The 53,054-nt window shown below is 29.0% G+C and carries 57 protein-coding genes, 1 pseudogene and 1 CRISPR repeat array; of the genes and pseudogenes, 3 read left to right on the top strand and 55 right to left on the bottom strand.

What is annotated here, in order from left to right:
- Positions 1-14: 14 nt before the first annotated feature.
- A CRISPR array of direct repeats spans positions 15-1,067; the repeat unit is 37 nt; unit sequence GTTTCAATCTCCAATGGAGCTTATATATCTTTAATGC.
- 167 nt (positions 1,068-1,234) lie between these two features.
- The 40 genes from cas2 to N4A48_RS14130 form a co-directional block, all read right to left on the bottom strand.
- A complete protein-coding gene (gene cas2 / locus N4A48_RS14325; protein ID WP_293667068.1) occupies positions 1,235-1,507 on the bottom strand; it encodes a CRISPR-associated endonuclease Cas2 in 273 nt (90 codons plus the stop codon).
- Between the two features lie 18 nt (positions 1,508-1,525).
- Positions 1,526-2,524, bottom strand: coding sequence for a CRISPR-associated endonuclease Cas1 (gene cas1, locus N4A48_RS14320; protein ID WP_293667066.1), 999 nt, complete (start codon positions 2,522-2,524; stop codon positions 1,526-1,528).
- 12 nt (positions 2,525-2,536) lie between these two features.
- Positions 2,537-3,151: a CRISPR-associated protein Cas4 gene (gene cas4 / locus N4A48_RS14315; RefSeq protein ID WP_293667064.1), complete on the bottom strand. Its 615-nt coding sequence runs from the start codon at positions 3,149-3,151 to the stop codon at positions 2,537-2,539.
- Positions 3,130-3,891, bottom strand: a complete 762-nt coding sequence (gene cas6, locus N4A48_RS14310) for a CRISPR-associated endoribonuclease Cas6 (RefSeq protein WP_293667063.1) — start codon at positions 3,889-3,891, stop codon at positions 3,130-3,132. The genes cas4 and cas6 overlap by 22 nt, the downstream gene beginning before the upstream one ends.
- A 12-nt stretch (positions 3,892-3,903) precedes the next feature.
- Positions 3,904-6,255 carry a type I-D CRISPR-associated helicase Cas3' gene (gene cas3 / locus N4A48_RS14305; RefSeq protein WP_293667061.1) on the bottom strand — a complete coding sequence of 784 codons (2,352 nt, stop codon included), beginning with the start codon at positions 6,253-6,255 and terminating at the stop codon, positions 3,904-3,906.
- On the bottom strand, positions 6,252-6,911 hold the full coding sequence (gene cas5d, locus N4A48_RS14300) for a type I-D CRISPR-associated protein Cas5/Csc1 (RefSeq protein WP_293667059.1): 660 nt from the start codon (positions 6,909-6,911) through the stop codon (positions 6,252-6,254). The genes cas3 and cas5d overlap by 4 nt, the downstream gene beginning before the upstream one ends.
- Positions 6,912-6,913: 2 nt before the next feature.
- Positions 6,914-7,879 carry a type I-D CRISPR-associated protein Cas7/Csc2 gene (cas7d, locus tag N4A48_RS14295; RefSeq protein WP_293667057.1) on the bottom strand — a complete coding sequence of 322 codons (966 nt, stop codon included), beginning with the start codon at positions 7,877-7,879 and terminating at the stop codon, positions 6,914-6,916.
- Positions 7,880-7,881: 2 nt separating this feature from the next.
- A complete protein-coding gene (cas10d, locus tag N4A48_RS14290) occupies positions 7,882-10,785 on the bottom strand; it encodes a type I-D CRISPR-associated protein Cas10d/Csc3 (RefSeq protein WP_293667055.1) in 2,904 nt (967 codons plus the stop codon).
- A 118-nt stretch (positions 10,786-10,903) separates the two neighbouring features.
- Positions 10,904-11,875 carry a helix-turn-helix transcriptional regulator gene (locus tag N4A48_RS14285; protein ID WP_293667053.1) on the bottom strand — a complete coding sequence of 324 codons (972 nt, stop codon included), beginning with the start codon at positions 11,873-11,875 and terminating at the stop codon, positions 10,904-10,906.
- A gap of 363 nt (positions 11,876-12,238) precedes the next feature.
- Positions 12,239-13,324, bottom strand: a complete 1,086-nt coding sequence (locus N4A48_RS14280; protein WP_293667051.1) for a Fic family protein — start codon at positions 13,322-13,324, stop codon at positions 12,239-12,241.
- A gap of 328 nt (positions 13,325-13,652) precedes the next feature.
- Complete coding sequence (locus tag N4A48_RS14275) at positions 13,653-14,267, bottom strand: SMI1/KNR4 family protein (RefSeq protein WP_293667049.1); 615 nt, start codon at positions 14,265-14,267, stop codon at positions 13,653-13,655.
- Between the two features lie 3 nt (positions 14,268-14,270).
- Complete coding sequence (locus N4A48_RS14270; RefSeq protein ID WP_293667048.1) at positions 14,271-14,552, bottom strand: hypothetical protein; 282 nt, start codon at positions 14,550-14,552, stop codon at positions 14,271-14,273.
- Between the two features lie 139 nt (positions 14,553-14,691).
- On the bottom strand, positions 14,692-15,231 hold the full coding sequence (locus N4A48_RS14265) for a SecY-interacting protein Syd (protein ID WP_293667046.1): 540 nt from the start codon (positions 15,229-15,231) through the stop codon (positions 14,692-14,694).
- A gap of 268 nt (positions 15,232-15,499) precedes the next feature.
- Positions 15,500-17,281 carry an aspartate--tRNA ligase gene (gene aspS, locus N4A48_RS14260; RefSeq protein ID WP_293667044.1) on the bottom strand — a complete coding sequence of 594 codons (1,782 nt, stop codon included), beginning with the start codon at positions 17,279-17,281 and terminating at the stop codon, positions 15,500-15,502.
- 14 nt (positions 17,282-17,295) lie between these two features.
- Entirely contained in the window at positions 17,296-18,555 is a 1,260-nt protein-coding gene (gene hisS / locus N4A48_RS14255; protein ID WP_293667042.1) for a histidine--tRNA ligase, read from the bottom strand.
- Positions 18,545-20,026 (bottom strand): coproporphyrinogen dehydrogenase HemZ, encoded by a 1,482-nt coding sequence (hemZ, locus tag N4A48_RS14250; protein ID WP_293667040.1) that lies wholly within the window; start codon positions 20,024-20,026, stop codon positions 18,545-18,547. The genes hisS and hemZ overlap by 11 nt, the downstream gene beginning before the upstream one ends.
- A gap of 24 nt (positions 20,027-20,050) precedes the next feature.
- A complete protein-coding gene (locus tag N4A48_RS14245; protein WP_293667038.1) occupies positions 20,051-20,668 on the bottom strand; it encodes an MBL fold metallo-hydrolase in 618 nt (205 codons plus the stop codon).
- A gap of 12 nt (positions 20,669-20,680) precedes the next feature.
- A complete protein-coding gene (dtd, locus tag N4A48_RS14240; protein WP_293667036.1) occupies positions 20,681-21,130 on the bottom strand; it encodes a D-aminoacyl-tRNA deacylase in 450 nt (149 codons plus the stop codon).
- 14 nt (positions 21,131-21,144) lie between these two features.
- On the bottom strand, positions 21,145-23,322 hold the full coding sequence (locus N4A48_RS14235) for a RelA/SpoT family protein (RefSeq protein WP_293667034.1): 2,178 nt from the start codon (positions 23,320-23,322) through the stop codon (positions 21,145-21,147).
- An 83-nt stretch (positions 23,323-23,405) separates the two neighbouring features.
- On the bottom strand, positions 23,406-23,918 hold the full coding sequence (locus N4A48_RS14230; protein WP_293667032.1) for an adenine phosphoribosyltransferase: 513 nt from the start codon (positions 23,916-23,918) through the stop codon (positions 23,406-23,408).
- A gap of 224 nt (positions 23,919-24,142) precedes the next feature.
- Entirely contained in the window at positions 24,143-25,807 is a 1,665-nt protein-coding gene (locus N4A48_RS14225; RefSeq protein ID WP_293667030.1) for an ABC1 kinase family protein, read from the bottom strand.
- A 375-nt stretch (positions 25,808-26,182) separates the two neighbouring features.
- Entirely contained in the window at positions 26,183-27,043 is an 861-nt protein-coding gene (gene secF / locus N4A48_RS14220; protein WP_293667028.1) for a protein translocase subunit SecF, read from the bottom strand.
- A gap of 11 nt (positions 27,044-27,054) precedes the next feature.
- Positions 27,055-28,299: a protein translocase subunit SecD gene (gene secD, locus N4A48_RS14215; RefSeq protein ID WP_293667026.1), complete on the bottom strand. Its 1,245-nt coding sequence runs from the start codon at positions 28,297-28,299 to the stop codon at positions 27,055-27,057.
- Positions 28,300-28,315: 16 nt separating this feature from the next.
- The gene (locus tag N4A48_RS14210) at positions 28,316-28,816 is read right to left on the bottom strand and encodes a gamma carbonic anhydrase family protein (RefSeq protein ID WP_293667024.1); all 501 of its coding nucleotides are present in this window, start codon (positions 28,814-28,816) and stop codon (positions 28,316-28,318) included.
- Positions 28,809-30,191: a thioether cross-link-forming SCIFF peptide maturase gene (gene scfB / locus N4A48_RS14205; RefSeq protein ID WP_293667022.1), complete on the bottom strand. Its 1,383-nt coding sequence runs from the start codon at positions 30,189-30,191 to the stop codon at positions 28,809-28,811. The genes N4A48_RS14210 and scfB overlap by 8 nt, the downstream gene beginning before the upstream one ends.
- Positions 30,192-30,334: 143 nt before the next feature.
- Positions 30,335-30,472, bottom strand: a complete 138-nt coding sequence (scfA, locus tag N4A48_RS14200) for a six-cysteine ranthipeptide SCIFF (RefSeq protein WP_072888016.1) — start codon at positions 30,470-30,472, stop codon at positions 30,335-30,337.
- Positions 30,473-30,531: 59 nt separating this feature from the next.
- Entirely contained in the window at positions 30,532-30,900 is a 369-nt protein-coding gene (locus N4A48_RS14195; RefSeq protein ID WP_293667014.1) for a TIGR04086 family membrane protein, read from the bottom strand.
- Between the two features lie 53 nt (positions 30,901-30,953).
- Positions 30,954-31,220, bottom strand: a complete 267-nt coding sequence (yajC, locus tag N4A48_RS14190; protein WP_293667013.1) for a preprotein translocase subunit YajC — start codon at positions 31,218-31,220, stop codon at positions 30,954-30,956.
- A 35-nt stretch (positions 31,221-31,255) separates the two neighbouring features.
- Positions 31,256-32,377, bottom strand: a complete 1,122-nt coding sequence (gene tgt, locus N4A48_RS14185) for a tRNA guanosine(34) transglycosylase Tgt (protein WP_293667011.1) — start codon at positions 32,375-32,377, stop codon at positions 31,256-31,258.
- Between the two features lie 27 nt (positions 32,378-32,404).
- On the bottom strand, positions 32,405-32,830 hold the full coding sequence (locus N4A48_RS14180; RefSeq protein WP_293667009.1) for a phosphate-starvation-inducible PsiE family protein: 426 nt from the start codon (positions 32,828-32,830) through the stop codon (positions 32,405-32,407).
- Positions 32,831-32,847: 17 nt separating this feature from the next.
- Positions 32,848-33,870: a tRNA preQ1(34) S-adenosylmethionine ribosyltransferase-isomerase QueA gene (gene queA / locus N4A48_RS14175; RefSeq protein WP_293667008.1), complete on the bottom strand. Its 1,023-nt coding sequence runs from the start codon at positions 33,868-33,870 to the stop codon at positions 32,848-32,850.
- A 15-nt stretch (positions 33,871-33,885) separates the two neighbouring features.
- Entirely contained in the window at positions 33,886-35,457 is a 1,572-nt protein-coding gene (locus N4A48_RS14170) for a SpoIID/LytB domain-containing protein (protein WP_293667006.1), read from the bottom strand.
- Between the two features lie 28 nt (positions 35,458-35,485).
- On the bottom strand, positions 35,486-36,493 hold the full coding sequence (gene ruvB / locus N4A48_RS14165) for a Holliday junction branch migration DNA helicase RuvB (protein ID WP_293667005.1): 1,008 nt from the start codon (positions 36,491-36,493) through the stop codon (positions 35,486-35,488).
- A gap of 15 nt (positions 36,494-36,508) precedes the next feature.
- A complete protein-coding gene (gene ruvA, locus N4A48_RS14160; RefSeq protein ID WP_293667003.1) occupies positions 36,509-37,102 on the bottom strand; it encodes a Holliday junction branch migration protein RuvA in 594 nt (197 codons plus the stop codon).
- Between the two features lie 10 nt (positions 37,103-37,112).
- Complete coding sequence (ruvC, locus tag N4A48_RS14155; protein WP_293667002.1) at positions 37,113-37,604, bottom strand: crossover junction endodeoxyribonuclease RuvC; 492 nt, start codon at positions 37,602-37,604, stop codon at positions 37,113-37,115.
- Positions 37,605-37,701: 97 nt separating this feature from the next.
- The gene (locus N4A48_RS14150) at positions 37,702-38,307 is read right to left on the bottom strand and encodes a hypothetical protein (protein WP_293667000.1); all 606 of its coding nucleotides are present in this window, start codon (positions 38,305-38,307) and stop codon (positions 37,702-37,704) included.
- Positions 38,308-38,381: 74 nt separating this feature from the next.
- Positions 38,382-38,576: a DUF1858 domain-containing protein gene (locus N4A48_RS14145; protein ID WP_293666999.1), complete on the bottom strand. Its 195-nt coding sequence runs from the start codon at positions 38,574-38,576 to the stop codon at positions 38,382-38,384.
- Between the two features lie 46 nt (positions 38,577-38,622).
- Complete coding sequence (locus tag N4A48_RS14140) at positions 38,623-39,282, bottom strand: NAD(P)/FAD-dependent oxidoreductase (protein ID WP_293666997.1); 660 nt, start codon at positions 39,280-39,282, stop codon at positions 38,623-38,625.
- A gap of 105 nt (positions 39,283-39,387) precedes the next feature.
- Entirely contained in the window at positions 39,388-40,746 is a 1,359-nt protein-coding gene (locus N4A48_RS14135; protein WP_293666996.1) for an MATE family efflux transporter, read from the bottom strand.
- 102 nt (positions 40,747-40,848) lie between these two features.
- A complete protein-coding gene (locus N4A48_RS14130; RefSeq protein WP_293666995.1) occupies positions 40,849-41,529 on the bottom strand; it encodes a superoxide dismutase in 681 nt (226 codons plus the stop codon).
- 174 nt (positions 41,530-41,703) lie between these two features.
- On the opposite strand from N4A48_RS14130, the gene N4A48_RS14125 reads away from it, so the two are divergent.
- On the top strand, positions 41,704-42,183 hold the full coding sequence (locus N4A48_RS14125) for a 4Fe-4S binding protein (RefSeq protein WP_293666994.1): 480 nt from the start codon (positions 41,704-41,706) through the stop codon (positions 42,181-42,183).
- 14 nt (positions 42,184-42,197) lie between these two features.
- On the opposite strand, the gene N4A48_RS14120 is transcribed toward N4A48_RS14125, so the two are convergent.
- Positions 42,198-43,229: an anti-sigma factor family protein gene (locus tag N4A48_RS14120; RefSeq protein WP_293666993.1), complete on the bottom strand. Its 1,032-nt coding sequence runs from the start codon at positions 43,227-43,229 to the stop codon at positions 42,198-42,200.
- Positions 43,230-43,246: 17 nt separating this feature from the next.
- Complete coding sequence (locus tag N4A48_RS14115; protein WP_293666992.1) at positions 43,247-43,816, bottom strand: RNA polymerase sigma factor; 570 nt, start codon at positions 43,814-43,816, stop codon at positions 43,247-43,249.
- Between the two features lie 218 nt (positions 43,817-44,034).
- Between N4A48_RS14115 and N4A48_RS14110 the strand changes: the two genes are divergently transcribed.
- The gene (locus tag N4A48_RS14110) at positions 44,035-44,718 is read left to right on the top strand and encodes an SIMPL domain-containing protein (RefSeq protein ID WP_293666991.1); all 684 of its coding nucleotides are present in this window, start codon (positions 44,035-44,037) and stop codon (positions 44,716-44,718) included.
- A gap of 3 nt (positions 44,719-44,721) precedes the next feature.
- Here the strand turns inward: N4A48_RS14110 and N4A48_RS14105 are convergent, their stop codons facing one another.
- From N4A48_RS14105 to N4A48_RS14080, 6 genes are all read right to left on the bottom strand, one after another.
- Positions 44,722-45,132, bottom strand: coding sequence for a hypothetical protein (locus N4A48_RS14105; protein ID WP_293666990.1), 411 nt, complete (start codon positions 45,130-45,132; stop codon positions 44,722-44,724).
- 201 nt (positions 45,133-45,333) lie between these two features.
- Positions 45,334-45,501 carry a hypothetical protein gene (locus N4A48_RS14100; RefSeq protein WP_293666989.1) on the bottom strand — a complete coding sequence of 56 codons (168 nt, stop codon included), beginning with the start codon at positions 45,499-45,501 and terminating at the stop codon, positions 45,334-45,336.
- Between the two features lie 12 nt (positions 45,502-45,513).
- Complete coding sequence (locus N4A48_RS14095; protein ID WP_293666988.1) at positions 45,514-45,993, bottom strand: hypothetical protein; 480 nt, start codon at positions 45,991-45,993, stop codon at positions 45,514-45,516.
- 31 nt (positions 45,994-46,024) lie between these two features.
- Entirely contained in the window at positions 46,025-46,378 is a 354-nt protein-coding gene (locus N4A48_RS14090; RefSeq protein ID WP_293666986.1) for a hypothetical protein, read from the bottom strand.
- Between the two features lie 118 nt (positions 46,379-46,496).
- Positions 46,497-47,822: an APC family permease gene (locus N4A48_RS14085; RefSeq protein ID WP_293666985.1), complete on the bottom strand. Its 1,326-nt coding sequence runs from the start codon at positions 47,820-47,822 to the stop codon at positions 46,497-46,499.
- Positions 47,823-48,129: 307 nt separating this feature from the next.
- On the bottom strand, positions 48,130-48,324 hold the full coding sequence (locus N4A48_RS14080; RefSeq protein ID WP_293666983.1) for a hypothetical protein: 195 nt from the start codon (positions 48,322-48,324) through the stop codon (positions 48,130-48,132).
- Between the two features lie 200 nt (positions 48,325-48,524).
- Here N4A48_RS14080 and N4A48_RS14075 point away from each other — a divergent pair, with 200 nt between their 5' ends.
- Positions 48,525-50,150, top strand: a complete 1,626-nt coding sequence (locus N4A48_RS14075) for a sigma 54-interacting transcriptional regulator (protein WP_293666982.1) — start codon at positions 48,525-48,527, stop codon at positions 50,148-50,150.
- A gap of 54 nt (positions 50,151-50,204) precedes the next feature.
- Here the strand turns inward: N4A48_RS14075 and N4A48_RS14070 are convergent, their stop codons facing one another.
- From N4A48_RS14070 to N4A48_RS15020, 7 genes and pseudogenes are all read right to left on the bottom strand, one after another.
- Complete coding sequence (locus N4A48_RS14070; RefSeq protein WP_293666980.1) at positions 50,205-50,852, bottom strand: ankyrin repeat domain-containing protein; 648 nt, start codon at positions 50,850-50,852, stop codon at positions 50,205-50,207.
- A 31-nt stretch (positions 50,853-50,883) separates the two neighbouring features.
- Positions 50,884-51,180, bottom strand: a complete 297-nt coding sequence (locus tag N4A48_RS14065; RefSeq protein ID WP_293666978.1) for a hypothetical protein — start codon at positions 51,178-51,180, stop codon at positions 50,884-50,886.
- Between the two features lie 13 nt (positions 51,181-51,193).
- Positions 51,194-51,337, bottom strand: coding sequence for a hypothetical protein (locus N4A48_RS14060; RefSeq protein WP_293666976.1), 144 nt, complete (start codon positions 51,335-51,337; stop codon positions 51,194-51,196).
- Between the two features lie 12 nt (positions 51,338-51,349).
- The gene (locus N4A48_RS14055) at positions 51,350-51,679 is read right to left on the bottom strand and encodes a hypothetical protein (RefSeq protein WP_293666975.1); all 330 of its coding nucleotides are present in this window, start codon (positions 51,677-51,679) and stop codon (positions 51,350-51,352) included.
- Positions 51,680-51,738: 59 nt separating this feature from the next.
- Entirely contained in the window at positions 51,739-52,038 is a 300-nt protein-coding gene (locus tag N4A48_RS14050; RefSeq protein WP_293666973.1) for a DUF7677 family protein, read from the bottom strand.
- 17 nt (positions 52,039-52,055) lie between these two features.
- A pseudogene (locus tag N4A48_RS14045) lies at positions 52,056-52,715 on the bottom strand (YwqG family protein).
- 177 nt (positions 52,716-52,892) lie between these two features.
- A partial coding sequence (locus N4A48_RS15020) for a zinc ribbon domain-containing protein (RefSeq protein ID WP_293667070.1) occupies positions 52,893-53,054 on the bottom strand: 162 nt, incomplete at its 5' end.

The following is a 53,054-nucleotide window of genomic DNA, read 5'->3' as shown; positions in this document are numbered from 1 at the left end:
GCTTCGCTTTCTGTGTTTCAATCTCCAATGGAGCTTATATATCTTTAATGCCTCAGTAGCTTTGTTGTATATAATACCTGATAAAAGCATGTTTCAATCTCCAATGGAGCTTATATATCTTTAATGCGAATAAAATTAAAAGAATAAAACCTATCAATGCTAAGTTTCAATCTCCAATGGAGCTTATATATCTTTAATGCGCACCTATTGCACTTGGTGTTGGTGGTGCATTCCTGTTTCAATCTCCAATGGAGCTTATATATCTTTAATGCCGTCTAATGGATTTGTAACACTTAAAATAAAATTGTTTCAATCTCCAATGGAGCTTATATATCTTTAATGCGATGAACAGTATATGACTAATTATTATATACTCATGTTTCAATCTCCAATGGAGCTTATATATCTTTAATGCTTTAGTCCACTTACAAATGCTTTAGGACAAATCAAGTTTCAATCTCCAATGGAGCTTATATATCTTTAATGCGGGGTTGCTCCAAAGTTTGTAATACCATTGAGCAAGTTTCAATCTCCAATGGAGCTTATATATCTTTAATGCCTACCCATGCTTTTTTTCTAAATCCATTTTCATTGTTTCAATCTCCAATGGAGCTTATATATCTTTAATGCTTATGAGCCATTCTAAATATGATTTTAAATTTTCCGTTTCAATCTCCAATGGAGCTTATATATCTTTAATGCCAGGTAAGGTACATTTTTAGAATTCTTATTAACCGGTTTCAATCTCCAATGGAGCTTATATATCTTTAATGCGTAAATATGATGAAGTCAATATGATAAAAGATGCTGAGTTTCAATCTCCAATGGAGCTTATATATCTTTAATGCTGTACCATTTCAGATATAAAATCTTTAGCAGGTAAAGTTTCAATCTCCAATGGAGCTTATATATCTTTAATGCAAGTGAGGTATATAATGACCCCTCATATCTACAGTTGTTTCAATCTCCAATGGAGCTTATATATCTTTAATGCCCGATTCTAAAGAAGATTTCGATATATAAAACTTGTGTTTCAATCTCCAATGGAGCTTATATATCTTTAATGCCGCATGCGCTTTATCCTTTTAAATTACTAGCCTCAAACTATATATTTCGCCAAGCTATGTTTTAACCATATTTTTTTGATATTGCATTCCTTATATCCCTTAATATTCTTGAAAATCAAAGCATCGCAATCTTACTTAGATTTTCCAAACACAAAACCTTGCGATATTTAAAAAATCATATTTCTAACCTCAATAGGTTCATAAGAACCACATCTTACTATCTTACTTTCACAAGTAGCACATATAGGATATACCATTATACTATCCCCTGTTTCAACTTTTATCTTTCTAATCTTATATATGAGTTCAACATATTTTTTCTCATCTAGTTCACATTCAAAAACACTATATTGATGTCTAACACCATAATTCTTTAACAACTTAAATAATTTAGTTCTTTTCTTATCATTTACAATATCATAGCTTATTAAATATATCATACCACATCTTCTCCCTATTTATCTAATTAAAAATGGAATATAATCAACTTCCTCCATTAAGGATTTACTTAAAATCCTAGCTTGTAAATGAAAACATTGCTGATAGTTTGTTTTGTATTTAAATATAGGATGATAAATCTCATCATATTTCTTTGCTTCGTAAGCCTTAAGAAACTTTTTAATAGCTTTTTTACTCATCTTAACCTCACCTAAAACATTTTCAAAATCCGATTCTTTAAGTATCTTGTTATTTACAATACTTAAAACCAATCTATCTACAAATAATGCTCTAAACTCTTCCATTAAATCTAAAGCTAAAGAACGTCTTCCATACCTCATTCTATGAAGAAACCCTATATACGGATCTAAACCTATAGAAGATAAAGCTGATGCCATTTCATTTCCTAAAAGTACATAGCCAAAGCTTAGCATAGCATTAATAGGATCTTTAGGTGGTCGCTTATTTCTATTTTCAAATGTAAACTCACCCTTTATCATTTCTGAAAAAACAGAAAAATATACCGCTGCCGCTTTTCCTTCTATTCCTCTTATAGAGTCTACATTTCTTTCTTGGGCTAATTTTCGCTCCAATCTATCTAACTCTTTTATAGCTTCTTGAAATTTTTCACTTTTATTTTTACTTCTATTACTTTTCATCAGCACAGTTCTACTATTTTTTATTTTCCCTGATATAAAAGCCTTGGAAAACTTTGCACTCACACCATCTATATCTACATGATTTTCATATTGTTTCAATCGTACTATTATATTTTTTTCTACATCGCCTTCCATTCGAGATATGAATTTACCCCATTGGCTTAAATAGCATAAGCTTATCTTATTTTCTGCAAGTAGTCTTATAGTTGATGCTGTAACTGTAACCTCTCCAAAAATGACAACCTGCTTAACTTTAAATATCGGTATATCAGCTATCAATTCTTTACCTCTATATAATTTAATACGCTCCTCTTCCTTTCTTAAGGTAGTATACTGCTCTGTTACATAAAGTGTACTCAATGTTCCACCTCCTTACTTAATAATAAACTTATTACTTAAAATTTTCCTTTCATCTGGTAAACAAATATTTATGATACTACATTGTTTACACTTTTGATTATCTACTCCTTGAGGAATTTTCATTGTGGAATATAATTTTTTTATATTTTCTATTGTATGTAATATTTCTTCTCTTATCTTAGATGTTATTTTAATCTCAACTCTTTCTTTAGACCCTACATAATAAATATATCCTTTATTAATAGGTTTATTAATTTTTTCCTCTAATAACATAACTTGAAGTGCCATTTGATATTTATCATTTTTCCATACTTTACTTTTTCCTTTTTTATATTCTACTGGATATATTTCTCCATCATATTCTTCTACAGTATCAACCTTAACAACTACTCCATATTTTTGTGAGAATAATTTAACAGCTTTATAAATGGTTTTTCCTCTACGGTCTTCCACTCCTAGCTCATCAACATTCTCATGTACCTGATCTCCTAATATAGTATGAATATTACTTTCAAACTCATTTTGTACATATTCGTAATAACACCTTCTTGGACAATACAAATAAGTATTAACCGCACTAGCCTCTACAAAGAAAGAATCTTTATCTACTTCCTCAATACTATACATTGTCCCATCCCCATACCTGTTTTATATCCAATTCCTATATATCCTGCTAATGCAAGTAACTTTTCTAAATATTTTTGAGTTTCTTCTTTTCTATGATTAATCCTATATGTTACTTCACCTACAAAGCCTGTTATTTGAAATTTTTTATATTCTGCAATCTCTGTATTAATCCTTAACCCCTCAACTATAATATTCCTCTCTATTTCTTCTAGAATTTTATCATGATTTATTTCAATATCAAATATTTGGCTATAACTTCTACTAAGGTTTTTGAAAACTCTTCTTGGATCAGGTAATATATAATTTACAGGATTTATTCTAAAAGCTGTAGGAGTTATAAATTTAATGCGACCTCTTTTAATACTCTGTTCTTGTAATAGTTTTTCATCTATTAATTTACAGCTTACTTCTTCAATTAATAAGTCTATATTTCCAAACTTCATTATTTTATTTTTTCTTATAAAGTCCATTAATCCTTTATGTATATCCTTATCATACAAAGATATATTCACCTTTAAATAAGAACCTTTTTGAAAGAATCTTCCCATTTTTCCATTTTCATTTAATATAGGTGATATAGAAAAAGATTGTTTGCTAGGTTTATTATGATGTTCATTGGACATTTCTTCATTGTATTTTTTCAATATATCAAAGAATATACCATGCCATATTCGCCCTGTATCCATAGAGTTTTGTATTCTTCCACTGTTTCTAAAATGTATTGTCCAATAACTTAACATTTAATCCTCCTTCTAGCAGATAAAAAATTCTTCTTTAAATGCTTTATTCTTAACTTTAATCATTTCACTGTCAACCATAATACTATTCGTTCCAGTTATCATATAATATTCTTTTATACTTTCTTCAAAATTCACCTTTAACTTTTGAAGAAATATCGGTTGATTTTTTATTATTTTTCTAATTCTATATTCTTCTCTAGGATTTTGAGAGATTATAAAAATCGGTGTATATTCTTTTTTAAAAGCATTTGTTATATCCTCTGGAAGCATCACTCTCTCCATTCCTATTTTCGTTTTCTCATATGCAACTAAAATTAGATTATTTATTCCCTCAACCTTATTAACAAATTTTTGTTCAAAGCCTTCCACTATTCCATCATAGAAATATTCCCAAGTGATTTGTATCGGTGTTTCCCTTATTTCTTGAACAATCACATAAGTATCTATATTTTTTAAAGAATGTATTTGAATCTCATCTTCACTTAGTCTTATATTACAAGCTTTTTCCCAACTTTTTTTACTGTTATACCATTCTAATTTATAATATCTCATTAAATGAAATATATCGTATACAAATATTTGAGTTTCTTGAGAGAATTTATAATATTTGTCAAAAACTAATGCTCCTTTACTTATATCCATCCCTCTAAAGTTTATTAGAGCTTTAATTTTGCTCACTTCGCTGTTTAAATAATTTATACTTTCATTTTGTAAATCTACTTTTAGCATATTCTTTTCTTTTTCTGTAAACTCTTGTAAGTCATCTTCTTCTAATATTTCTTCTATTCCCTTCTCTACATAACACTCTTTTATAAATTCTACAAAAGTTTTATCATCTAGCTCTGTTATTTTCTTATCCTTGTTTAAGGATTTATTGTACTCTGATAAAAATAAGCATTTCTTTTTATAATCATTTATAATTTTTAATTTACTTTTAAAGTTATGATTTTTCTTTGGTGCAAAAACTTCTACCATTTCATTAAACATATTTTCTATTATAATTCTTTCCTTATAGTGCATTTTTGTGTAAATTTCACTTAAGGGAAAACACATTTCTAATATTCCATTGTTTTCTATATATTTTTTCATTATATTTCTTTCAGGCATAGTATTTTTTATTAATTCCTTTAATTCATTTCTAGTAAGCTCTATATCACTTTCTTTAAAATTTTCATATATAGTATCATTTACACAAAGTATTACCTTACTTTTTTCACTTTGAATCTTCTTCCCTAGTATTCTTCCTGCTCTACCTATTCTTTGTAATGCTTGGTCACTTGTGTTTGCCTCTGTTATTACGATTTCTATATTTTGCTTTTCCTTTCCCTCCTTTTTGAAATTATATCCAATATCAACAGTAGGTGTTGCTAAAATTAGTGCTTTTTCAACAGATCTTTTTCTTTCCTTTGACCTTATAGCCCCTGTAATAACTCCTATATATTCCTTCTTTATACCATTTTTTATTAGTTGCTCTTTAATTTTATTAACTCTGTATATTGATTGACTAATTACTACACTATCTTTTTCAAAAGAATTATGCTTATACTCCTCAATAACAATTTCATCAATAGATTTGTTGGTTATATACAAGTCTAACTCTGATAAAGTTTTAATTTCTTCATAATTTTCACTTTCAATAATCTCATTTTCTGGTGAAACAATTTTATAATCTATTTTCCCTCTTTTTAGATATTGTTCAATAAGCTTATCTGGTGTTGCTGTAAGAATACATATTTTTCTTCTTCCTTCAAAATATCCTAACTTCTTTGATAAAATTATAAAAAATAGAAAGTTCATTAGCTGTTTTGAATCATAATAATGAAATTCATCTATTACAATATAATTAAATTTCTTTATGATTTTCTCCATCAAATTCCATTTATCCAAATTCCCATACAAAGAATATAAGCAATAATAAAATATATCAGGATTAACTACGACAACACATGGTCTTTTTTCTTCTATATATTTTTCTTTTATATTAAGTATTTCTTTGAAATCTAATGGGTTTCTTAAAAGTTCGTATAGTGTAGATCCTTTTCTTCTGTGATTTCTTAATTTTTCTATAACTGCTGCATCTATTTTTACTACTATATGATTTAAATCATTATCATTTATAAATTCTTCTATATCCTGTGAATGCTGATTTAAAAGTTCATTTGTTGGTGCAATAAATAATACATCTGATCTTTTATTTTCCTTAATATATTGTAATGATGCTCTAGTTTTGCCTGCACCTGTTGGATATGTGTTAAATATAACCGAATTATTTTTTAGTTCCTCTAATGTTCTGTATTGATGATATAAAAGAAAACTCTGGGGAGCTTTTTTCAAATGCTCCCCTTTTATTTTAAAATGCTTCATAAACTTCCTCCAAAAACAATATTACATGGGTAAAATACCGTTCCTTCTTTGGTCTTTATCTCATACATTTTTCCTCTTCCTTTTAAGTTTTTAAATAATGATACAGGATGAACGTTTATTAAATCAAAATTTTTAATTTCAAAATCATCATGTAAATCTAAAGAATTTACTAATCCATAACATTCCTTTTCTTCTTCAATAACTTTATAATCACACTTTTCATAGATAACTTTTACTTTTCCCATGAATTTGCCTAATCTAATATATGAAAGTTTTCTGAATTCACCTTTAGCAAAAATAAATCCTTCAGCTATATTACCAGTAGACAAAGCTTTTATTTTACCCATCTGAGGATAATTTGATTGAGCTCTTTGCATCTTGTGATAATAACTATGCGATAATCCATTAAATGTGAATATATTATATTTAGGATTCTTAATAATAGCAGGAATTATATATAATCCTTTATGATTTACCATTTTGAAATCATCTTCATAACTTACATAATTTTGATTATATTTAGAATTACACCAATTCATAGCATAAGCAAGTGCATAATTTCCTATTATAGGCTTCGTTGAAAAAAATATATCTATCTCCTGACTAGAGAAATATACTTCCTCTTTAAATTCTAATGTGTACTTATAAATCTCCATAATTATTCTCCATATTGTGTAGACTGTTCTTTAAATAATTCACTTGCTTTATCTTCCATAAAAATATTTTTAATATATTGTAATAGACCTTTTAACTCATCTGATGTTACTTCTGCAACATCCCCATATACTTCTTTTTTTAAATTTTCAAAAGCTAATTTAGCGCTATCTACTACATTATCTATATCTAGAGGAAACTCTATATTTTCTTCTGACTGTAATTTATCATAAATACTTTGAGTCAATTCTAAATTAGAGAATAGTTCACAATCTGAAAAACATACAGTTAAAATAGTATTTTTTATTTTTCCTATTCTACTACTTATAGCTCCATATCTTTTACTTCTTAATATATTCGATAATCCATATACAAATTCTGTAAAGGTAACATCCTTAAAAGTAACCATATCAACAAATACCGTACCTGGCTTAACATACTCATCTTCTCCAAGTGATGAAGATGGTTTTCCATTTTCATCTCTCATAGTTCCATTATCATACAATGCATTAAAGGTTTTTCTTCCTGTTACTATATTAAATGGTAATATTGAATAAGCATTATCATAAACTATTCTTGATCTTTGTGCTCCTCCTTCCCCTACTGCATATCCATTTACCATACAGTCTAAGCATTTTCCACAAGGTGTGTTTTTATTTAATGCACATATTTCGCTTTTACTTGTTTCAAATAATAAGTTTTTAGACCTTAAATATTCTCTTCCTGTTCTTCTTTCTACAGCTGTTTGTTTTCTTTTGCTTATAGTAGCTCTAAACTCCTTGTTTTTATTTTCAATTCCTAAATTTACTCTTTCTTTATTTAATCCTTCTCCTGACCCCTCTGTTCTAAAAATACATTCAGATTCTGCTTGTCTTAAAATTGCTACTGTTATATATTTCCCTTTTGGAAAATGCGTGTACTTTTCCATAAATTTGTCTTTATATTCTTTTAATATCGCTTCTCTTTTCATAATTATTTTTCACTCCCCTTGTTATTTTCTTTATTTATTTCTGCTCTGAAATAGTAGCTGTATGTTGATAATAAATTCTTTTTTTCATTTTCTAAATTGTAAATATCTTCTTTTAAAATGTTCTTGAAGATATTCTCCATGAACATATCTACGTATTTGTCTATAGCATCTATTCTCTTTTTTCCAAAATATTCATCAGTTCTTTCAAAATATTTTTCCACTTCTCTTTTGCATAACTCTATAATATCCTCTTTACAATATATAGATTTATCCCATCTGCATAATATATCAGCAATTATATTAAGTGGTTTATTTATAGCATTATCCTTTAAGAATCCAGATGTCGAGCCACCTTTTATATAATTTTCATTTGCAAAAACTGCTAACTCTTTAATATACGACATTTCATCCTTCCCTTCTGTAATATAAGATAAAATTTCCTCTGTAAATTGTGAAGAACTTCTTATTCTTAAATTTACCTTCTTATCTTCAACTTTTAACTTTTTATATAATGCATAAATAAAATTCATTTTTCCTCTAGCCAATCCTTTTAATAATTCATAAACAATATCACTTTTTTCACCTAATGCTCTTGCTAAAGAAAATAAGTTTATAAAAAGCTTTATTGTATTCTCACATTGTTCTTGATTCCATTCCTTATCAAAAAGACTTTTATACACTATTGGCATTTCTTCTATATAAATCTCTTTAATTTCATCGCCATTTAATATAGGAATAGGAAATTGGCTTATAACTACTTTAGAGTCAAAATATCTGTTAAATACCAATGCATACAATAATGAAGAAACCCAATTTTCTATATCATTATTATCTCTATGTAAATGAATTGGTAATATAAAATAGTTAGTTAAGCTCTCTGCATATTTAGGAACTGCCATACCATTTACTTTTACACTCTTAAATAAAGGTTCAATGGAATTTATATTTTCTGTACTAGCATCTGCAAACGTTTCGTACTCATTAAAATATAATGCAGTTATATCTTTATGACTAAATTCTTGGAACTTTTCTCTAAATGTTTTTATATAAGCTCTTGTGTTAAAACCCCTTGGAAGTAAACTTAAATATTTCCTACTAACCTCTACACTTGAAGTATAATTAATCTTATGTAATAAATATTCTATATTACAAATAGAGCATATATTTCTCTTCGGTTCTCTAATTCCTGCATTTATTTTATTCGAAAAATTCTGAACCTTTAACTTATAAGGCACATCAACAGCCATCCAACTATTTGCTTCATATCCACTACTACATAAGCAACACTGATTTCCTCTTTTTTGAGCATATATTTTCAATAAGTCTTTATTTGTTCTTTCTATAAACTTATTATTCGATAAAATTATATTTTTCTTTAAATAATCTTTTAAGTCTAACCACATTTTATCTTCTTTATTAACTTTATCACCGATATTTTCTTCTAAATATTCTATAATATCTTCTATAAGTTCTTCTTCACTATCTTTATATTTATCATATATCATTTGTCCAAATACAAAAGGTCTTATATATAATCCTCCAAAAATATTTAGATACAATCTTAAATCTTCATCTATAGCGAAAAAATCATAAACTGCTTCCCAAGCTTTAGCTGGATTATTGATTATATGCACTTTAATAAAATTATAAATAGATCTTATAAATTCTGAAAATCTTAAAATATCTTCATTATGTTTTACATAATAGTTATTTTCATTTTCTATTATAAATTTAGTTACAATGTTATCTTTAAGTTCCTCTTCTTTTTCCTTCAAGGATTTTTTAAGAACTCTTGTTAACTTCTTATCGTTTGTTTCTTCCATATTCTTTTTTATTTCTTTTATTTCTAATTTTAATCTTTCAGTAACTTGTTTATCAAAACTTTTCCTAGATTCTTCAATATGATTTTCTATTTTTAAATTAATTTTCTCTGCATCTACTAACTTCCCTTTATCACTTCTAATTTTAAGTTCATATACTATTTTATGAATTGTTGTTATTTCTAAACACTTTGAATCTACAACAATTCCAGATTGAACTCTTTTTATATACTTTTTAAAGTCATTATATATCATACCTTTTACAGACTCCGCACATTTATTGATTAACTCACCCATTTGTTCCTCTGAAAAAGCTTTACAGTGTTCTTCTACTAAATACATTGTACCTTCTTTATAATAAACAATTGGAATATATTTAAGTTCTTTTAAATACTGAACAACTGCATTATGACAAATATTTGTAAGTACGCCTCTGTCCTCATTAATATTATGAGTTACTATTTTATATTGCTTTCCTTTCCTACTTGTAGCAGAATTTATGTATCCTAAAAACTGTCTCTTCTTTTCTTTTTCATCAATACTTTTTGATAAATCTATTATGTCTAAAGCACGTATAATTTCTACTAAAAGTTCAATTCTATCTTCTTCTAGATTATAATCCTTGCAGAATAATCCTTCTGACGAGGAACACAGATGAGCTGAATGTCGATTAATAATCTGTCTAATATCTTCTATATATTCTTTGTAATCTTTAAAAAATTCTTTTACACTTAATTTTTTACATTCATTTAATAGATTTACATACTCCCCTCTTTTGTTTTTTTGTGAGGTTATACTTAAATATGACTTGTCCTTGTATTCTGGTAGTTTATTAATGTCATGTATTGTTACAGCAACCATTAGTGTTTTTAATTCATTTTCATTTAAATCTAAAATATCTTTTACTGCATCTAAAACACCTATCATATTAATAACATGACTATATAATGTCTGCCCTTCTTTCATACCATACTGAACTATATTTTTGTAATGCTGTAACTTATCTTTAGCTATTTTTTCATAGTATTCATTTGTAATACTGGTTTCTTTTAATGTTTCTAATTTTAATCGCAGAAAATTTTTCACACTAATAATACCACCTACTTTCTAACTTCTTATTGTGATTCAATTATATCTATAAATTTTTTACAATTCAACAATAAATTGTCATATACGCAAAAAACGACACATATAGTGTCGTTTTCTATTCATATAAACCATATTGTTCTATTGCTTTTGTATGCTCTTTTATTATTTTTTCCTTTAAGCAGTGCGGTTCTATAACTTTTGCATTTCCTCCATAACTTAATATCCATTTAATAAGTTCTATTTCCGAGGTAGTGCTTCCACTAAATATTATCGTATTCTGATTTGTATAGAGTACTTCTTGATTTTCGCACCATTTTCTTTCCCTAACACTTTTGATAGCGTCTTTAGAAAACTCTATTTTAAAACTATATAATTCTTTTGAATTTTCTACTTCCCAAGTATTTTTATAATATCCTTTTAAATTATATTTTTCCGGAATAATATATGTTTCACTTTCTAAAGAACACCCTAATATTCTATCCAACCTAAACTGACGTATATCTTTACTTTTATGACAGTATCCATTTATATAGTAAGCTTCCTTAGCTAAACAAAAACCGTACACATCTATAGTTCTATATTCACTTATAAACTTAATAGTAACTCTTCTTTTTTTGCATAGTGCTTGTACTAGCAAAATAAAAATTTCATATGGTGCTGAAATATCTTCGCTTATAATTTCATATCTTTTTTTTATAATCATATTTTGTTTTAAGCATTCTAACATTTCTTTATCATATGGAGATACCAATTCTTCTATTTGATTTATTAACTCGTTTATTATTTCTTTGTTTTTTCCAAAGTTATTAAAAGATATAAGCGATATATAAAGCATATTTATTTTATCTCTTGTAAAATATATTGGTAAATATCCATCATCTGTATTTAGATAGTATTTTTTCTTTTTCTTTAGTATCGGTAAATCACTCTCTTTTAAATCTTTAATTAATCTTTGAGCTGTTCTTACAGTTCTTTCTGTCATTTCAGCAATTTCTTTTGTCGTTAATTTTCTTCCTTTTAAAAGTTCATATATAACATATATGTATGCATTCTTATAGTCTCTAAGTATTTTTTCCTTCTTATTCATTTTACTTATCTCATCCCTATTAATTATATTTAATTTTTATTTCTTTCTATGGCAAATCATTGGATAAGTACAGCTAAAAATGATGCTCATTTAAATGTTAGCTGATTTTACTTAAGCTTTTCCTATAAAACTTAGATTGTATCGTTTAAATATCCGTTAAGAAAGTTCGTTGTCTGACCGTAGGGAGTTTAGAACTTTTAGGATATTTAATAAGATGCAATCTTTAGTTTTATAAAAAGCTTGAGTAATCAGCGTTATTTTAATGAGTGTCATTTTTGATTCATTACCATATATATTTCCAACTCATTCCCTAAGAATATAATTCTCCATAGAATAAAAACAGATGCTTGTAACACCTGTTTTTTAACGTAATAAATCTAATAAATTATAATAATAATATTTTTTGTCTCTCTTTTTATCATCAGAATAAATCATATTATTTTCTTCTAATATAGAAAGATATCTTCTACATGTAACATCTGGAATTCCTGTAAGCGAACTTATTAATTTCACATTAAAAATCGGATGCTTATACATAACATTTATAAGCTTGACAATATTGTTACTAGATACTAATTCTATAACCGTTTCAAGATCTGTTTCATATAAATCATTTATATCTTGTATTAATTTCAAATTTTTCTTTGCCTGGTTGTTAACACTCTCTAAGAAAAACTTAATCCATTCATTCCAATTACTCTTAAGTCTAGTATCATTCAACAATCTATAATATTTATGTTTATCCTTCTCTAAAGCTTCACTTATAAAGAAGTTCGGTGCATCAATTATATTTTGTTCATACAAATATAAAGGAATTAATATACGACCTATTCTTCCGTTACCATCTAAAAAAGGATGTATCGTTTCAAATTGAGCATGAATAATAGCTATCCTAATCAAAGGATGTAAATCATCTGTGGGTTCATTTATATATTTTTCTAGATTAGACATGTATTTATCAACCAAGTGAGGTTCTGGAGGTACAAATGATGCAGTTTGCATAGTACAACCTTTTGGACCTATAAAGTTTTGAATACTTCTATATTCTCCCGGTGATCTATTCTCTCCTCTTACTCCTTTACTTAATAAAATAGTATGCATTTCTTTAAAAAATCTAGTTGATATAGGAATTCTATTCAAAGCATTTTCTCCATATTTTAGTGCATCATAGTAATTTAAAACTTCCTGGATATCATCATTTGGCTTTTTATCCTCCATTTCTGATTCCAAAACTTGATCAAGTGTTGCTTGTGTTCCTTCAATTTTTGTAGACTGTACTGCTTCTTGAAGTAGTAATGGATTAATTAAAAAATCAGAGTTTATTTTAGAATTTTTAATTAATATTTGATATTTGCCTACATTAGTATTTGCATCTACTAATTCATTTATAAAAAGTAATGGATTAATTTCTTCTTTAAAAGGTAATTCTAAAGGTATGAACGGTTTCATATTTTATCATCTCCTAACATTCCAGATTATTTTTATTATTTCTTAAAATTATAATATATATAAGTTTATAAAGCAATTATTTTCATAATATTTGTTTTTGAAAATACCAAAAGCCTTCTAACGATTTTTTTGATAGATTTTTTAAAAAATCCAAAAGAATTTTTCTGTTATCTTTTTGCATAAAACTGTGCTTAATCCAAAATTAAGGGTATTAAAATACCACTTATTCATTAAATATTTTTAATAAAACTAAGTATTGCATCTTATTCAATATACTAAAAGTTCTAAACTCCCTACCGGTCAAACAACGAACTTTCTTAACTATAATTTAGTCATTTAGCAAATCATCATCTAACCACATTTCTATATCATCAACACTTACTCTCTCATTACCTTCAAAAACTTGTAAACTATTAATAAAATCTAATAATGTTTCAGCTACAAGATATAAATTGTCCCAGTAACTATCTATTTCATTTTTGCAGGTAACATAACCAGCCATTATTTTAGCTTCTAATTCATTTTCATGATTCCAAAAATATATTTTATCTAAATGACCTCTATCAATTCCTATGCATATTAGATTTCCACCAGGGCATTCACCTATAGGCACTAAACTTTTTGGCATACGCTCCCAATAACATTTTATTTGTTCATCTAAATTTTCCTTACCGTTCAACCCAAAGAATCCATCAAATGATTGTGTTCCATCTTCAAATGTACAAGGTGAATTTTCTATCGGAGTATATCTAACTTCATTGTCAAAAAATAATTCCTCATAATTTAAAAGAATTTCTTTATATTCATCATGGATATAAACATTATATTTACTCTCAATATTATTAATTTCTACTCTACGTTTTTCACTTAATGATTCTTTAGTTTTTTTCACATTAAGATTATCTAAGGCCTTATGAATTTGATTAATTTTATTATTTTTCATATATTAAAAACCTCCTCTTAAATCTGATGCTGAACCAATATGTGGAACACTCTTATGCAACTTTGTCGGTATTAACTGTATAATTGTATTATCAATTTTATCAAATTGCTCTCCTCTGTACATGAATCTATTATTTATAGTTTCTTCACTGATATTAGCATTACCAAATACATCATATTGGTAAGTATTTAGTACTGTGTTGTTTGAGTCTACTAGATTAATAAAAGTAGAGTGAGCTGCAAGTAATTCATGGTTAATTTTACATATAAATAAAAAAGCTACCAATGAGTATTTTGGATATCTTTGGTAGTGAAATATAGATTATTCGAGTATTTTATGCAATATTTATTTTTCTATCCTGAAACAACGAATAACTATCGCTGTAATTGTATAAATGTCTCCTATAGCGTTCATCTTGCCCTTCTCATTTTATCAATCTTAGCCCCTCAATTAATTCTTCTAATGACTCTGCCATTACTTCAACATTCCCTGTTTCATAATCCTGTATAACTATTTTTCCAGTTTCATTATCAACAGCAATACTCATATCTTCTGGAGATATAACACCAATTTGAATATATCTAAACAAATTGCCTATATTTTCTTCATATTGTTTCATACTCTGAAAATATCTCACAATATCCTTATCTGGTTCATTTGGTTCTAAATTAATTCGTTTTGAATTATAAAAACCTTCAATTTCTAAAAACCAATATAAGTCAAAATATTCTTTAACTGTACTGTTGATTGTTATCCCTATCATTTTTTCAATTTTATCAAAATCTTCATGTCTATCCTTTAGTTTAGGTTTCCAATAAATATACTCTTCTTCGTCTGGTTCAGCTTGAAATAACAACGGATTAACATCTTCATCCCAGGATGTTTTAGGTAAAGTTCCATATTTTCTATTCCAATAATCCAATAATTCTTTAAAATACTTATTTAATGCTTTTTTTACACTCATACAAATCTGCCTCCATTAATCTATGAATACCCATACCTAAAAATGATGCTCATTTAAATGTTAGCTGATTTTGCTTAAGCTTTTCCTATAAAACTTAGATTGTATCGTTTAAATATCCGTTAAGAAAGTTCGTTGTCTGACCGTAGGGAGTTTAGAACTTTTAGGATATTTAATAAGATGCAATCTTTAGTTTTATGAAAAGCTTGAGTAATCAGCGTTATTTTAATGAGCATCATTTTTGATTTATTGACATACTTTTTTATTTAATCTATTTTTCTTCTAACTCAACTTTTATATTAAGCTCTTCTAATTGCTTATCCTCTGCAACAGCTGGTGCATTAGTCATAGGACAAGATGCATTCTGAGTTTTAGGGAATGCTATAACCTGTCTTATATTATCTTCTCCAGCAAGTAGCATTACAAGTCTATCAAGACCAAATGCTATTCCTCCATGTGGTGGCGTTCCATATTTGAATGCATCAAGTAAGAATCCAAACTTATCATAAGCTTCTTCATCACTAAATCCTAATGCTCCAAACATCTTCTTCTGTATATCTTCATTAGATATTCTTATACTTCCTCCACCTATTTCAAATCCATTTAATACTATATCATAAGCCTTAGCTCTTACATTTAACTTATCATTATCTAAATTAGCTAAATCTTCATCCATTGGAGATGTAAATGGATGGTGCATAGCAACATATCTATCTTCTTCTTCATCATGCTCAAATAATGGGAATTCAGTTACCCATAAAAGCTTAAATTCATTCTTATCAAGTATTTCAAGTCTCTTAGCTACTTCATTTCTTAAGTTTCCAAGAGAATCAAATACAACCTTATCCTTATCTGCTACGAATAATAGTAAGTCTCCTTCAGAAGCTTCCATAGTTTCTAATATAGAGTTCATTTTTTCCTCGTCAAAGAACTTAGCTATTGGAGATGTAACTCCTTCATTTGTCACCTTCATCCAAGCAAGTCCCTTAGCTCCATAGTTCTTAACATAATCTTCAAGAGAAGTTATATTCTTTCTAGTGAACTTATCAGCAGACCCCTTAACATTTATACCTCTAACACTTCCACCATTTTCTACAGTAGAACTAAATACTTTAAATCCGCTATCCTTAACTATATCAGATATATTTTTAAGCTCAAATCCAAATCTTACATCTGGCTTATCACATCCGTATCTTTCCATAGCTTCCTTATAAGACATTCTAGGGAATGGAAGAGTAATATCAACATTTGATATTTCCTTGAATATTTTTTGAAGCATTTTTTCCATTATATCTATTACATCATCTATCTCAACGAATGACATTTCACAGTCTATTTGAGTAAATTCTGGCTGTCTATCAGCTCTTAAATCTTCATCTCTAAAGCACTTTACTATTTGGAAGTATCTGTCCATACCAGATACCATTAAAAGCTGCTTAAATAATTGAGGAGATTGAGGTAATGCGTAAAACTTTCCTTCATTTACTCTACTTGGAACTAAATAATCCCTTGCTCCTTCTGGTGTTGGTTTGTTTAAAAATGGTGTCTCTATTTCTAAGAAGTTATTATCAGATAAATAATTTCTAACTATGTTAGCCACCTTATGTCTTAAAATTAAGTTCTTTTGCATAGATGATTTTCTTAAATCTAAGTATCTATACTTAAGTCTTAAGTTTTCAGAAACCTCATCATCATCCTTTATATAAATAGGAGGAGTTTCTGATTTATTTAAAATCTTTATTTGATCTGCAAATATTTCTATATCTCCTGTTGGCATATTAGGATTCTTAGATTGTCTCTCAAGAACCTTTCCCTTTATAGCTATAACGTATTCAGATCCTAATTTTTCAGCTTTTTCAAAAGCTTCTTTAGATACATCAGTATCAAATACTATCTGACATATACCTCTTATATCTCTTAAGTCTACAAATACTAATCCACCTAGATTTCTTTTCTTTTGTACCCATCCCATTAATACTACTTCTTCATCTATGTTAGACTCTCTTAAGTCTCCACAATAGTGTGTTCTTTTTAATCCAGCTAAGCTTTCCATATGTAAGTCCTCCCTTAAATCATGTTTTTTAGTACATCTGCTATTTCGCTTAATTTTATCTCTGTTTGTTCTGATGTTTTCATATTTTTAAGTGTTGCTAAATCTTTTTCTATTTCATCATCACCAAGTACTATAGTATACTTAGCATTGATTTTATCAGAATATTTAAATTGTGCCTTTACACTCTTACCTACATGGTCTTTATCGCAAGATATGTTATTTTCTCTTAAAGACTTTATAATTTTAAAGCTCTCTACCTCGGCTTTTTCTCCAATTGTAACTACGAATATATCTATTCCATCTTCTTTAGGTATTTCTATATTATTGTTTTCAAGAGTTAATAAAAGTCTCTCTATACCCATACCAAATCCTATACCTGGAGTTTTTGGACCCTCTAATTGCTCTACAAGTCCATCATATCTTCCTCCACCACATACAGTACTTTGAGCTCCTATATCTTGTGATATTATTTCAAAAGCAGTCTTAGTATAATAGTCAAGCCCTCTAACTATCTTAGGATCTACAACATAGTTTATACCCATACTTTCTAAGTACACCTTTACTTTTTCAAAGTGATCTTTACAGTCCCCACATATATTATCTATCATTAAAGGAGCATCCTTTATTTGACTTTGACAATCTTCATTCTTGCAATCAAGTATTCTAAGAGGGTTTTTTTCGTATCTAGTTTGACAAGTATTACATAATGTGTCTAGCTTTTCTTTTAAATATCCTCTTAATTTTGTATTATATTCATTTCTACATTTAGGACAACCTACAGAGTTTATTCTAAGTTCTAATTTTTCAAGTCCTACTCTTTTGAAAAACTCCATAGCAAGTGCCATAACCTCAGCATCTATAGAAGCTGATTCACTCCCAAATGCTTCAATTCCAAACTGATGGAACTGTCTCATTCTTCCAGCTTGTGGTCTTTCATATCTAAAGCATGGAGTTATATAAAATAACTTTGAAGGTTGAGCATCTGCATAAAGCTTATTTTCAATAAAAGCTCTAACAGCACCAGCTGTTCCTTCTGGTTTTAAAGTTATATCTCTTCCTCCATTATCCTTAAATGAATACATTTCCTTTTGAACTATATCAGTAGTCTCTCCAACTCCTCTTTTGAAAAGATCTGTACTTTCAAATACAGGAGTTCTTATTTCATTATATCCAAATAAAGAGCATACCTCTCTAAATAGATTTTCTACATAAGTCCATTTATAAGAGTCTTTAGGTAATACATCCTTAGTTCCTCTTGGCGCTTTAATCGGCATCTTTTAAAACCTCCTCTTCTTTTCTCTTAATCATTTCATCAACTCTATTTATATAATGTTCTATGTTTTTGACATTAGCAACTCGCTCAATTCTATTTTCATCTATATATACTACTTTCGAATTAGCTCCTGCTCCCAAAGCATATATAGTCTGCTTTTCTTCCATTATTTGGATATTATATATACATTCAAACCCCTTCTTAGCATATCCTATATTCTCAAGATTTCCAAGCATATGCTTTTGTCTATACATATAATACGGTATTAGATTCATTTTATAAGCATATTCCATAGAGATATCTATCATCTTAACCATGTCCATATAATGACTAAATTCATAATCTTCTATGTTTTCATTAAGAGTTGATGCTCTTTTTATTGCCATAGTATGAACAGTCAAGCTTTCAGGGTCTAGCTTTAAGATTTCCTTTAAAGTATTTTCAACCATTTCAGGAGTTTCTTTTGGAAGTCCCAAAATAATATCCATATTTATATTGTCAAATCCAATTTCTCTAGCCATATAAAAACAATTTTTTATATCTTCTACACTATGAGTTCTTCCTATTTCTTTTAAAGTGTTCTCATTCATAGTTTGAGGATTAATGCTTATTCTTGAAACCGACTTTTCTTTAAGAACTTCTAATTTTTCTTTTGTTATAGTATCTACTCTTCCAGCTTCAACTGTGAATTCCTTCATTTTGCTTAAATCAAAATTTTCATATAAGCTATCTATAAGTAAAGAAAGTTCCTTTGCGTCAAGAGTAGTTGGAGTTCCTCCTCCTATATATACAGTTTCAATTTCTTTATTAGTCTTTTTAACTAACTCAGATACTCCTTGTATCTCTTTTATAAGACACTTTAAATATTCTTTCTTAAGATGTCCCCATTGTTTTAGTGTATTTGAAGGAAAAGAGCAGTATACACATCTTGTTGGGCAAAATGGTATACTTATATACAAAGCTATTTTATTTTCATCTATAGGATATACAAATTTTCTTTCAACACATGCTATATTGTATGCAAGATTTATTTTGCTATAATCCATCTGATATTTATTCTTCAATATATCCTCTATATCCTTTTTAGATTTTTCCTCATCCATAAGTTCATGTACTATTTTTGTAGGTCTAATTCCTGTTAAAATTCCCCACGGAACGAATGACTTATATACCTTACTTAAAACCTTAAATATACTTCTTTTTATTACAATTTTACTTTCTTTTCTTATTGTTTTATCATCATAGTCTGATTTATCTATCAAGCCTTCTTCTTCATAATGTAGGGCAAGCTTATTGTTTTGATAAAAATAAGTTTTAGATATTATTAAATTGTCTTTTACATCTACCTCATTAATTAATATATTGTCTTTTAAATCATCATTTTCTACAAATTTAAATTGAGATGTAAATAGTTTTAATAATTCGCTAACTTCATACTTATAGTCGTGATTCTTTAAAAATACACTAAGCATTAAATTCTCGCCTTAACCTTTCTCTTATCTCTTAATATATGGATTTTTTGCTTTTTCTGTCTCTACAGTACTTGCAGGTCCATGACCTGGAAATACTTTTAATTTATCATCTAACTTAGATAATCTATTTACAGACTCTATTATTTTGTCATAATCTCCACCAAATAAATCTGTTCTTCCTATAGATGATCTAAATAATGTATCTCCTGTAAATAAGCAGTCTTCTACTTTTATACACATGCCTCCTAGAGTGTGTCCTGGAGTATGAATTGTTTGAAGGTTAAGATTGCCAAGTTCTATACTTTGTTCATCATTTAAATATCTATCAGCTTCAATTTCTATACTTCCACCCATCATATAAGTTAAATTATTTTGACTATTAGTTAATACTATTTCTTCTTCTTTATGTGCTAATACAGTAGAATTAGTTTTTTCTTTTAATTCTTTAACTGCACCTATATGATCTGCATGACCATGCGTAAGTATTATATATTCTAAGTTTAATTCGTTCTTTTTTATAATATTTAATATTCCATCACAATCTCCACCTGGATCTATTACTGCACACTTTTTAGTTTCATCATCTCCTAATATATAACAATTCACACCATATACTCCAGCTACTATCTTTTCTAAAAACACAAAAATTCCCCCTTAGAAATTCTTCTTTGAATCTATTAAAAGAGTTACAGGACCATCATTCATAATATCAACGTTCATATGAGCCCCAAACTTACCTGTTTGAACTTTTAATTTATAATTTTTAGCCTTATCTATAAATTCTTCATACAAAGGTATAGCCTTATCAGGCTTTGCTGCATCTGTAAAATTAGGTCTTCTACCTTTTCTACAATCTCCATAAAGAGTAAACTGAGATACAACTAAAAGTTCACCTTTTATATCCAATAAAGATAAATTCATCTTTTCATTTTCATCTTCAAATATTCTAAGATTAACAATCTTATCAACCAAATAATCTATATCCTTTGAATTATCATCATCATTTATTCCTAATAAAACCATAATTCCTTTATCTATCTTTCCAATTACCTCTTTATCAACAGTTACACTCGAACTTGAAACTCTTTGAACAACAGCTCTCACTTTAAACATCCCCTTTAATTTATAACTCTATATACGTCTATAACACCTGGTATATTTTTAACTTTTTTCATTAAATTATTAAGTTCTTGTATACTATCAATTTCAAGCAACAAACTCATATTGACAAGTTTATCTTTATTGGTTCTAGCATTTATTCCATTTAAAGATATCTTGTCCACTGTAAACACATGAGTTATTTCACTAATAATTCCACTTCTATCATGTGATTTGACCTGTATTTCAGCTTCAAACCTTACTTTTTTATCTAAATCCCATTCAACTTCAATAGACCTATTAGCTTTATCAGTATCATTTATATCTATATTAGGACAATCCTTCCTATGAACAGAAACCCCTCTACCTTTAGTTATATAACCAATTATATCATCTCCTGGCAGTGGGTTACAGCACCTTGCTATTCTAACTAATATATTGTCAACATCTTTTACAACAACACCTTGGCTACTTGTTCTTCTTCTGCTTTTATATTCTTTTTCATTTATACTTTCTTCGATTTTAGTCTCTATAGTTTGTTTTTTATTATCTTTTTCATATAATTCTCTCAACTTTGACATAACTTGAGATACTATAAGACCTCCATATCCAATAGTTGCATATAAATCCTCATCAGTAGGTTGATTAAATTTTTTAGATATAGCATTTATGTTCTTATTTTTTAAGAATTCACTTAAAACGTATCCTTGTTTTTTAACTTCTTTTTCAAGTAAATCCCTTCCTCTTTGAATATTTTCTTCTCTTCTTTCTTTTTTGAACCACTGTCTTATCCTATTTTTAGCATGAGAAGTCTTAACTATATTAATCCAATCTCGGCTAGGGCCATTACTGTGACTTGATCTTATAATTTCTACTATATTTCCATTTTTAAGTTTATAATCAAGAGGAACTATCCTTCCATCTATCTTAGCTCCAATACACTTATTTCCAACGCCAGTATGAACTCTATATGCAAAGTCTATAGGAGTAGACCCTGCTGGAAGTTCTATAACATCTCCCCTTGGTGTAAATACGAATACCTGATTTGTAAATAAATCTATCTTAAGTGCTTCCATAAACTCTTTAGGATCATTTAGGTCTTTTTGCCATTCCATCATTTGTCTAAGCCATGAAAGCTTTATATCCATATCCTCTTCTTTGTTATCTGTATCTCCTTGCTTGTATTTCCAATGAGCTGCAATACCGTATTCTGCTATTTTATGCATTTCACGAGTTCTTATTTGGATTTCAAGAGGTTCTCCATCAGGACCTACAACAGTAGTATGAAGAGATTGATACATATTAGGTTTTGGCATAGCTATATAGTCTTTAAATCTACCAGGCATAGGTTTCCATATAGTATGAACTATACCAAGTACTGCATAGCAATCTTTTACATTTTCAACAAGTGCTCTTATAGCCATCAAATCATATATTTCTTCAAAGCTCTTGTTTTGATAGTGCATCTTTCTATATATACTATAAAAATGCTTTGGTCTTCCATATATATCACATTTAATATTTGATTTTTCGAATCTTTCTTGTAATATATCTATAACTTTAGTTATATAAGCTTCTCTTTCTTTTCTCTTTTTTGCAACCTTTTCAACAAGCTCATAATACCCAGGCATATCTAGATATCTAAGTCCTATATCTTCAAGTTCCCATTTTATTTTTGATATTCCTAATCTATGTGCAATAGGTGAGTATATTTCCATAGTTTCTTTTGCTTTTTCTTTTGCTTTTTCAGGAGTCATAAATTTAAGAGTTCTCATATTGTGTAGTCTATCAGCAAGCTTTATAAGTATAACTCTTATATCCTTTGCCATAGCCATGAACATTTTTCTAAGATTTTCGGCTTGAGTTTCTTCTTTTGATTTGTATTCTATTTGCCCAAGCTTAGTTACGCCCTCTACAAGATCAGCTATTTCTCTTCCAAATTTTTTTGCAATATCCTCATAAGTATAATGTGTATCTTCAACTACATCATGCATAAGACCTGCTGCTATTGTATATATATCCATTTCTAAATCAGCCAATATATAAGCAACTTCTACAGGATGTATAAAGTATTTTTCACCTGATTTTCTATATTGACCCTCATGAGCATTTTCTGCAAAATTATAAGCCTTTATTATTAAATCTAAATCGCTATTTGGGCTATACTGCTGTATTTTTAGTAATAAATTTTCTACCATAAAATCACCCTATTTTCACTTTATGTATTTAGTTTCACTCTATATATTAAAATAGTTGGTAGTACTACCAACTATTTGATTTATTAATATGTTATTAAAGAATTAATATTATACTTGTCTAATTTACTTCTTCCATTTAAAAACTCTAGTTCTATTAAGAATTCCATAGCAACTACTTCTCCGCCTAATTTTTCAATAAGCTTTGCAGCAGCTCCCATAGTTCCACCAGTTGCAAGAAGATCATCCACTATAGCCACCCTTTGTCCAGGCTTTATAGCATCTTTATGTATCTCAAGGACATCAGTTCCATACTCTAAATCATATTCAAACTGTTCAGTTTCTGATGGTAACTTCCCTGGTTTTCTAACTGGTACAAAACCTATACCCATTCCATAAGCAACAGGAGTTCCCATTAAAAATCCTCTAGCCTCAGGTCCTACTATTACATCTACTTTTTTATCCTTTAAATCCTCTATTATCTGATCTACAGCATATTTAAAAGCTTTTCCATCTTTTAATAATGTCGTTATGTCTTTGAAGTCTATTCCTTCTTTTGGAAAATCCTTTATATTTCTTATTGTTTCCTGCAAGTTCATTATTTATTCCTCCCTAAAACTATATCTTAATACTCAATTTAATGATATCTAATCTATAAGTAAACTATAATATTCCATACAATCGAGTTTGATTTTGCGACTTATATACGTATAATAATGAAATTTACTTCAAATCTTGATATAAAAAGTCACAAATAACAATTATATTATATATTGTAAAATAAAATTTATCAATATCCAATTACCTTCATACCACTGTATATCTATCGTTTACTTCTACCTGTCATTAATATTGATACTGTCAAGTACATGCCCATTATAGTTGCTATTAAAAAACCAACTATCCCTAAAATAGGATATCCCTTTATGCTTGGTCCTGTCTTTGTAGTTATAATCATAGATGATCCTACTATTGTAGACGATAATATAAGACTTACAGCTAATTTATTGGTCATATTATTTATTTCTTTTTCTAGATTCGTAAATTTAATTTCATCTATAGTAAATTTAACTTCATTCTTTTCTAAATGCCTTAAAAGAAGTTTTATCTGTCTTGGTATAACTTTAAAGTCAATAAGAGCTTGTTCTATATAAGATTTTGACTTCAATAAAACCTTGTCAGGCTTAAACTTATTTAAATAAAACTCTTTTATAAAGTTTTTTACTATTGTAGATAAAGCAAAATCAGGATTTAATTTTTTAGCTGTGCCTTCAAGAGTTACTATAGCTCTTGCTAAAAGCGAAAATTGAGAAGGTAGCTTTACTTTGTTCTTTCTGCTAAATCGCATAAACTCATTCAGTATTTCTGTTATATTTATCAATTTAATAGGCATATCGTAATAATAATGTATAAAAAAGCTTATTTCTTCTCTTAATTTTCGTACATTTGTATCCTCACTTATAGCATCAAGTTCTACTAAAGAATCTATTATTTTATCTATATCTTTATTTATACTTGCAAAGAATATATCTGTTATAAAATTCAATGTTATGTTATCTATTAATCCAACTATTCCAAAATCTATAAAAGCTATTTTCCCCTTACCTATTGCGAATATATTACCAGGATGAGGATCTGCATGAAAGAATCCATGAAAAAAAACCTGCTTCATAAATGACATAGCTCCTACATTAGCAATTTCTTTGGTATCCCATCCCATGCTTTTTATAGAATTCATATCACTTACACTTATTCCATTTATTTTTTCCATTACAAGAACTTTCTTAGATGACATATCCCAATATATTTTGGGAATATACACATGAGTGTCATTCTTAAATATTTCTCTAAATTTTTCACAGTTTCTAGATTCAAATGTATAGTCAAGCTCTCTCATTATAGTAATAGAAAATTCTTCTATAACCTCACTAAAATCAACTACTGTTTCCTTATAATATTCTTCTATTACTTTTCCAATAAGATGAAGCATCTCTAAATCAGATTTTATAATACTTTCTATATTAGGCCTTTGTATTTTAACTATTACATCTTTACCATTTTTTAGCTTGGCTACATATGCCTGCCCTATAGAAGCTGAACCTACAGGAATTTCATTAAAATCATCAAATGCTTCTTCAATTTCAACCCCAATCTCACTCACAAAAGTGTCTCTAGCTTCTTTTATATCAAAACTTTTAACATTATTTTGAAGTTTTGATAATTCTTCTATTATATCTGGGTCTAATAAGTCAGTTCTAGTACTCATTATTTGACCCAGTTTTACAAACGTTGGTCCAAGCTCCTCAATAGCTCTTCTTACTCTTTCTCCGGTACTCATATTCTGTATTTCTTTATTAGGTGTTAATGGCATTTTATAAGCTATTCCATCTATCTTCAATTTCTCCACAACAAAACTAAAACCATACTTTAATAATACTTGTACTATGCTTCTAGATCTTTTTAAATTTCTATAGCCTGTTTTTATCATAAGAACACCTCTCACCAAAATTCGTCTACTCGCTAACGCGGTGACTCATGTCGCCAACGATCCCTACGGGCTCCGTTGCTTAAAAATAGTCGAAAATATCCTACACTTAAAAATTATACCCATTTAAATGTTAGATACTTTTAGTTAATATTTTACTATACAACTTAGATTATGATGTTAAAATATCCGTTAAGAAAGTTCGTTGTCTGACCGTAGGGAGTTTAGAACTTTTAGGATGTTTTATAAATCAGAATCTGTAGTTGTATTAAAATATTAACTAAGTATCGGTATTTCAATGGGTATAATTTTGTACTTAGTAAAAAGCCCCATATTATGTTGAAATAATATGAGGCTTAAAATCAGTATCTTCTTATGCTAAAATTTAGTCTTTTCCTTAATCAAAACCCATGCTGGGCTGGCTATGAATATAGATGAATATGTTCCAGCTGCCATTCCAACTATTAAAGGAAGTGTAAAATCTTTAATGGATTCAACTCCTATTACATAAAGCGATATTATAGCTATTAATGTAGTAAGAGATGTATTAATAGATCTTGATATAGTTTGAGATATGCTTTGATTTGCAATATTTGCATACTCACCTTTCTTAGCAAGCTTCATATTTTCTCTTATTCTATCAAATACAACTATTGTATCATTTATAGAGTACCCAACAACAGTAAGAACTGCTGCAACAAATGGTCCATTAACAGGTACTCTAAATGCAGCATAAGCGCATATTAGTATAAGAACATCGTGTACAAGTGCTATTATAGACGCTATACCATATGAAAACTCAAATCTAACACTTACATATATAAGCATACCCACAGCAGCTATTAATGTTGATATGATAGCATTGTTTCTTATTTCATTACCAACTGTAGCTCCAAATTGTTCTGCCTTTTCAGGTTGAGTTTCCTCTAAATTGTATTTTTCTTTAAATTTATTAAATACTTCTTGTCTTTTCTTTGAATTGAAATCTTTCTTTGTCTTTATTTGAACAATCTCTTTCTTTTCTCCTATAAAGTTTATAGACATATCTTTATCGTATTCATTTGTTACAGTTCTTATATCTTCAGTTAAAACAGCTTTGTGAAGTTTTATTTCCATTAATGTTCCACCTGTAAAATCTATTCCAAAGTTAAGTCCAGTTGTAAGTATTATTACAAGTCCTATAGCCATAATAGCAAGGGATAATCCAAACCATAACTTCGTTTTTTCTATTATCTTCATATTATTCCCCCCTAAGCTCCAAAAAACTTTTTGTTTTTTATTATATTGGCATGGACTAATGATTTCATTAACGTCTTCGTAATAATTATAGCTGTAAAGAAAGATGCTATTATACCTATCATTAAGGTAAGAGCAAATCCTCTTATAGGTCCAGTTCCAAAGTTAAATAGTACAGTACCTGCTATAAATGTCGTTACATTCGAATCCATTATAGTTCCAAGTGCCTTTGAAAATCCAGAATCAATAGATGCTCTAAGAGATTTTCCATTTCTAATTTCTTCTTTTATTCTTTCAAATATTATTACATTCGCATCAACTGCCATACCTACTGATAATATAAGTGCAGCTATTCCTGGAAGAGTAAGTGTTACCTCCATTTGTGCGTATATATACATGATTATTAGAATATAAGCTGTAAGAGCTATATCCGCAATAAGTCCTGGAAGTCTATAGTAAAACAACATATAAAGCATTACTAATAGTATTCCTATTGCTGCTCCCTTTACACTCTTTTTAAGAGCATCTTCTCCAAGACTTGCCGTAACTGTAGATGTTTGAACTTCTTTAAATTCTACTGGAAGCGCTCCAGCTCTTATCAGGTTAGAAAGTTCTGCTGCACTCTCAACTGTAAAGTTACCACTTATCGTAGCTTGTCCATCTGGAATTCTTTGATTAACTCTTGGAGCTGAGATAACCTCATCATCAAGAACTATAACTATTGAAGAACCTGTAGGTGCTAGTTCTTCAGTTGCATCTGCAAACTTTTTAGCTCCTTCGCTATTAAATTCTAGAGAAACTATAGGTTGATTATTTTTTGAATCAAACCTAACCTCTGAAGTTTTAACTTCTTTACCAGTTACAACTACAGTTCCATCTTCTTTCAAAAATTTAAGTTGTGCTGTTTTTCCTATAGCATCCATTGCATCTTTTGCATTTTTAACACCTGGAAGCTCTATTCTTATTCTTTTCTCGCCTTCTTTAACTATAACCGGCTCAGAAACACCCATACCATCTATACGTTTTCTAAATACCTCTATAGTTTGATCTAAAATTTTGTTAAGTTCTTCTCCTGTTTCATCTGTTTGAGCTTCGTAAACTACGAACACCCCACCTTGTAAATCCAATCCTTGTTTTATTGAATTTTGCATAGGATCAATATTAAATTCACCTATGTTAACTCCACTTATTGCTGCATAAGCAAAAAATACAATAATAATAAACAAACTAATGAATTTCGATAAATTTTTAAGTTTCATAAATGTACCCCCAAACCTATTTGTGCTTTTTAGCATATTTTACATAATCTATTGCAGATTTTTCTAGGGAATTTCTTTCTTCTTGAGTCAGCTCCCTTATAACCTTAATAGGGTTCCCATAAGCAAGTACACCTGATGGAATTTTTTTATTAGGAGGAACTAAACTTCCTGCTCCAATTAATGTATAGTCCCCTATTTCAGCTCCATCTAAGATTATAGCCCCCATGCCCATTAAGCTATAATTTCCTATTTTACAAGCATGTATAGTTGCTTTATGTCCAATTGTAACATAGTTTCCTATCTCTGTTTTGTTTTCTTTGCTTATATGAACTACAGTACCATCTTGTATATTAGTATTTTCACCTATTATTATCTTATTTTCATCGCCTCTTAATACACAGTTATACCACACATTTGTATTCTTTCCCATTTTTACATTTCCTATAACATCTGCACTTTCTGCTATGAAACAACTATGAGGAATTTCAGGTTTTTCCCCATCATACTCCTTAATCATCTTTGCTGCCCTCCAACATAATTTTAGCTTTAATCATAATTGCACATTCTGTACGCTTTCTTTGCATCTGACATCCTAACTCATAAGGCTTTAATATATCATTATTAAAATTATGTGCATTAGCATGACATCCTCCTGAACAATAGAACTTAGCCCAACAGTTTCTACACTCTTCTTTTGCATATACATGAGCATTTTGAAATTTAAGTTGTATATCTCTAGGTATAATTAATTTTTCATCTAGTATACTTCCTAGCTTAAAGTCTTCGTTTCCAACAAACTGATGACAAGGATACAAATCACCTTCTGGTGTTACAGCCATATATTCACATCCTGCACCACATCCAGTAAGCCTTTTAATAACACAAGGTCCTTGATTTAAGTCTATCATATAATGGAAGAATGTGAAATTATCACCTTTTATTTTTCTATTGGCATATTCTACTGCTAATTTTTCATACTCTTTAAATATTTTAGGTATATCTTCTTCTTTTAATGCATATGGATTATCATCACTGTCTACAACAGGCTCAACAGAAGTTAAGTCAAACCCTAAATCTGCAAAATGAAGTACATCTTTTGAGAAATCTAAGTTATCTCTAGTAAATGTTCCCCTTACATAGTAGTATTTATTCTTATCTCTACTATCTATTAATTTTTTAAACTTAGGAACTATAATATCATAGCTGCCCTTATTGTTTAAAGTAGGTCTCATTTCATCGTTTATCTCTTTTCTTCCATCAAGGCTTAGCACTACATTATGCATATGTTCATTAATATATTCAATTTTTTCATCATCTAACAAAAGACCATTAGTAGTAATAGTAAATCTAAATAACTTACCTTTTTCTTTGGCTTTTTCATTTCCATACTCGACAAGTTTTTTCACTACTTCCCAGTTCATTAAAGGCTCTCCACCAAAGAAGTCTACTTCTAAATTTTTTCTATTTCCTGAGTTTTCAAGTAAATAATCTAATGATTTTTTACCTACTTCATAACTCATAAGCTTTCTCTCTCCGCCGAAATCTCCTTGAGATGCAAAGCAGTATTTACACTTTAGATTACAATCATGAGCCATATGCAAGCATAAGGCTTTAACAACAGGCTTTCTATTTACAAAACTTGGATGATATTCATATTCATCAATTGAATATAAAAGTCCCTCTTTTTCTAAAGTTTTCATCTCATTATATGCTTCAACTATCTTTTCATTTGAATACTTGTCCTTTAGAATATCCGATATTTCATCTATATTCTTGTCCTTATAATAATCCAAAATATCATATGCTTCATTGTCTAAAACATGAACAGCTCCACTGTTTACATCTAGAGCTATATTAATTCCATTTAACGAAAATTTATGTATCATACCCATCTATATGAACCTCCTAAGTAAAATGCCCATCTTTCATATTACCAAACTTTTAATAATTAATCAATATCAGCTAAAATGTTAATTAAGAAAAGGAAAAAGCAGCATACCTTCATAAAGAAGTTATGCTGCTAAAATATGTATAATTATCTTTCACATTCTTGATTTGCTACTGTACAAGAAGTTTTACAAGCTGATTGGCATGAAGTTTGGCATTCTCCACATCCACCTTTTTCAGCACTTTTCTTTAAAGTTGCTTTTGACAGTGTTTTCACGTGCTTCATAAGTACTCCCTCCTAATAATAAAGATTCCTTATTGATTATATCATAATTCTGCCATAAATCAATCTTTTTTCATATTAACACCTATAATCCCACCGATTCCACCTGTTAATGTATTAAGAAGCATTTTATATAACATATTCATTTCAAATTTAAAATTTTCATTTGCTAGAAAATACATGATTATCATGAATAATACATATAAAGCCCCAGCTAATATACCGTATAAAAATCCATCCGATCCATTTTTGTACCCAATATAAAAACCTGCACATGCAATACCTAAAGTTACTATAATAGATGTCATAAGTGGCATTGTAGAAACGGATACAGAAGTATACGTTAAAACTAAATTATAAATAAGAACAAGTACGATAGTAATTAAATATGAATAACCTAAAGCTTTTAAAAAATATGTGGCTCTTTTCAAAAAAAACACCTCCTTGCTTTTTATAAAATTATATTCGCAAGAAGGTATTTAAATTACTTATTTTTAACTTTTCCTATAGCCCATTTTTCAACGTGAAGCTTAGTTCTATCTCCTCCAACTTCAACTGTAATCATTTCTTCTGATATACTAAATATTTTCCCAACAAGTCCTCCTATTGTAACCACTTCATCTCCAACCTTAAGACTTGATCTCATTTCTTTTAGTTGCTTATCTTTTTTCTGTTGAGGTCTTATAAGTAAAAAATAAAATACAACTATAAAACCAACAGTCATAACTATATTTACTACATTTGCAGACATTCTAACTCCTCCTTTTTATAATATATTATATTTTTTTATAGTTCATATCCATATTTAGTGAAAAATTCTTCTCTAAAGTCTAACAGTCTATCTTCTCTTATTGCTTGTCTTACATTTTCCATTAATTTAAGTAAGAAATGTAAGTTATGAGTAGTTATAAGTCTTGAAGCTAGTATCTCATTTGCTTTGACAAGGTGTCTTATATAAGCTCTTGTATAGTTTTTGCAAGCATAACAATCACATTCAGGATCAATTGGAGTAAAATCTTTAGCATATTTTGCATTTCTAACTACAACTTTTCCTTGACTAGTCATAGCTGTACCATTTCTAGCTATTCTAGTAGGAAGTACACAGTCAAACATATCTATACCTCTTATAGCTCCTTCTATTAATGCATCTGGGCTTCCAACTCCCATTAAATATCTAGGCTTATCCTCTGGTAAAAGAGGTGTTGTATATTCTAATACTTCATACATTAACTCTTTAGGCTCTCCAACGCTTAATCCCCCTACTGCATATCCCGGAAAATCAAGTTCCATTATTTCTTTTGCTGATTGTTCTCTTAAATCTTTGTACATACCACCTTGAACTATCCCAAATAAAGCTTGGTTTTCTGTATTCTTATGAGCTTCTTTACATCTTTTAGCCCATCTTGTTGTTCTTTCTAAGGAATTCTTAACATAATCTCTACTTGCAGGGTACGGAGCACATTCATCAAATGCCATCATTATATCTGCACCTAGAGCATTTTCTATTTCCATAACCTTTTCTGGACTTAAAAAATGTTTAGACCCATCTATGTGAGATCTAAATTCTACACCTTCTTCTGTTATTTTTCTAAGTGGTCCTAAGCTGAACACCTGAAATCCACCACTATCTGTAAGTATAGGTCTATCCCAGTTCATAAATTCATGAAGACCTCCAGCTTCTTTTACAAGCTCATGTCCTGGTCTCATATAAAGATGATATGTATTACTTAATATAATTTGTGAATTAATTTCTTTTAATTCCTCCGGAGTCATAGACTTTACTGTTGCTTGAGTTCCAACAGGCATGAATATAGGAGTTTCAATTATACCATGTGGAGTGTGTATTCTTCCAAGTCTTGCTCCACTTTGTTTGCAAGTTTTTATGTGTTCATATCTTATTGCTGACATTTAATTTCTTCCCTTCATATAATTAATTTAAGAATTTAATTTTTCATCATGTTTATTCATATCCTTATCAGTAAATAAATATTTTTTAATAGCAAATAAACCAGCTATAGTGCATATTCCTATAAAGGCTTCTATCATTCCCTTTTCTTTTGGTATTAATAAAAGCTTTCTAGCTATAGCATATAATAAAACATCTATTACACTCTCTGGAGTATGCAGAGTAAGCATTATAACAAGTTCTACCCCTATAACTAATGCAAGAGCATGTCCAAGTATCGCTTCAACTGAATGGTAAGCAATAGGATCTAGCGCATCACCTAAATAAGAAGACCATATAACCTTAGTTAAATCTATAGCACCCAACAATACCTTCACTAATATTATTAAGGCTAATACAATCTCAAAAACATGACTAACTTTTAAGATAATTCTCTTTGCTGACTTTTTATCCATTGTATCACCTCAAATTATTATTTTATAAACATTGCATCTCCAAAGCTAAAGAATCTATATTTTTCATCTACAGCTACTTTATATGCATTTAATATATTTTCTTTTCCAGTTAATGCTCCAACAAGCATTATAAGAGTTGATTCAGGTAAATGGAAATTAGTTATAAGAGCATCTACTACCTTAAATTCATATCCAGGATATATAAATATTTCTGTCCACCCACTTTGCTCTTTTAATAATCCATCTTCACTTATAACTGACTCAAGAGTTCTACAGCTAGTAGTTCCAACAGGTATTACTCTTCCTCCATTTTTTTTGCATTTGTTGATTTTATCAGCTTGTTCTTTATCTACCATATAAAACTCACTATGCATTTTATGATCAAGTACATTGTCAACCTTTACAGGTCTAAAGGTTCCAAGACCTACATGTAGTATTACAAATGCAATCTCAACACCTTTATCTTTTATCTTTTGTAATAATTCCTCAGTAAAATGAAGTCCTGCTGTAGGCGCTGCTGCTGATCCATCATGCTTTGAATAAACAGTTTGATATCTTTCTCTATCCTCTAGTTTTTCTGTTATATAAGGAGGAAGTGGCATACTTCCAAGCTCGTCTAAAATTTCTTCAAATACTCCATCATATTCAAATTTAACTATTCTAGAGCCCTCTTCTGCCATATCTACAACTGTAGCTATAAGCTTATCTCCAAAAGAGAATTTAGTACCTATCTTTGCTCTTTTTCCTGGCTTTACAAGAACCTGCCATGTATCTAATTCTATTCTCTTTAAAAGCAAAAATTCAATTTTCCCTTTAGTTTCTAGTTTTTCTCCTATAAGTCTTGCTGGAAGAACTCTTGTATTATTAAGAACTAGACAATCTCCTTCCTTTAAATAATCTATTATATTTTTAAAAATTTTATGTTCTATTTCTCCTGTTTCTTTATTTAATAGCATGAGTCTTGATTCATCTCTTTTTTGAAGAGGAACCTGAGCTATTAATTCTTCTGGTAAATCAAAATTAAAATCGCTAGTTTTCAAATTTAAACGTCCTTTCTACCTTTGTATTTCTATTCCTGTATAATAATGCTTTAATATATCTTCATATGAGAATCCTTGTTCTGCCATAGATTTTGCTCCCCATTGACTCATTCCAAGTCCATGTCCCCATCCATGTCCATTAATTGTGTATTCATCTGAAACAACACTACCTAAATTTAATTGTCTGGTATCATTATTGCCCATTAAATAAATATTAGTATTATTACTTATATCTTTAATTCCATCACTTGTTATAGCATACATATTTGATAAGCTTCTTTTTTCTTCATTTTTATCGGTCGAATAAATATAGAATATATCATTGCCACCAGAATCTTGCCCCTTCACTATATTATAATAGTTGCTTTTAAGACCAAGAATAGTTCTTGTGGAATTTTTAGTATACTCCTTTTCACCACTGCTTCCTATAAACTTAAGTTTTATAACTCTATCATTTCTAGATAGTTCCTCTATCTTAATACCAGTTACTGTTCCTATATCTACATTATCCTCTAATAGCTTGGTTTTGATATCTTCCTTAGTCATAACAACAGACCAATTATCATTAGGATAACCTAAAGAATATTTATCTTCAACACCTCTTAAATAAGAAACCTTGTTAGACCATACATTTTCAGAATCGTCTGTTTTACCTCCACTATTAGAATGGTAAAGAGCGCTTACAACACGTCCATTATATACCATAATTTGACCCCTAGTTTCATCTACCGCTCTATTACTATTTGAATGTTCAGAAGTATATCCACCATATACCTGTGAAAATGTATCATCAGTCAAATCAAAGCCATACTTTTTATATTTTCCCATATTCATTATAGCATAATTTCTTGCAGCTATCGCTTGAGCCTTAAGAGCCTCTATTGGCCAGCTTCCAGACATTTCTCTAGGTACTACTCCATATAAGTATTCATCAAGTCCAACTCTATTTATAACAGTCATATTATTATTGTCACTTCTCTTAAATAAAACACTTCCTCTATACTTTTTATTATTAATTCCTGTTATACCGTCTTTAGAATATATACATACTTCTTCATTAGAATCATACATAAAAACTATATCATCATCATCCATAATCTGAACAAAATTGTAATCAGAGCTGACGACTTCAAGACTAAAATCAGATAAATCATCTGATATTTCATCTTTATGATTTTGAGCTAGGTCTTGATCTAAATAATTGCCTATATATATTTTAAAGTTACCATCATAAAATATAAAAGAATCTATATCCTTATCTTCTAAACTCTGTACAGCATTTAAAGCTTGTTGTATATCATCATAATCCTGATCTACTTTTATATAGTATATAGACTCCTCATTTTTTGCTGTTAAGCTCGATTTATCAATTTCAATAATTTTTTCTATATTATCTTCTTTTAAAATTCCAATTTCAAATCCACTACTAGAGCTCAAATCAACCTTTGGTAATGCAGAGCTACCATATTCAAGTCCTATTTTCAAGTAATCTGGTACACTAATACTAGCAAAAGAATTAATAGTAAATAAATTAAATAAAAAACACACAATAACTATATTAACAAATTTAGTCCTATATTTCCACATTATAGTCCTCCATAACTATTATTTTTGATTATTTCTCATATGAAATATTAAAATGCTTATAAGCATTTAAAGTAGCTACCCTACCTCTAGGCTTTCTATCTATAAATCCTAATTGTATTAAGTAAGGCTCATACACATCTTCTATAGTATTTCTATCCTCCCCTATAGCCGCAGCAAGAGTGTCAAGACCTACAGGTCCTCCTGAGAATTTTTCAATTATATCCATCATAAGCTTTTTGTCTATATAATCAAGACCTAATGGATCAATTTCTAACATTTCAAGAGCAAGATCTGCTATTTTTTCAGTTATAATACCGTCTCCTTTAACTTCGGCATAATCTCTAACCCTCTTTAATAACCTATTTGCAATCCTTGGTGTTCCTCTTGACCTTTTACCTATTTCAATAGCGGCTCTCTCATCTATATCACAACCAAGTATTCCAGCTGATCTTTTGACTATACTAGAAAGCTCATCTACGTTATATAAATCAAGCTTACATATAACTCCAAATCTATCCCTTAAAGGAGATGTAAGCATACCTGCTCTTGTAGTTGCCCCTATCAATGTAAATTTTGGAAGATCTAATCTTATAGACCTTGCAGAAGGACCCTTTCCAATTATTATATCAAGACAAAAATCCTCCATAGCAGGATATAAAACTTCCTCAACATTCCTATTTATCCTATGTATCTCATCTATAAACAAAACATCATTTTCATTCAAATTAGTAAGTATAGCAGCCAAATCACCAGCTCTCTCAATTGCAGGTCCAGATGTTATTCTTATATTAACACCCATCTCATTAGATATTATGGTAGAAAGAGTTGTCTTACCTAGTCCTGGTGGTCCATATAATAAAACATGGTCTAACTGCTCACCTCTATTCTTTGCCGCTTCTATAAATATATTAAGCTTTTCCTTAGCTTTTTCTTGCCCTAGATAATCATTAAGATTTTTAGGTCTTAAACTACTCTCTATATCAACATCCTCATTTTTCATGCCAGAAGTTATAATTCTATCCTCTTCAGTAAACATTCATATCCTCCTTATTTATTTCATCAAATACATAAGACACTTCTTTATAAGCTCTTCAGTATCACTACATTCCTTCTTCAACTTATTAGTCGCCTCTTTTGCCTCAGCTAGAGAATACCCTAATGCAACTAAAGCTTGTAATGCTTCGTCCGTTCCAATTATCTTTTTATTAGACCCAGTAAGTAATGTTTGCTCAAATTCAACATTATGCTTGTCTATCTTGTCCTTAAGCTCAAGTATCATCCTCTCAGCAGTTTTCTTGCCAACACCAGGAGCTTTAGACAAAGCCCCTATATCTTCACTTAATATAAAAGCTCCTAATCTCTTAGGTTCTGAAAATGACAATATACCAAGCGCCACTTTAGGCCCTATTTTTGAAACTGAATTTAAAAGTTCGAACATTTTAAGCTCTTCCTTAGTTTTAAAGCCACATATACTCATATCATCTTCTCTAACTATAAGCTTTGTGTATATCTTTGCTTCCTCATTTCTTTTAACATCACATATAGTATTTTGAGATGTATTTATCCTATAACCAATTCCATTACACTCCACAACTATAAAGTCAATATTAATTTCTTCTACTATACCTTTTATATACTGATACATAATTTCCTCCCTATCTTCCTATTATTTTTTCAAGTCTGTTAGAATGACAATGGCATATAGCAACAGCTAAAGCATCAGCAACATCATCTGGCTTTGGAACTTCTCTTAAATTAAGAAGTGATTTAACCATAGTTTGTACTTGAGCCTTTTGTGCCCTTCCATAGCCCACTACTCCTTGTTTTACCTGTAAAGGAGTATATTCATATGTTTTTATATTATTATGAGCACAAGCAAGCATAGCAACCCCTCTCGCCTGTGCTACTGTTATAGCAGTTTTTACATTCTTATTAAAAAATAATTCCTCTATTCCAATCTCATCTACTTTATATTTTTTAATAAGAAAATCTAATCCTTCATATATCTTTTCAAGTCTTTTAAACACGTCTAACTTAGAGGATGTTTGTATAGCTCCATAATCTATAACCTTAAAATTATTTCCTTTATACTCTATAATACCATACCCAAGTATAGCAATCCCCGGGTCAATTCCCAATACAATCATTTCTTCATCTCCCAAACATATATTCTATATAATTATATAATACTTTTAAAAATAATAAAACCTATGATATTTATTACCAAATATCATAGGTTTTATTTTAGCTTAGGAAATCTTCAAGCCTTTCATTTAGTTCATCTAAAGAATTTAATATAAGACCAGATTTTATCTGTTCTTGATCTACTGAAGGAAGTGAAGATATCGAAGATTGTGTTTTTTCAACTAGATTTTTATTTCCATTTTCATCGTATTTATATATGACTATGTATCCATTGTCCTCACCTATTTCATAGTGTTTATCACAATAACTATTTATTTCCTTTAATAAATTAATTTCTTCAGACTTAAAGCTTAGCAATTTAAATTTAGAATAATTCTTTTTCATATACTCTTTAAATTCGGTCTCACTCAATCCGATAATTTCTTTTGAAGCAGTTTTTTCCTTTGTTTGTACATGCCCACACTTATCGTATTTAGTAGTTATTTTAAGAACAGTATTCTTATCTACTAATACATCGTCTTTCTTGTTAATGACTTCAATCTTAACATTTTTTTCTTTTTTACGCTCTTCAGCCACTACAGTTTTTGTTACAGGTTCACCTCTATCTTCTTTTTCAAGCACTTTTCCCATATAAAACCCTCCCACAAGGGTTAATATAGCTATAAGCAAAATAGGAATTTTAGAAGATCTTTTTTTCTCAAACATAAAAATAACCTCCTTTTAGAGGTTATTTTATCCATTAGATATTAATTTATACAATTTTTAGCTAAAATTAATATTTACTCTATTCCTTCATTTAACTTTTCAATTAAAGCATCTAAGTTTATACCGTGAACAGCAGCAGCTTCTTCTAAGCTTTCCATTTGAGCAGATGGGCATCCTATGCATCCCATTCCAAATCCCATAAGTATTGGTCCTGCATTAGGGTTGTGTCTTAAAACCTCTGATATTAACATATCCTTAGTTATTTTCATAATAAATTACCTCCTTATTTTCTATAACTATAATATTATCATATATTTATAATTTTTCAACTACATCATTTCTAAATTTTTCTACACCTATTCTATCTATAAAAAATCCTAACTTTTCACCAAGTAACGCATTTTCATTATAATATTCAAGTATTATTTCTACTAATCTATATGCATCTTCTTCACTTATTTTTTCAGCTATTATATCTGCCATTCTCTGGTGAAACCCTGCGCTTCCACCTGCTGCTATAATAAAACCTTCTTTAGTAGCTATTAGAGCTATATCTTTTGCATAGGCACTAGCACATGCATTCCTACACCCTGCAACAGCTATTTTAGTTCTATTTGGCATTTCCTTTCCATGAAAGTTTCTGCTTATCTTCATGCCTATTCTTATAGTATTCTCCTTTGATCTTTTACAAAAACCCGCTGGGCACATCTCTACATTCTTTATTGAATATTGATTTTTAACTGCTGGCTCCATACCTAAGTCTTTCCATATTTCACTTAAATCTTCTTCTTTTAGATTAGTTATCATTATTCTCTGTCCAGATGTTATCTTAATTATTCCATTATATTTTTTAGCCGTATCGGCTATCTTTATCATTGTATCCGCCGTTACAAAACCACCTGGTATATGAGGAGTTATAGCAAATCTCCGCTTTCCATCTTTTATCTTTTGTAAATTCCCAGAATGTACTCCCACAATTCTCACCTCTATTTAATCAAATAAGCTATAATTCTTATTATACCCATATTATAATTTTTTTAAATACTTTTTTCAGTAACATAAGTTACTATTATATATTTTTTAAAATTCCTCTTTTATTCTATGCTTTTTTAAAACTATATTTTCTTTAGCAAGTAGAACCAAAGTGATCAAAAACGAACCAATATCAGATATAGGATATGAATAGAAAACACCGTTAACTCCAATAAACTTAGGAAGTATAATAACTAAAGGTATTAGCATAATTATTTGTCTTGATATAGTAAGAACAACCGACTCAGTTGCCTTTCCTGTAGCCTGAAACCAGCTAGCACCTATAGCTTGAATCCCAACAACAGGAAGACCCCAAATCATCATAGAAAGTGCATCTACACCTATATCTATAGTAGTTTTATCACTTGTAAATATCTTCATAACCTGAGTTGGAAATATAAGTGCTACTAAAAAACCACCTACACTTAATATAGTTGCATATATATTTGCATATTTTAAGCTTTCTTGAACCCTTTTAAACTTTTTAGCTCCATAATTAAACCCTGCTATAGGCTGAAATCCCTGAACTATACCATATAAAGGCATAAACATAAACATCATAACTCTATTTATTATTCCAAGAGCAACAATATAATAATCATTTCCATAAGCCACTAGTGTATTATTTACTATAATCATCAATAAGCTTCCTGATATTTGTCTAAAAAATGTGGCCATACCTACACTTACAATTTCTTTTATATTTTTTATTGTAAAATTCATGTTTGAAATCTTTATTTTAAGCATACTATTACCTTTTAAATAGTACATAAGAATCCAAATAGCACTAAAGGTTTGAGCTATTATAGTAGCAAGAGCAGCTCCAGTAACTCCCATTTTAAATACAAATATAAGAATATAATCAAGTATTATATTCACAACAGCCCCAATCACCATACTTATCATAGCAGTTTTAGCATTCCCTTGAGCTCTTATAGTATGATTTGACGACATAGCAAAGCTATTGATGACTATACCAAATGCTATTATCTTCATATAATCTTTAGCATAAGGTAATATATTTGGTGTAGCACCACACAATATAAGAATCTCATCCATAAAAATAAGTATAATAATGCTAATTATTAAGTTTATTATTAAATTAAAAAATATAGCCTCTGCAAGTAGCTTTTGTGCTCCTTCTATATTTCCTTCTCCTATTCTCCTTGAAATAACGGATGATGCTCCAACTCCAACCATCAAGGCTATAGCCATCATAACCATCATAACTGGCATAGCAATAGTAACTCCTCCTAAAGCTAATGCTCCAACTCCTTTACCTATAAATATCCCATCTGCTACATTATATAAAGCATTTACAAGCATTCCTATTATAGCTGGTATAGAAAATTTTAATATAAGTTTATTAATAGGGTAATTTGCCATCATTTGCTGTCTTTCATCCATATTAAATTCCCTTCTTTTTCTTATTTGTAGTATTTACACCTTATTCCCTATTCATTATTTCTTCATTAACACAAAAAACTATGATTATAATCATAGTTTTTCTTAGTCTTTGCAATAATTCGCCCATCCATACATTTTTTCTATATTAATTTTATCAGAAGTAGATCTATATTTCCTAGGAAAATCTTTATTTATTTTTTTATAATTCATAAATCGTTCATTCACTACATCCCAATTTATATTTTTCATAAATACATCTATATATTTTTTTCTATCTATTCCAAAATCAATCATATAAGCATGTTCATAAACATCCATAACAAGAAGAGGATACGCCGTTAATACTGTACCTACATCATGTGCATCAAGCCCATATATATGAAGATTATTATCTAAAGGGTCAATAGAAAGTACTACCCATCCTCTCATTGACAATCCTACATCTTTAAATCTATCTTTAAAAAACTCATATGATCCGTATTTTTTTTGTATTTCGTTTAGTATATCACCATAAGGTTTGTTATTTCCTCCTATCAGGTTAGAAAAATACAATTCATGAAGCTTAACTCCATCAACAGAATAGCTTTGACCTAACATTAAACTTCTTGTATCACTAAAAGTAGGATTAGGATTTTCATATAACTTATTTTCATTTAATATAGTCCATATTTCATTTGTCTTATTTACATATCCTTCATATAACTTGTAATGTTGATTTAGTTGATTTAAGCTCATTCCATTTACCTCTTCAAAATCGTACTTTTTAGCTTGTATATACTCCATACCATTCACCTCTTATACTTAATTGCTTAAATTAAGTTGCTCATATATTATATAGTTTAGATTTATAATATGTGATCTGGCATTTTATATATTTCAAAATAACTCTTGATATTTTCATCTTTATATCATAATATATAGATATAAAGATATTTTAATTTTATGGAGGTTATCATAATGAAAAAAAATAGAAAATCACATATGAATTGGTCATGGATTTTCATGATTTTATTTATTACATTATCAATTTTGGATATTAGATTTGGAATCTTAGGATTTATTTGCATGACAGTACCAATGTATCATGCTATTAAAGGAAGAGGCAAGGTTCATTGTTCTCACTACTGCCCTAGAGGATCCTTATTAGGTAAATTTTTAAATAATATAAGTTTTAAAAACAATTTACCTAAATCATTTAGAAGTAACACTGTAAAAAATATATTACTGAGCTTAATGTTTATAATGCTCACTATATCTTTAATACATGCAGGCCCTGATATAAAAAAAATAGGTTTTTCAATTTTTAGATTTATGATGGCATCTCTTGTAGTTGGTATTATAATGGGTGTAGTTTTTAAGCCAAGAAGTTGGTGTCAAGTATGTCCTATGGGCCATGCTACTGGATTAATAGATAAAAAGATTAAAAATAGGTCTTGATATTTTATCAAGACCTATTCTTGTATATTTATCTCATATACAATCTCATCGTATACATCATTTTCATCATTTTCATTATGAAGTATATAGATTATATTAATAGTTCCCTCTTTACTAGCTCTAAATCCCCATGTACTTGAATAAATTTCTTCACCTTCAGAAATACTTTTCGATATCAACTCTATTAAACCATTCTCATCCTCATATATCATAGAATACTTAGTTCCTTTTGAATTCTCAAGCATAATGTCAAAAGCATCTCCTACCTTAATATTCTTTTGATATTCATTATTCATACTAAATTGAGCTATACTTTTACTATTTTTTTGTAAAGGTTCATCCGAGGTCATTTGAATACTCATCATATTATTCTCATCTTTTTCATTTTGCACAACTTCTATATTTTCAATAGGCTTTTGATCCTCTACAGAAGTCGGTACACTTGTATTAGTTTTTTCATTATCAGAAACCCTATCTACTGAATCATGTTTCTCTACATTATCATTTTCACCCTCAGTATTTTCTGAACCACTAATTGCCGAAAGACTTTGCTGTACATCTGTATTAGTTTTTTCATTATCTGAAACTCTATCTACTATATCACGTTTCTCTACATTATTATTTTCATCCTTAGCATTTTCTGAATCACTAATTGCCGAAGGACTTTGCTGTACATCTTTATTAGCATTCTCACTAATTTCTATATTAGAATTTTCTTGAATATCTATCCTTTCAAACTTATCAATATTTTGTACACTAAAAAATACTATAGCTAAAGATGCAGCAATATACATGTATTTACTCCATTTTCTTTTATCTTTAACTTTCTCATTTTTTAATTTATTTCTTAATGTTTCATCATAATTATCAGGTAGCGGAACCTGTTCAACACTATTTAAACTGTCTATCAAAATAATCATCTGTTCATACTCACATTTGCATTTTTCGCAATTGTTCATATGATTTTCAAACGCACTCTTATCGTTATCATCTAAAATATCATCTATATAATATGAAATATTTTCTCTGAATTTATCACAGTTCATATGAATTCTCCTTTCTTTTAACCAAAGCATTCTTCCTTCATACTTTGTTTTAATATCTCCTTTAGTTTTTCCCGACCTCGCTTAATCCTCGATTTAACAGTTCCGATTGAACATTCTGTTATATTAGCTATTTCTTCATAACTAAAACCTTGTATATCTCGTAGTATAATTGCTGTTTTTTGAATAGATGGTAATTTATCTATTGCATCTCGTATTTGTTTAGTCTCTATTTTTTTATCTAATATTTTTTGAGGATTGCTATCTATATAAGTATCCTCCCTATTTATAATCTCATCATTTATCGGTATCACCTTGTTTTTTTCATTCTTCTTCATATAATCAAGACAAGTATTCATAACTATTCTATAGAGCCAAGTTGAAAAAGAAGATTTCTGGTTAAAGTTTTTAATATACCTATAGACCTTAATCAAGGCTTCTTGAGATACATCCATAGCATCATCAGGATTTTTTACAATTCCTAATGCTATATTGTACGCAGTCTGCTTATACTTGTCTATAAGCTTTTCAAATGCATCAATGTCCCCATCTATGCATTTTTTAATTAATTGATTTTCATTTAAATCCAAGTTCTACCCTCCTTAAATTTAAAAGCCCCTTGTATTTATTAGACGACTTTTAATCAAAAAAGTTTCATTTTATTATATAATACATATATTCTATAATAAAACCAGAAAATATGGTACGGATATAAATTCCAATTATCATAATAAATCCCATTCACAATATTAATTATCATTCATACTATGATAGTATTCATCGAAAATTTTTTAAAAGGAGGTTTATAATGATTCCATATACCCCTTCATATACTAAAAGACCTACAATGAATAGAAGTGAAGACAAGAAATCAAATAACGATGGGTCAATATCAGTTGTAGGAATCGGAACTATACAAGTGCCACCAGATATGGCAACAGTAACAGTAGGAGTAATAACCCAAGATAAGGATTTAGAAAAAGCACAGACTGAGAATACTAAGCTATCAAACAACGTAATTAAAGGTTTAAATAACATAGGAATAGAAGATGAGGATATACAGACTGTAAATTATTCAGTAAAAACCAACTACGACTATATAAATGGAAAACAAAAATTCAGAAACTACGAAGTAAGACACATACTTGAAGTGACTGTAAAAAATATAGACCAAGTGGGAGAAGTCTACGATGTAGCTCTTAAGAATGGAGCAAATATAGAGGGTGGAGTAACATTTGGTTTATCTAATCAAAAGTATTATTATGATAAAGCTTTGGATTTGGCAGTTAAAGATTCTGTAAAAAAAGCTAATAATATAGCTACTTCATTAAATACAAAAGTTAACAATATACCTTTAACTATAAAAGAAACATCATTTGGTCAATCTCCAGTATATTCCAAAACTTATGCAGCTACAAATGGTGCTCCACCTATTCAAGGTGGACTTATAGACGTTTTGGCTCAAGTAAATGCTACATTTGAAATGATATGAAATTTAGTACCATCCATTATATTCTTCATCTTTTTTGCCTTTTAATCTATGAATATCATAAGGTGTATAATCTTCTATAAGTTTCTTATTATAATATTCTAACTCTTTTATATGAAGTTCCTCTATACTGTTTATCAAAGTATTATATAAATCTATATTTTTTTCTTTAATATTCATAAATTCATTCCCTATTATACCAAGATTAACTTCTAAATATTCATTGTATATTTTATATTGATTATTATCATCTTTATTGGATATTAAATTTTTAAATTTTTTAACATTCTCAAAATACTCTTTAGTATATTTTATTAGATTATTTAAATTATCTTGTTGAAAATCTATATCTTTTATACTTTGCTTTAATCTATCACTATTTTGAATTACTTTGCTCCACACTGTTATAATATTCATAAATTTCCCTCCAACCAAAAATTTTAATTACTGTTTAACAAAAAATGAGAGTTTAAATTCAAACTCTCATTTTTTATTATATATATTATTTTCAATTAATTTTATTTTATTCTAAATCAAAATCTTTGCTATATATATTTTGTACATTATCGATGATTTGAATTTAATCCCTTCTTTAATTTGGATTTTTAATGTATATTTCTATTTTAAAAGTCTCCCTGTATCAATTTTAGAACTTAGTTTCTCTAATTCTTCTATCATTTTTATTAATTCTTTATCTTCTCTATCTCCTAGAAATGCTTTTTTCTCTATTGTTAATCTAAACAGACTAAGCGATATCAAATCTAGTTCCCTTTTGCTTAAATCCATAAAACCTCTCCCTTATATAGTTTTCATGCTTATCAATTCATCCAAAGCTTCTATTACATCTTCTTTATATTCATTTTTGATGGGAATACTCTTATATCTTTTTTTATTATTTTCATTTATATAAATTCTAAATCTAACATGTGTTTTTGATAATTTCATCACTTGATACGATAATATATCTTTAGATGAATATTCTTCTGCTTGAATTAAGATACCCTTTGAATGAACTATAAATTTACTTCTATAAAAACTTACAGGCATCATTATCAATAGCAATCCTATCATAAATACATCATCAGAATTAAAAAATAACATATCTATTATAATCATAATAAATAATATAATTTCAAAAATATTATTTATTATACTAGATTCATTAAGATTAAATATAATTTTATTGTTATTAACAATAAAATTATATTTATTTTTATAACTAATACGAATACATATATATACTAGAATCATAATTACTCCTAAAATACACTCTATCATAACATTCTCTCCTAATTATCTTTTTTGAAATTTATTTTTTATATCCCATAACAATAACCTCTAAATATTCTTCTCTTTCTTCATACCAATTTAAAAAACGAAATTCCCTAAACGGCTCTTGAGTTTTCATCTCACAAACTCCATAAAGAATCATATCTTCTGGATTAAACGAATTTATTTCCTTTACACCATAAAATTCCATAAATATCATTTCTTTATCATAACTTTCAACTATAACCTTTAGCTTATCTCTTTCTTGAATTATTTTCTTAATTCTTCCATCATGCATTTTATAGCTTCCTATATATCCTAGAAATTCACTATTCTCCATTATTTCACCTTCTTCTAAGCTAAATATTATTAAATATTGTATACTATTTTTCATTTTTTTACAATTATCTTTAATTTCTACTTTAATAATTATATATTAATGCAATCAAAAAAGATGATTTCTGCTTTTATACAAAAATCATCTTTTTAATATTTCTAGTTTCATACAATTTTTAATTTGTTTCTTTTTTGTAAAACAACAGACCCGAAAGAAATACAACAGCAGAAATCCCTAAATCAATTTTTACAGAAGGCTTAGAAAGTCCACCATATACAACTACCGATGCCCCTATAAGAGCAAGTATAGGAATAACAATTCTTTTAACAGTTGATAGATCATTCATTTTAATCATAAATGCAACATAAATAACCATATAAAATGCATAAATTAAAGCTATTGGCAATTCCGAAATATCTATGAACATTCCACCAGGGAATAATCCTGAAAAATTCATATACCAAATTACTAGATACATACAAATCAAACCAAAACTTGCCATAGCAGAATTATTAGGCATATCAGTCTTACTATCTACCTTAGAAAAAAACTCTGGCTTTATACCTTGCCCACGAATAGCTAATGAATAGAAAGAACGAGAGCTTCCTAGTATAAGTCCATTAAGAGTAGCTAGACACGATACTATTATGAACGAAGTAAGTACAGATGCTCCTAAACTTCCAAATACAGCTCCAGCAACAAGATTAACAGCATTATCTCCTTGTTCTATAATAGTCTGAGATGGAATAATTCCAACTATACCAAGGAAATATGAAATATATATAACTACTATAGTTAAACTTCCAAATATAAGAGCCTTAGGAAGAGTTTTTTTAGAATCCTTTATTTCTCCATTAATTGTTGTTGCAATAATCCATCCTTCATATGCAAATGCCGTTCCTAGTACAGCAGCTGCAAATCCATGTCCTCCATCAACTACACTCGTTACATTAGAAAAATTTTCAACTAAGATCCCATTGTTCACACCTTGGAATATACCAACTACAGATATAATAATTAAAGGAACAATTTTAATCACTGTTGAAGCCACTTGGAACTTTCCTGATAATATAGGTGACAAATAGTTCATAGTATATATTCCAAGCATATATATAGCAGACATAATCCATACAAAATTTCCTTCTTGATTAAATAAAATAGCAGTATAATTAGCAGCTACCCACGATAATACCGCAGCTAGTGCTGGATAATAAATGATTGCATTAAACCAACCTATTAAATAAGCAAACTTTTCAGAAACTATACCCTCAGCATAATCAACTATACCATTAGACCTTTCAAACCTATTTGAGCACTCTGCAAAAACTAAAGCTCCAAAAATCATAGAAACAGCTCCAACTAGCCAAGCAATTAAAGCTGTTTTTACATTTCCACCTGAAGCCATAAGAATATTATCAGCCTTAAAGAATACACCTGACCCTATTACTATACCAATAACCATAGCAACTGTAGTCCAAAGACCATATTTTTTTTCCATCATAATTTACACCTCATTTCAAACCTCAATCTCATTTTAAAATTATATATAAAATTTTAATTTAATACATTATATAATACAATCCAAGAAATTTCTATACTTTACGACAATTTTTTTATTTTCTGAAAACAACTCAAATTAAAAATTAGTCTACTCGCTAACACGATTACTCATCTCACCAACGATCCCTATGGGCTCCGTTGCTCAAAATAATTGTAAGCGTATCTTTCTTGACAAGTTATCCATAAAACAAGAAATTTATAATACCTTAGTACATTAAAAGATAGACTCGTCTCCAAGTCTATCTTTTTCACTCTATTTTTTTATTAATTATTTTAGATTCAACATTCGCCTTTGTATCTTGATATCCTGCTATCATCCTCTCATAGGATTTTTTCTTTTCTATAGATAAGTCTTCATCATGCTCCTCTAAACAGCTCTGTATACTTTCTATAGCACAATCCATTCCTTTAATAAATATGTTTAATTTTTTATCATCAATCATAATTTGATCGCCTCCTCTTATAGAGAAGTCTGTCCATAGGTATGATTTTTTAAACTAATATTACTGCTATTCCATATGAATAGGCATTGCTCCATGAAATGTAATAAACATTTTACTGTGAGAATGCTATAATAATGTTATGAAAATACTAAACCTTAATGATTAAACAAACTATTTTATCGAAAGAGGGATTCAGGACTATGAAGTTAAATCGAATTATAAAAATTTTAATAGCACTTGCTAATGATAATAAGGTAACTGTTAAATATCTTGCTGATAAGTTTAATGTCTCACGTAAAACTATATATTCTGATTTAAATACAATTATATTATCTGGAATACCTATAATTTACGGACAAGACCATAAAGGTACAATTACATTATTAGAGGGTTTCAATTTTCCTAAATCATTTAAGCAACCTGTTGAATCCACTAAACGTCCAGCTAAGGAGGACATCTATATAAAATATGTCAGTCACGAGCAAAGTACGAAGCATATCCTATCCTTATGGGAAAAATTCACACAACATAGGCTAAACGACGATCATACATTAGACCCTACTATTTTTCATTCTTGGATTCGATGTCAACGTATGAATGTACCTATTTATGAGGTGGACCCTGGCAATTTCCTCTCTCCTGATTGTTTGAAGGATTACTTAATTGAAAACGTACTTTCAGAAGATATGGTAAAACCAACAATATTCTTGAATATTTTTAAACACCTAGGCTGGTATGCTATGACTTATGATAAAAATGCAAATCTTGAATATATAATTAACCCTGTTACTAATTATGAGCGATTGTATCCTCAGCTTGGATACTATATTAACGTAGATGAAAGCCACATTGGAACAAATCCTATCGCCTTAGCCTTAATGGAAAATAGAACTATTATTACAAGGGGTGCCGAGAATTATAATAAATCCTTACATGGCATTACTTCAATTGCCTCACCAATTTATAAGGATGGTGAACTTTATGGTGCACTCAATATTGTTTTTATACATACCAATGTAAATCCAAGTGTTGTTCATATTGTAAATAGCTTTGCACGCCTATATGAAGCCCTTGTTCTTAACCAACATACTCTAGAAAAAAAAGAAGAAAAACATCTCTATGACGAAATCATAGAAAAAACTAATTCATATGTTCCTAAGATTTATGGTAAGTCCCTGCATTGGCAAAAATTATTAAATATAGCAGATTATTTTTCTATAATGCCCCATCATATAGCTATTGTAGGTGAAGAGGGTGTAGGAAAAAGTACCTTAGCTAGATACATTCACTCAAAAAGTACACGAAAGTATGCCCCCTGCTTCCAATTGGATGGAAACCAAGTTACAGGTACTCAATCCCAGCTAAAAGAATATCTCTTTGGAACGGAAAAAAATCACCAATTGGGATTAATCGAAAAGACAGAAGGCGGTATTTTGATAATAAAAAATATTCATAAGTTATCAAAAGACATTCAAAAGCTCATAGCACGTTATATAAAAACTTCTAAGATTAAGCGTGTAGGAGGTAGAAAGTTCCTTACCTTTGACGTAAGAATTATTTTTACCATACCCTCTCTACAATCAGAAGGTATCATTGAATCCTTAAAAGATGAAATCCTACTCTATTTGAATATTCATCCTTTAAGGGAACGAAAAGAAGATATACTAGATATTTATCAGAATTGGTCTGTAAATGAGAATACAAATAAAGATATTAAGTTAGTAAAAAGCGAGGTAGAAGCAATAGACCCTCTAGACCTGAATGAAAATATAAAGACCCTACGGGAGTTTTTTGTAGAAAATAATAAAATCTCTTCACAGAAGTAGGAGATTTTATTGTTTTTGAGTGAATTTCTACCCATTCATAATTTAATGGTAATTTCATTTTATAAATTGGTATACTGGTTCCATTTGACAATATTCTCGATATGTCATTTCTAATTTAGGATCAATTTCGTCTACATCTCCACCGTTTTTTATTAATAAATCAAATATTGCTTTTAAATCTTCAATTAATTCATCATTTAAAGGTCTAAAATCTACCCATGATGAATCTGAATGATTAACAGTTGGTAATATCTGTCTTGCATCTAAAATTGCTCTACCTATCGTAGAATTATCATATGAATCGTAGCATTTAACTTCGGCACCTAAATCAATGATTTTCTCAAGAATTTTATATGCATATTTAGATTCTTGTTTAGAATGTGCTATTTTCCATGTCCCATCAAAATTATCTTCAAGATATCTGGAATTCATTATTGCAGCTCTAATAGCATCATGTAGCACAGGCATTTTCCACTCATTACAACCTTCAACTTCCATAAAGTTTAGATTCGCTCCATTATCTATAAGAAAATCTGCAATATGAAAATTTCCTGTTTTTAATGCTACCTGTAGCAGTGATTGACCATCATCCTTTTTAGGTGGCTGTTTAGCTGTACAATTAACTAATTCTGGTTTCTTATTTATTATATCCTTTACTAATTCATAATCCCTTTTTCTTATAGCTGTAAATAATTTCTTCATAATTTATTCTCCTTCAATTGAAGATATTAACTCATACTTGTTCAAACTCCAAATTCACATTAAGTATTTGAGTATTTTGAGTAATTAGAGTAACTTCATGATCTCTTATATAGTTAATAAAATCATCTACTAAATCAAAGTCATCACTCCATTTATTACCGCTATTTATGTTTTTTAATTCACTCGATACATCATAATAGTAGGTCAATGATAACTGATAAGTATTTGCATCATCTTCATCTATTTCTGCTATAAATTGTCTTGTCAAGTTTACTTCAAATTGTTGACTATTTCTCCCATCAGATTTTCCCCACTGAAATAAAAGCATATCCGTTTCATCATCAGGGTAACCTTCTATAAATAGTGTTATAAGCTACATTCTCATAGTTTTCTTTTAAATGATTAACTCTAACATAACCACCATATTCATAAATATATCTCAATGTATCATATTCCTTTTTAGTTATATTTTCTTTAAAATACATTAACTCACCTCTCTAGTCTCCAATTGCAATAACTTTAATCTTTCTATCAATAGCTCTTTCACTAAGCTTTATAAACTCCTTAAAAAAGTTTGATACAGACCCATGAACTTCATCTAGTGAAATTTCTTTTCTTATATTTTCTATAATCAATTCTAATTCTTTAATTTCTATAACTCTATCTCCATATGGGTCAAGTTCTGCAAGAATCTGAATACCTTCTCTAAGTTCATTGTTTTTATAAATTTTATATATTTTATTATGTGTCTTTTCCTCCAATGAAACCATTTCATCACCATGATTTATACTTTTCATACGATCTGCTATGTAAAAATCTATTGCCATAATTCCACCACCCTTATATTTTAGCATTAACACCTTGATATCTTTTTTACTTATTCTATTTAATATAACTCAACTTCCCAATCTTCAAATGGTGGCTCTACTACATACGTTTTGTCAATATACCTTCTGATATATTGTGTCGCTCTTTTTTCAGCATGTCTAGAATTTAGAACTATTCCATTTTCATCCATTTCTATAACATTAGCGAATATTGCATAGACTTGCTCTAAAGCACTTGGTTCTTCAAATATACACGAATATTCAATATCATCTAACAAAGGATATCCTACAGTCCCATTGGCAAGCCAATATGAAAATGAGCGTAATGATCCACTAAATGAATGGCTTAATTTTTCCATTTATAACCCTACCTTCCTTAACAACAGTCAAATGTATAATATACTTTAGTAAAATCTAATTTTAATAAATCCTCTTTTCTAATAAAAAAGTTTGCCACACCTGCATCCCCCCACATCATATCAATTGAATCATCCGTATCTAGTTGTAACAGCACAATATTATACTCTTGGTCAGCTTTCTTTCTTGGGTCGTCCTGTGTAAAATATGCATATCCTCCAACTTTATGATTCCATCCAGGACTTATTTACCTATACAACTCTATCTCTTCATCATCAATAATATAGCGTCCTGACTCACGGAAATATTTTTCAAATTGAAAGTCTTCTATGGATACTGCTTCTTCATCTAATTGAAATAGCATTTTTGCTTCAATAGGTACAGGAAAATATTCATCTATATCTATAAAAGAAAAATCCGTAATAAGCTTATCTATATCTTCATTTATATGTTGATGATATATAATTCTAAAATTCTTCTGACAAGTGAAATCATCATTATTGAGACCGTAAATATCATCATCTGCCGAAATAAAAAACTGTAATATTCCATCAGTTGGAAACAACTCCATATGTGGCATTTGCAAAAAATTAATCTGTGCTAATAATCTCATTGGTTTACCTTTGGTGTCATTGGGATAATCTTTATTATCTAATTCCGATACGAAAAATATATACATTTCTATCTAAATATAGATATTTCTACTATGGCACTACTTATATCTATTAGATTTTCGTCTTGTGCCTTCCTGCTTCAATGAATCTGATTTTGCCTAGGCTACTCTCATTTGATATGACTCTTAACAGGCTTAAATTCCGCAGTATCGTTGCGTACACATTCAGAAACTTAGTTTAGGTTAAGCACTCTGAATTTGGTAATTTGCTAAATTAATACTTGCGTTCAAATCTCTATCAATCTTAAAGCCACATTCACAAATGAATATTCTATCTTTTAGCTTTAGATCTGATTTTATTTGACCACAATAAGAACAAGTTTTTGATGAAGGATACCATTTATC

Source organism: Tepidibacter sp. (assembly GCF_025210165.1).
In the GTDB taxonomy this organism is placed as follows: domain Bacteria; phylum Bacillota; class Clostridia; order Peptostreptococcales; family Peptostreptococcaceae; genus Tepidibacter_A.
This window is presented reverse-complemented; position numbering and strand designations above follow the sequence as displayed.

Bases quoted from the DNA above. Each gene is read 5' to 3' on its own strand.
- hemZ (WP_293667040.1), bottom strand. From the start codon at position 20,026: ATGCTTAGTGTATTTTTAAAGAATCACGACTATAAGTATGAAGTTAGC.
- ruvA (WP_293667003.1), bottom strand. From the start codon at position 37,102: ATGTATCAGTATATAAAAGGTATAGTAGAAGAAATTAATATTGACTTT.
- N4A48_RS14210 (WP_293667024.1), bottom strand. From the start codon at position 28,816: ATGATTAAGGAGTATGATGGGGAAAAACCTGAAATTCCTCATAGTTGT.
- N4A48_RS14275 (WP_293667049.1), bottom strand. From the start codon at position 14,267: ATGAAAAATAATAAAATTAATCAAATTCATAAGGCCTTAGATAATCTT.
- cas7d (WP_293667057.1), bottom strand. From the start codon at position 7,879: ATGAAAAGAGAAGCGATATTAAAAGAATATAAAGACAAATTTATGGAA.
- N4A48_RS14170 (WP_293667006.1), bottom strand. From the start codon at position 35,457: ATGTGGAAATATAGGACTAAATTTGTTAATATAGTTATTGTGTGTTTT.
- N4A48_RS14065 (WP_293666978.1), bottom strand. From the start codon at position 51,180: ATGCTTTTATTTCAGTGGGGAAAATCTGATGGGAGAAATAGTCAACAA.
- N4A48_RS14070 (WP_293666980.1), bottom strand. From the start codon at position 50,852: ATGAAGAAATTATTTACAGCTATAAGAAAAAGGGATTATGAATTAGTA.
- ruvC (WP_293667002.1), bottom strand. From the start codon at position 37,604: ATGATTGTATTGGGAATTGACCCGGGGATTGCTATACTTGGGTATGGT.
- cas3 (WP_293667061.1), bottom strand. From the start codon at position 6,255: ATGAAGCATTTTAAAATAAAAGGGGAGCATTTGAAAAAAGCTCCCCAG.
- N4A48_RS14235 (WP_293667034.1), bottom strand. From the start codon at position 23,322: ATGGTAGAAAATTTATTACTAAAAATACAGCAGTATAGCCCAAATAGC.
- N4A48_RS14095 (WP_293666988.1), bottom strand. From the start codon at position 45,993: ATGATAGAGTGTATTTTAGGAGTAATTATGATTCTAGTATATATATGT.
- N4A48_RS14285 (WP_293667053.1), bottom strand. From the start codon at position 11,875: ATGAATAAGAAGGAAAAAATACTTAGAGACTATAAGAATGCATACATA.
- scfB (WP_293667022.1), bottom strand. From the start codon at position 30,191: ATGGGTATGATACATAAATTTTCGTTAAATGGAATTAATATAGCTCTA.
- N4A48_RS14150 (WP_293667000.1), bottom strand. From the start codon at position 38,307: ATGTTTGAGAAAAAAAGATCTTCTAAAATTCCTATTTTGCTTATAGCT.
- N4A48_RS14050 (WP_293666973.1), bottom strand. From the start codon at position 52,038: ATGGAAAAATTAAGCCATTCATTTAGTGGATCATTACGCTCATTTTCA.
- N4A48_RS14075 (WP_293666982.1), top strand. From the start codon at position 48,525: ATGAAGTTAAATCGAATTATAAAAATTTTAATAGCACTTGCTAATGAT.
- N4A48_RS14055 (WP_293666975.1), bottom strand. From the start codon at position 51,679: ATGGCAATAGATTTTTACATAGCAGATCGTATGAAAAGTATAAATCAT.
- N4A48_RS14280 (WP_293667051.1), bottom strand. From the start codon at position 13,324: ATGAAACCGTTCATACCTTTAGAATTACCTTTTAAAGAAGAAATTAAT.
- N4A48_RS14080 (WP_293666983.1), bottom strand. From the start codon at position 48,324: ATGATTGATGATAAAAAATTAAACATATTTATTAAAGGAATGGATTGT.
- tgt (WP_293667011.1), bottom strand. From the start codon at position 32,377: ATGTCAGCAATAAGATATGAACACATAAAAACTTGCAAACAAAGTGGA.
- N4A48_RS14145 (WP_293666999.1), bottom strand. From the start codon at position 38,576: ATGAAAATAACTAAGGATATGTTAATATCAGAGGTTTTAAGACACAAC.
- yajC (WP_293667013.1), bottom strand. From the start codon at position 31,220: ATGTCTGCAAATGTAGTAAATATAGTTATGACTGTTGGTTTTATAGTT.
- ruvB (WP_293667005.1), bottom strand. From the start codon at position 36,493: ATGTTTACTGAAGAGGATAGAATTATAACTTCTGGCATGAAAAATGAG.
- N4A48_RS14100 (WP_293666989.1), bottom strand. From the start codon at position 45,501: ATGGATTTAAGCAAAAGGGAACTAGATTTGATATCGCTTAGTCTGTTT.
- N4A48_RS14090 (WP_293666986.1), bottom strand. From the start codon at position 46,378: ATGAAAAATAGTATACAATATTTAATAATATTTAGCTTAGAAGAAGGT.
- N4A48_RS14060 (WP_293666976.1), bottom strand. From the start codon at position 51,337: ATGTATTTTAAAGAAAATATAACTAAAAAGGAATATGATACATTGAGA.
- aspS (WP_293667044.1), bottom strand. From the start codon at position 17,281: ATGGAAAGCTTAGCTGGATTAAAAAGAACACACTATTGTGGAGACTTA.
- cas6 (WP_293667063.1), bottom strand. From the start codon at position 3,891: ATGTTAAGTTATTGGACAATACATTTTAGAAACAGTGGAAGAATACAA.
- secF (WP_293667028.1), bottom strand. From the start codon at position 27,043: ATGAAGATAATAGAAAAAACGAAGTTATGGTTTGGATTATCCCTTGCT.
- N4A48_RS14135 (WP_293666996.1), bottom strand. From the start codon at position 40,746: ATGGATGAAAGACAGCAAATGATGGCAAATTACCCTATTAATAAACTT.
- N4A48_RS14130 (WP_293666995.1), bottom strand. From the start codon at position 41,529: ATGGAGTATATACAAGCTAAAAAGTACGATTTTGAAGAGGTAAATGGA.
- secD (WP_293667026.1), bottom strand. From the start codon at position 28,299: ATGAAACTTAAAAATTTATCGAAATTCATTAGTTTGTTTATTATTATT.
- scfA (WP_072888016.1), bottom strand. From the start codon at position 30,472: ATGAAGCACGTGAAAACACTGTCAAAAGCAACTTTAAAGAAAAGTGCT.
- N4A48_RS14180 (WP_293667009.1), bottom strand. From the start codon at position 32,830: ATGGATAAAAAGTCAGCAAAGAGAATTATCTTAAAAGTTAGTCATGTT.
- N4A48_RS14225 (WP_293667030.1), bottom strand. From the start codon at position 25,807: ATGATAAAAACAGGCTATAGAAATTTAAAAAGATCTAGAAGCATAGTA.
- cas5d (WP_293667059.1), bottom strand. From the start codon at position 6,911: ATGGAGATTTATAAGTACACATTAGAATTTAAAGAGGAAGTATATTTC.
- N4A48_RS14120 (WP_293666993.1), bottom strand. From the start codon at position 43,229: ATGAACTGTGATAAATTCAGAGAAAATATTTCATATTATATAGATGAT.
- hisS (WP_293667042.1), bottom strand. From the start codon at position 18,555: ATGCCGATTAAAGCGCCAAGAGGAACTAAGGATGTATTACCTAAAGAC.
- N4A48_RS14085 (WP_293666985.1), bottom strand. From the start codon at position 47,822: ATGATGGAAAAAAAATATGGTCTTTGGACTACAGTTGCTATGGTTATT.
- cas4 (WP_293667064.1), bottom strand. From the start codon at position 3,151: ATGTATAGTATTGAGGAAGTAGATAAAGATTCTTTCTTTGTAGAGGCT.
- N4A48_RS14110 (WP_293666991.1), top strand. From the start codon at position 44,035: ATGATTCCATATACCCCTTCATATACTAAAAGACCTACAATGAATAGA.
- N4A48_RS14230 (WP_293667032.1), bottom strand. From the start codon at position 23,918: ATGAACTTGCAGGAAACAATAAGAAATATAAAGGATTTTCCAAAAGAA.
- cas2 (WP_293667068.1), bottom strand. From the start codon at position 1,507: ATGATATATTTAATAAGCTATGATATTGTAAATGATAAGAAAAGAACT.
- N4A48_RS14265 (WP_293667046.1), bottom strand. From the start codon at position 15,231: ATGAGTGTAAAAAAAGCATTAAATAAGTATTTTAAAGAATTATTGGAT.
- N4A48_RS14105 (WP_293666990.1), bottom strand. From the start codon at position 45,132: ATGAATATTATAACAGTGTGGAGCAAAGTAATTCAAAATAGTGATAGA.
- N4A48_RS14125 (WP_293666994.1), top strand. From the start codon at position 41,704: ATGAAAAAAAATAGAAAATCACATATGAATTGGTCATGGATTTTCATG.